Raw genomic sequence first — 56,652 nt, forward strand, 5'->3', positions numbered from 1 at the left:
GGGGGGCCCGGGGGTGGCCGCCGGGGGGCCCCCCCGGCCGGACCTTTTTTATTCAACGGCATAATATACCCCCTTTTGGGTGGGGGGGGGGGGGCCCCGCCCCCCGGGGGGGGGGGGCCCCCCCCCAACCCATGTGCACGCGCCGTTCATCCGGGTCAGCCGGCAGGCAGGGGCCGGCGCAGTTCGGCCCGGCCGAAGAGATGGCCGTCCGAGCTGAACGACGGCACAACAGCCCTGCGCCTCGACGGGCGAAAGTGGCCCTGTCCGTCGGCCGGCCATCACGCCGGTCCGGAGCTGTGGGAAGACGCTCCGGTGTTCAGCATCAACGGGCAGACCGTCCGTTGTGACGGCTCCACGGTCCACTCCACAGCCGCAGAAACCGAGGGCCGTGAGGCAAACGGTCCTGGGTAGGTTGCCTCAGTACTTGTTCGGCGGCAGGCGAAGGGACAGCACATGGAAGCGCAGCACAGCAACGGCGGCCTGCCGTCGGCGGTCGTGGACTGCGCGTTGTACGAGGACGGGAAGCGGATTCCCGGGCAGGTGAACCTGGGCAGGATCATGGAGCGGATCGAACCGGAGGCGGGACGGTTCGCGTGGATCGGCCTGTACGAGCCGAGTGAGGAGCAGCTGCAGGAGGTTGCTCAGGCGTTCGGTCTGCACCCGCTCGCGGTCGAGGATGCCGTTCACGCGCATCAGCGGCCGAAGCTGGAGCGCTACGGGGACATGCTGTTCCTGGTCTTGAAGACGATCGTCTACGTCGACCACGAGGAGGTCACCTCGACGAGCGAGATCGTCGACACCGGGGAGATCATGGTCTTCGCCGGTCCCGGGTACGCGATCACCGTCCGCCACGGCAGCGCCCCCTCTCTGGACGGTGTCCGGCAACAGCTCCAGGACGACCCGCAGCAGCTGGGATGCGGGCCCGCGGGCGTCCTGCACGCGGTCGCGGACATGGTCGTCGACCGCTACGTCGAGGTCGCCGATGCCTTCGCCGGTGACGTCGACACCCTGGAGAGCGAGGTCTTCTCCCCCGACCGCCCCGTCGACGCCAGCCGCATCTACCAGCTCAAGCGCGAACTCCTGGAATTCAAGCGCGCCGTCATGCCGTTGACATCAGCCCTGCAACGCCTCAGCGAGGGCACCATCCCCCAGATTCCGAAGGAGGTGGCCGCATACTTCCGGGATGTCGCCGACCACCACCAGCGGGTCAGTGAGCAGATCCTGTCCTTCGACGAGCTGATCACCGGGATGCTCAGCGCCAGCATCGCCCAGCTCGGCGTCCAGCAGAACGCCGACATGCGCCGCATCAGCGCCTGGGCGGCGTTGATCGCCGTCCCCACCATGATCGTCGGCGTGTACGGCATGAACTTCGAGCACATGCCCGAACTGAAATCCCCCTACGGCTACCCGGCCGTCTGGATCGTCATGGTGAGCGCCTGCACGGTCATCTACCGTGCCCTGCGCCGCAACAAATGGCTCTAGCACCTTCCCAGGCCGGCCAACAGCCAGCCAGAGGTCGAGAGCCCGGCTCTTCCTCGATCCGCGTCGACCTGCAGCCATCGGCGGGTCGCCCGCCCCGCAGGGAACAGCCGGCGCTCCTGGAAAGGGGGCAACTGTGGGAGTTCGCGACTGAGCTGCGGCCCCTGCTGGAGCAGACCGCCCGGGCCGGCTCCACCACGACCTGGCCTCAGATCCACAAGCGCATGCCGGGCCTGCCCCGTTTCCACGCCGACGACCAGTGCGTCCTCTTGTGGCTGGTCGACGAAGACGGCCGCAAGGGAGAATCGCTCCTGTCCGCGCTCGTCACGGTCGGAGACCGGCAAATGCACCCCCGCTTCCCCGCCGTGGCCGAACAGCTCGGCTGGAAGCCCCCGTCCGGTACGCGCCCGAACAGCTCGTGGAGCTACGAGGTCCTCAAAGTCCACCAGCACTGGCGCCACCGACGCTGACCCCCCGCGGACCCATGGCTCTGGGCAAGCCCGTCGTGCGGCCGGGCTTGCCCAAGGTCACCTTGGGCAAGCCCACTTGCCCGGACGCTCAGCTTCTTCGTCCTTCACCCCCCACACGGGATACGCCCGCCCGGTGCCATGGCAGTGGCGGCACGATCCGTCGCCTCCGCAGGAGCCGTGGGCGTTGATGTTGTCGACGGCATCGCGCAGGAGTCGGGTGAGGCCGTCGACGTGACCAGCGTGGAGGGCGAGCTGGTGGCGCTTGCCGACCATGATCTCCAGCGCGGTCCCGGGCGTGGCAGTGCTTAGTCCGTAGGTGATGTTGCGGGTGATCGTCGTGATCAGTTGGTGGAGCTGGCTCATCGTCTCCCCGCCTGACAGCTCCACTCGCGCGGTGAAGGCGATGTCGTCGGGCTGGGTGAGGGAGAGGAACGCGTCGGGGTGGTCGAAGGGTACGAGTCGGCCGACGGGCTCGCCGTGGGCCCCGTGGAAGGAGGCAAGGGCATGCCACATGTCTCCCGGGACGCTCGGCACGAGCCCGGCGTAGGACTGCTTGTTGCGTCTCATGGCTCCGGTGTACGGCCGCGAAGCGGCCTCTGCCGGCTCCGGGGCGCCGCGTCCCAGACGGTGCTGCCACGACCTTGGGAGGCGTCCCCTCCTGCGGCCCGGACGCTGGGCAAGCCCTCCATGGCGAGGGCTTGCCCAGCAGGGAACGTGACCGGTCAGCGCAGCCGAGCGTGACCGATCCGTCGCCCGCGATCGGTCAACCAGCACGTCAGCACAGTGACCGGTCCAAGCAACTCCCGCCAAGACGCTGCCCGGTCATCGGTCATCGGTCAGCCGGGCTCTCTCGGGGAAGACCGGGGTGGCCGTGACCGATTCCACCCGGGCCGGAGCGCCTCGGGCCCGGGTGGGCAAGCCGGTCTTCGGGACGGCTTGCCCAGTCACTCGGGCTTGCCCGGCAGCCGGCTCCGCCAGCGGGCGGGCGCGCCCGGTGCCGTCGCAGTGGAAGCACCGACTGGCCGCGGACGCCCTCCGGTCACCGATGCTGGCCGCGGCGTCACGCAGGATCTGGGTGAGGCCATAGACGTGGGCCCGGTGCAGGGCGCGGTCGTGGCGCATGCCCACCCGGATCTCCAGCGCCTCCCCTGTGCCGCGTAGCACGGCGGCGTACGGACGGGCTACGTCATCAGCTCGATGTGTGGGTGATCAGGATTCGCCGGGCAGACGAACAGATGCTGCCGGTAGCCGCTGCCTATCTGTATCCCGGTCGCGTTGTAGCCGCGGTGGCCGGGGTACGGTCCAGCACCTGGGTGGGGGTACGGAGACCAGCTCTTCCCGGCGTCGTCCCCTTCCTCAAACGTGGCGACCGTCATCAGGACCTCCATGCCGGTGCCGCACTCCGAACAGGGCAGCGGGCTCGGGTCGGTGGCGTTCCAAGCGGGCCAGCCGCCGACCTTCCAGCCGGGTGCGTTGGACAGCACGCAGTCGTAGTACGTGTCCGGGTCCATGTCCTCCTCTGCTGCCTGCGGCACGCTCCACTGCCTGAGCTGCTCCTGCAGTTGTTCGCTCAGTTCCAGATGGTCCGGGTACTCGGTGATCTGCTCCGGTTCGAGCACGCACGGGTCCGGTAGGTAGCTGTCGAACTGCACTGCGGGCGGCTCGGGGGTCGTGTCGAGGACGTCGGTGACGGCGGCTGCGGAACGCCAGAAGAGCAGGGTCCTGGGCATGATCGGATGGTCGAAGGGGCACCACAGAACCTGGAGAAGGTCCTTGCCCTCCGGTGGGCTCAGATCGGGCACATCTCGTGCGTACAGCTGCGCAATGGGCAGCATCGCTATGGGGCCGTCATACGACTGGACCGACAGCCTCACCGGATACGTCCGAGGGGGATGGATCCGATCGAGGGTCTCCAGTTCCTCCGGAGTCATGTCCCGGCCATGTGAGGCGGCAAAGATGCGCCGTTCCAGCCGCAGATCCGCCGGAGACCGGGATGGGTTGATGCCATCCACCACATGCGGTTCCTCGCAGTACGGCCAAGGTTCCCCCGCTGGCCACAGCAGTGGCCCGCCGATCGAGCTGTCGTGGCACGTCGGCACCCCAGGGCGGGGGTGCAGGCGGGTCGCCGTGCGGGCCAACGGGGCCAGTTGGGGAAAGACCGCGACAACATCGATCGGCCGTGGTGGAGTGACAGGCGTGACATTCATGTCCTCCATCTTGCCAATCGCGTCTGACAACACCCCCCGTGACCAGCCCGTTCACTCCCACCCGAGCCAGCAACAGGTCACGAGGCAGCTGCGGCTTCGCCCGGCAGCGCCGGGTGGCCGTGGCCGGCGCCGCTCTACCGGCAGGGCCCGGCCAGGGTGGGCTAGCCAGTCTTCGGGACGGCTTGCCCAGGCTCCCCGTGGGCTTGCCCATCGCCGATCAGCGGCCGACGGGCTCGGGGTAGCGCCGACGGCGCCGGTCCGGGTCGTCGACACCGGTCTCGTACCAGGGCTCGCCGCGCTGCAGCCGGGGCATGGTGTTCACCCACACCGCGACGGTGATGCCCTTCACGTCGGCGGTGAGCGCCCGCCGCCGGTTGTCGAGCAGGTGCTCCTCCTTGCCCGCCAGGACGACGTGGAGCAGCGGGAAGCGCTCAGAGCGGGTGTAGCGGTGGCGCTGCCAGAACGGGTACGTCACGCCGATGGTGCCGCGGGCTCCTTCCCAGACGCGGTGTCCGGCGTAGCGCTCGTAGTCCCAGACCTCGTTGGCGAGGCGGGCCTGGGACATGGTGCCGTTGTCGAGTTCGAAGAGGCGGACCTCGCTGGTCTGGGTGGGCACGGCGAGGACGGCGTCGGTGTTGAAGGACAGGCCGGTCTGCTTGATGGTGTGGTTGACCTCCACCTGCCAGTCGGTCAGGCAGGCGCGGTCTCCGGACAGGACCGTGTCGGTATAGGCGAGGATCATGTCCGTCACCGCGAGGCCATGGGGGCCTAGTCCGGCTCGAACGGCCTTCGCTCCGGTGCCGGCCTTCGGACGCGGCGGCAGCTCATTACCGGCGGCCAGAGCCTTCTGTCCCGCCACCTTAGGTCTTCCGTGCGGTCGCGACCCGTTTCGACAAGCGGGCCTACGTCTTCCACGGGACGGTCACCGTGGCCTGGATACGGCTCTGGCTGCGCAGGTGAGCCTCGCGCGCCGCTACTCCGGCATCCGTTCCGCATCACCCGGAACCCAGGGAAAGGGGACGTCGGGCCACCGTGTGGCGGCCCATGCGTCGAGGTCGACAGTGAGAACGGCATCCACGAAGGACTGCGGCGGCCGGTAGCCGTGGGCTGTGACGTAGTGCGTGATCAGGAACGGAGCGGCATAAGCAACGCCGGGCCTGCCCGGAATCCGTACCTCGCCGTTTCCTTCCGGAGCCTCATCCGCAAGACACAGGTCACACGCGTGCACCCCGAGGCAGACGTTCATCCACTGGACCTCCTGAACAGCCTTCAGCTTCTCCACGAACACCGTGGGGACCGCCCCCGTCGAGTACGGCTTGCCGGCTTCCAGCCAACCGATGTTCAGGCGGGTGTACGGCGGGCGATACCAGAGTGCGTAGACGCCCGACTCCCTGTCCGTGAACGCATCCTCGTCCTGGTAGTCGTACTCGCTGAGATCTTCGTAGAACACCCGCACATCATCGCCGCACCACTTCGCTTACGCCCAAGCGATTCCACGACCCATCGGACACGACCTAGTGCTCGGCGTCCATGTGGAGGCGGATGATGGTGCCGTGGTCGCGGGTGGAGCGGATCTCGACGAGGTCACAGAGCTGGTGGGCGAGCCAGAGCCCGCGGCCACCGATCTGGCCTTCGGAGGGCCGGGTGCGGCCGGCCATCACATCGCTGATGTAGCCGGCGTCGCGGAACTCGCACAGGAACGTGGCGTTCTGGGTCCAGGTACGCAAGGTTCCGTGGCCGCCGCCGTGGCGGATGCTGTTCGTCGCGATCTCCGTGACCGCGACCGCGAGCTGGGCCAGCCCGCCCTCGGGCACGCCCGCCTCGGACGCGCTCCGGGAGACCTTCGAGCGGATGAGGGCCAGGTCGCCGCGCGTGTAGCGGAGCTCGAAGGACGGGGCGCGGGGGCCGGCCAGGGCTTCGAACACGTAGTCCTCGCCCGCGAGGTAGTCCTCGTTAGGAGCGTTCTTGTCGTTGCGGCGGATCAGGGGGTGGCAGCGGGAGATCGCGGCCAGCGCTTCGGGGTCCTGGTCGGTGTCGTCGTAGGGGCACAGCATCGACCAAGCGGTACTGCGCGCGAAGGCCCTGTTCAGAAGCCATTCGTGGTAGCGCAGCTCCGCGAGGTGTGCGGGGTTGCGTGCCTGGCGCCAGGACGTCTCGCCGATACCCCGTACGGGACGGTTGCCCTCACCACGCTCGGTCATCCAGGTCGCCCAGGCCGCGACGAGCCGGCCCGGGTTGGGGCCTGCCGTTGCCGTGTCGATGAAGGTGACGGCTCCCTCGCCCGCGAGCTCGCCGCGCAGGAGGGCTGTCTTGGCGGAGGGAACGGCGACCACGACCGCTTCACCGCCCTCGAGGGCCTCGTGGATGAAGCCAAGGGTCCCGGAGAGGAATTCCTGCTCGCCGCGGTAGGGGTAGAGCTCGTGGCGGAAGGGGGCCGGGGCGGGGCCGGACGAGGCCGGAGGCACGGTCGTGGTCATGGCGTCAGCACCACCGGAACGCGTGAGCTCGCGTATCCCGCCAGGTTCCAGCACAGGCGTACCGTCTCGTTCGCGCCTGCCACGAAGATCCGGCGGTCCGGGAGGTGACGGCCCGCATCCACCAGCGCGTGCATGCCGGCGGCATCGATCATCTCCAGGGCATCGAACCGCAGCGTCATGGCCTGGCTGTGCGCGAGCGCGGCCCTGACGGCGGCGTTGAACGCGTCCGCGCCCTCCGAGTCGATCACGCCGTCCACGCTCCACTCGTCCGCGCCCGTACTGAACATCCGAAAAGCCGGACGCACCGCCCGTCTGCCCACCTCGTGCGGATGCACGCACGCCACCCGCTCCAGCGCCGGGGCCTCCCACAGCATCGGCCGGAACGCGCACACGACGATAGCGCCGCTCTCCGCCGCGAACGCATCGAGCCTCAGCTCCCAGTCCAGCAGCTCCTCGACTCCCCCGGGCGCCGTCGCAGGCGGACGCTCGGCGAGAACCCGCACCGAGCGGAATCCCTGACGGACAGCGGTACGGACTTCCCGGCGCGCCGCGGTCACCACCGATTCCGCAGCCGCGGAGCCCGGCAGATCGAGGACCACCGAGTTCGCGGGCACCCAGTCGCGGGAGAACGCAGCGCCACCCGAAGACCTGATCACCACGACCTTGTCCCCGTAGAGGGCACCGTCGGCCAGGTACGCGCGCATATCCGAGTAGTAGAGGGTGGCGGAGGGTTCCGTGAACCAGCAGACGTGGTCACCGAGCACGACCTCGTCCAGCGCCGCCAACGTCCGCGCCGTCCGCACCACACCCCCTACCAACCGTCGGGCCCGCCACTTCGGACCGGGTACAGCACCATACCCGGCGATCATGACACCAGCCGGAGAACGACCAGCAGTCGGACGTCTCACACCCTGCCACCTGCCCGGCCTACGAAGGATCAATCCTTCGCCGACTGCGGTTGCCGGCCCCTCCGCCGTTGTCCAGGCGCACCAGGCCGCCCGGGCGTTCGTTCAAGACTTCGGGCAGCCAGCCATCAGCCGGGACCAGACCGACACGGTCATCCTGATCGGCTCCGGGGCGGCGGCCCGGGGCAGGGTGGGCCGTGGAAGCGGCGGCGCGGCGCAGCTCGTGTCAGGCGTCGGGGTCGAGGCCTGCCTGGCGGGCCGCGTGACGGCGGACTTCCTCCGACGCTGGAATGCGTGGCTGTGGGAGCCGTACGAGGGGCAGGCCGTGGAACACGGTGCGGCAGGCCGTGACGAGCACCAGGATCAGGATCAGAGAGAAGGCCAGGTGAGCGGTCCGGTCTAAGCCGTAGTGCGCCGCGCCCCAGCCGGCCGCGGTGACCCCGGCGGCGAGGAGGAAGCCGTCCGAGGCGATCCGTTCCCGACGGCTCAACCTCATGCCCTGCCCCTCCGACGTGCCGCGTTCGACCCGTCGGAGCCTGCCACCGGCCACCGGCATCCATGCCGGATACGAGGGTGAGCCGCTGGAAGCACGTGCGGCCCGGCTGCGGGCCCGGCCCTAAGGCCCCCCTTGGCGAGAGACGGGGAGGACCTCCTCCTCCGCCAGCGCCAGGACTCCGACGCGCCTTCGCCCACGCCAACCGTCCACCACAGCCTCGCGAGCGCGGGTCCACCGGACTGGAGGAAGAAGTTGTGCGGCTCCTCGCAGTGCGGCCAGGGCTCTGTCGGCGGGCCAAAGCAGCGGCCCGCCGACAGAGCTGTCGTGCCATGTAGGGGATCCGGGGCGGGGGGCAGGCGCGTTGCTGTGCGCGCCAAGGGGGCCAGTTGAGGGACGAGATCTGCGACGTCGAAGGGTCGCGGTGGCGTGGTGTGACTCACCTTGACCCCCTTGGGCGTTAGCTGGCTGGAATTGGTTTCCGAGGTTGAGGGTCGGCCGATCGCCCAGAGCGCCTACGGGCCCGTCCTCGCCGAGGAGGACGTGATCGGCACCAAGGGTCCGAGCCCTCGCCTACCGGGGTGCCGCCCGCGACTTCCTCGACGTGTACGCCGCTTCCCGCCGCTGGACCACCCCCGACCTCGAAGAGTTCGGCCGCCGCCACGCACGAGGCCGGTTCAGCCCCCAAGACCTCCAGAGTCGCTTGGCCGGCGTCGACTGGATCCACGACGCAGAGTTCACGGCCTACGGCCTCGACGAAAGCTCCACGGCCGCCCTGCGGACCTGGGCACAGCTCTGTTTCGACGACCTCGCCCGCTGCCTGTACGAACACGACCCCGACGCCTGAGAACTGCTCCCGGTGCACGACAAGACGAAGCCGACGAAGCCCCGGACCAAAACGGCCCGGGGCGTGCTGCACTTAGGGGGTGTAGTACTGGATGGTCACGGACGGTGCCAGGGCGTTGCCTCTGCCGTCGACCGCCGCGGTCGCGGGGCCTGCCGCCGCTCGTGAGTAGCTGGATCCCCCACCGCCGCCGGCTCCGAAGAAGTCGGCGTCGTCACAGAAGGCGATGCTGCTTCCACCGCCGCCTCCCCCGACCCAGCCGTCGCCGCCCCGGCCGCCGCTGAGACTGAAGAGCAGGGATCCGCCGGGGCCGCCGAAGCCGGGAGTCCCGTTGCTTCCGGCCGGGAACGACCCGCAGCCACCCCAGGCGTCATGGTGGAACCCGATGCCCCCGGCGCCGCCGAGCGCCCCGTGCCTGCCGCCTTGCGCCGGGTAGTAGACCCCGCCCATGTACACGCCCCCGTTCACACCGTCCAACGGAGCAGCCGCCGCGTTCCCCCCGCGCGACCAGCTCCCCGGCGAGACGAGGGCCCGGCCCGATCCGCCGCCGCCTCCGGCGACGGTGATGCGGGGATCGGTGGCCGTGACGGCGGTCGGCGTGCAGCCCGGGTCGTGGCCGATGGCGCAGGTGCCGACGTAGCTGGCGCCGCCGGTGTTCTGCGGCGCCACGTAGACGTTGAGCGATTGCCCGGGCGCGACGGGCACGTTGTGCCCGACCACCTTCGCGCCGCTGCCGCCCGCGGCCTCCGCGCCGGCACCGCGGGCGCCGATGGCGACGATGTCGAGGAGCGTGACGCCGGCGGGAACGCGGAAACCCGCGTCGGACCCCTGCCGGGTGAAGCGAACGGTGTGCAGCGTCGCGGCCGACGCCGTCCCCGGAGAAGCGACCAACGCGCCGCCGACGAGCGCGAGCACACCCGTCACGGCCGCGACGGAGCGCCCGTGCCGGGGACGAATTCCAGACCCCGGACGGCGGGAGGCAGAAGACGGAACGAAGGAAAAGAGCCGATCCCGCACGATGCTCACCTGGCTTCCTCTGAAAGGACGTCACACCGGCCAATGACGCTACTTCGCCCCGCATCGCCGCGTACGAACTTCTCTGCCCCACAACCCCATCGGGTACCCAGGCGCCGCGCGCCGAACGGCGGCGAGGACATCGGGGCACCGCCGAAGCGTCATGGAGGGCAACGGCCGCCGGTAGAACCCGATGGAGGGGTGCGGGTCAGCCGGTCCTGCGCTCCCTGTTCCGGACAGCGGGCGCCGCGAGGCGTGGGCCTGGTGGACCTGCGAGACCTCCACCAGCCACCGCCTTTGCATGTATTCGGCCGCAGCCGCTACCAGGGCGTTGACGCAATGCCGCCTACGCGTGGCTTTTTCTCGCGAGGCGGAAGTATTTATTTGAGGTAAGTCAACGACGTCAACCATCTCGTGGTGAGGAGCTTGGTGGGACCTGGTCGGGGCGTCACGTGATGCTTCGTGAGCCGTCACATGACGCCCTGTGGGTCCGTCATGTGACGCCGTGTGAGTTTTGGTCGCCGACTCACAGGTGGAGTCACGTGACGCCACCTGCACGCGGCCGGGGATCTGGCGCAGGCCCGACGCGTCGCCCCGGAGCGGACACGGCACCTCCCGGGTACCCGGGAGACCATCCGCGGTCTGGTGCACACGTCCCGGCGAGACACGGACCGCCTTGGTGGGCTGGCTCGCTGGATCGGGCTGTGGCACTCATCGGTACTCACAGATTTGTGAGTGTTCCGGCCTCCCCAGAGCGTCAGGCTGGGTCTACCACCCGCTGACGACGATAGAGAGCACCCAGCATGAAGCCCGGCAAGACACGGACGATCGAGGAGCTCACAGCGCGGGCTCTGGCGTCCTACGACCAACGGCCGGACGCTTAGGCCGTGGCTCACCTGATCGACGACCTGATCACCGCCGGAAACGAGCTCCACGCCCACGTTTCCCAGATCCCCTCCAGCCCGCGCACCGAACTGGCGGGTGCTGCCCTGCTTGAGTGGACGTTCACCGTCGACGCTGGCCCTTCGGCCCACGGCGTTCACGCGAACTGGAATCATGCCCGCGGCCTCGCCCGGATCCTCAGGTCCATGGCCTCGAAGCTCGGCGAGCACTGGCCGATGACGCCACCCAGGTTGGACCGAGACCATGGCGGATGGCATTGGGAGCGTTACCCGTGCGCTCACTCTGCGGGCTGGCGTTCCGGTCGGCTGCCTGGCCTCGTAAGGCAGCTCCGAGCAACCGGAGAGCCGGCGTCTGCTCCCCCGCCGGGCGGGTGTCAGTGGAGGATGCAAGGCTTTGGCCTGCACCTGAGGGCCGCCCAAAGGAGCGGGCCGTGACGGGACATACCTGACCGCCGCCTGTCCTGGACGTGTGTGTCTTCGACCAGTCCGACAACGGGGAGTGCTCCTTCCGATGCCTGTACAGCCCACACGTCCCGAAATCAGTCCCGCGCCCGCATCGGACATAGAAGCCTTGCCGTTCACGCCTTCTCTCGCCAAAAGGGTGTTCAGGGACGTGACCTCCATGCACGTCTCCCGACCGGCCGCGCACGCGGCCGCGTCGGTGGTGCGGACAGTGCTGACGGAGATCGTCGACGGATGCAGGAGAGTGGCGGCTGAGCAGACGCGGACGAAGCTGCTTCCCGCGGACCTTGTCTCATCGATCAGCCGCAACGTCGAAGTCGAGGTGGGGTCCAAGTGGTACGCCCATAGTCCCACGTTCAGGGGCTTGAACGGTGTCACCTATGACGCCGAGGGAGTCATTGTGGACGCCAGGCGCAGGCAGTCGCGCAAGTTGAGTTCCATGGTCGGTGCTCACAGGTTCGAGGGCGAGGTCAAGAAACTGCTGCGATGCCAGGGGCTGAGGGCTGTCCCGGCGCTGGTCCGCGACCTGGACGGGCTCGCGAGCAACTTCCTGACCGACCTCGCCCGGGACGCGGTGATGGTCGTCCGTGAAGGCGGGGTGAAACGGTACGGCACGGTCGCCCTCGTCTTGCCAGGAGCACCGACCCCGTCCCCGTTCTCCAAGGAATCCATCCCGGCCCTGTACTCCCGCACGGGGGATGCCCGGACCGTCGGCAGGGACGACATCCTGGGTGCTACGACGATCCAGTTGTTCGGAGACATCCGACAGCGAGCCCTCACCGAGGCGCACGAGGCAACACGGGCCACTTCAACCGACTGACCGGCAGCCCCGGGCCATCCACTGCCAGAACCACGTCTCACCCCGCCCCTGTAGCTGCTGAGCAGGTGAGCCGCCTTCGGCGATCCTCTGGCGACCCACGACAGTAGTCGCTTCGGCGCTCACCTCCGGTTCGGCGAACAGCTCCTCGCCTGATCACCTGTCAAGATCGACATTCCCGCGTCTGGGACGCCTGCAATCAGTGTGGTGGACGAGCCGGCCTCCGGTGACTGGGCCCAGCGGTACACCGGCTCCAAGCAGGAAAACAGGACCTGCGACGTTGGGCGCCGGGACTCGGGTGCCAGCCGGAGCGGGGGCGGCGGTCGCCTCCGGAGCGGCAGCGGGAGCGGGAGCGGGTGAGTGGGCGGCGGCGGTGGTGACGGCGTGGCCGATGCCCGCTCCCCCGGCGTGCGCATCCACGAGGATCCGGGCGACGTCGATGCCCTTGGCGTCGAGGCAGCCCAGGTCGACCGCAATGCCGGCCAGGCCGGGGAGGACAGGAACGCGTCGTGGCCCAGCCAGCCCGCCCGGCGCAACCCCATCCCCGGCCGACGCGACCGGACCACCCACCGTCCCACCACACCTCGGCACGGCGGCCTTCCCCACCAGCGTGCCCTCCCCCACCACGCCCGCTGACGGGCCGCCGCTCCACCCGGGGGTGGCTTTGCTCACGAAATCCGACTCGTGAACCAAGCCAATATGGATCAGGTACTCGGGTGCCGCGGACTCACGGGTGGGCCTGCTTCGACACCAGGGCCCGGGCCAGCACGCCGCAGATCACGAAGACGACGCCGAGGGACAGCCCGATCGCTCCGAGCACGCCGGCCGGCTGCCAGCTCTCCCCCGCCATCGAGTCCGCGGTGAAAGCCCCGACGAGAAGGATCACCGATCCGATGACGAAGGCCGCGCCAAGGCCCCACACGGCCCAGACCATGCTGGTGCGGCTGCGGGAGACACCGTCGTCCCAGCGTGCGCGGGCAGGGGTTGCGTTGCCAGAGGTGTTCATGGTGATGCTCCTGGGACCTGGACTGCTTCGGCGGTATGACCGCCCTGCGTACGCCCTCCGACATTCCCGTCGGGATGCCGGAGGGCTTACACCGAAGAGTGACCGGAGGATGCATCGAAACCGGGACGACGACGTATCGGCGTCCGCTCCGCCGAGTACCAGTGATGCGATCTAGCTCCGACACCTCCCGCAGCAGCCCGAGAACGACCTCGACGGCCTCACCACCCGCAGCCCGCACCGTCTCCGCACACTCCGGCCGACAGCAAGAGACCGGCTGACCTGGAAGGATCTGGCCACCGCCCCAACATCCTTCTAGGCTGTACACATGGAAGAAGCGCAGGACCGCGTTCCGCCCGTAACGGTGGAGAAGCAAGGGCAGCAAGTGATCGTCAGCATCGGCGGCGAGATGGACATCGACCGAGCCCCGCTGCTCCAAGATGCCCTGCATACCCTGATCACCCAGCCCGGCTGTCCGCCCGAAGTCGTCCTCGACCTGACGGAACTCACCTTCTGCGACTCATCCGGCCTCAACACCATCCTTCGGGCCCGCCTCACCGCCGAAGCACACGGCCGCCGCGTCACCCTCCACGCCCCCAACCAGCAAGTCACCAAACTCCTCGAACTCACCGGCACCGAACAGCTCTTCCACATCACTACGGACCCCGGCACGTCCGACTGACCGCCTTGCCGTGACCAGCGCCTGAGCAGCGGCGTACGAACACCTACCCAGCACCCCGTCCGAGTCATCCGCCCGGGACACCTCGACGCGAGCCCTGCGCCTGGCTCCTCAGGGGTGCTCACCGGGACCGGACAGACGGGCGGCGAGCGGGGTCGGGGAAAGGTCCGCGGTCTCTTCGCCCGCTTCCAGGAGGGTGTCGGCGGCGCCAACGATGAGAGGGTCCGGGATGCCCACCGCGTCAGGGTCCTTGTTCGCGTAGTCCAGTCGCCACAGCAGATGGCGCATGGCTTGGAGCCGCGCCCGGCGCTTGTCGTTGCTCTTGACGACGGTCCAGGGGGCGTCGTCCGTATCGGTGGCACGGAACATGGCGATCTTGGCCGCCGTGTAGTCGTCCCAGAGGTCGAGGGAGGCGAGGTCGGTCGGCGAGAGCTTCCACTGGCGGACCGGATCCACGCGGCGGATGGCGAAGCGGGTGCGCTGCTCCGCGCGCGAGACGGAGAACCAGAACTTGACCAGGTGGATTCCGTCCTCGACGAGCATCGTCTCGAAGGACGGGCACTGGGCCAGGAAGAGCCTGTACTCCTCGTCCGTGCAGAACTCCATGACCTTCTCCACGCCTGCGCGGTTGTACCAGGAGCGGTCGAAGAACACGATCTCGCCGGCGGCCGGGAGGTGGCCGACGTAGCGCTGGAAGTACCACTGGCCCGCTTCGCGCTCGGTGGGCTTGTCCAGGGCCACGACCCGGGCTCCGCGTGGGTTGAGGCGCTCTGTGAACCGCTGAATGGTGCCGCCCTTGCCCGCGGCGTCGCGGCCCTCGCACACCACCACGACCCGGGCACCGGTCTCCTTCACCCACTTCTGCAGCTTGAGCATCTCAATCTGCAGGATCCGCTTGGCACGCTCGTACTCCACCCGCCGGAGCCTCCGGTCGTAAGGGTGATTCTCGCGCCACGTCCGGATCGGCAGCCCCGCGCCATCGAGCAGGACGGGCTGTTCGGGTCGGCTCGCATCGACCCGAAGCCCGGCCAAGAGCTCTTCCGGTTGTCCCGTGTCCGCCTCATCGGTCATCCCCTACGCCGTCCCCTCGGGGGCCGCCACAGCGTGAACCGCCGAGCGCTGCCCATGCCCCGCCTACCCGTGGCCGGTCGTGCCAACCGGACCGCTCGCCCGGGCCTGGCACCCGCCCGGCCGCCTGTGCCCGATTCCCAGAGCAATGGACGGGTGCCGCCCGTTTGCGGGGCTGGATCCCGGCGAAAAGCCTGGATGAGGGAGCTCGTGGCAGTCAGTGAGTGGCGCGGGATCCCGAACGGGCCCGAGCCGCGTGGTGGCATCCCCCCGCCACCACGCGGCCGGCGCTCCCGCCGAGCCCGGCTCCGCCGCCCCTACGACTTCCCGTTGCCGGAGTCCGCCCCAGCCACCCGCAAGGAGACCTGTCATGCACAGTGCACCAACGGAGCCTGAACTTCCGGACCGCGTTCCGGAGAAGCGGGACGCAGTCACCCCGGACCTACCCCCCTTCGGCCCGAGTGCCCCCGACCTCCCGGGCGCGACCGGACGGCCCCAGCACAAGGGATCCGGGGAGGACGGGAGCGAGAAGGGCGAGCAGCCCGCAGCCGGGCCGGGCAACGCCAAGCCCCAAGAGCCGACCGACTGACGGCCGGAGGTCGGGGCCTGCTCGGCCGGTTCGCGGAGTGCACATCCACCCCTACGTGTGGGGCCCCGCTACTCGCTGCGGTCGGCGCGACCGGTTTGGTTCACGTCACGGCGCGGGCGCCTCAATGGCTTCCCGTACGGGAGGGCCTGGACCAGGTCCTCGACGAGGCGGCGGCGCTGACCAGTCGGAGGACACGTACGGGGAAACCGGCGTGCTCGAGGTCCCTCGCGTCCGCTCTCACCCGCCTCCGGGGAGCCGGCCGCCGTTCCTGGGGGTCTCGGGCACGTTCCTGCTACCGCGTCGCCCCTGAACTCCTGGTGCTACGAGGAGGAATGCGTGCGCGTCACGCGTCGGTGGCTGCGACCGTGAGCGGCACGTACGCGGTGATCGTCTTTCCATTGTGGCCGGCCGTGATCTCCGTATGGGAGGCGAGCCGGTTGACCAGCAGCCAGCCGAACCCTCCCGGTACCGCGACCGGAGTGCCCGGCGAGCGGGGAAGGACCGGGGACGCGTCGGACACCTCGATCGCCACCGCATCGGGGAGATGCCGAATGCCGAAGCCGGTCACGCCGCCCGCGTGCCGGATCGCATTGCTCACCAACTCCGCGACCACCGTCAGGACGTCGTCCACCAGCCGCTCCCCCGCACCACGGACGGACAGGGCCTCCCGGGCGACCTGACGGGCGTCCGCGCACCTGAGTCCGGCCATGCTCTGCGAGGTCCCTGGCATCATCGCTCCTCTCACCGCTCGTCTTCCCCCTCTGCTCCACGCCACCCACCCCGCCGACGGTTCCTCCTCGGGACCGCCGGCTTCATGGACACGACGGAGCAACCCAGGCCTCCGCCCGGAGCCCCAGACGCACGTCCCCGAGGCGCGGAACGGGTACCCGGCAACCACCTCGAAGACGTTCTGCTGGGGGTTCTCTAAGGCTGGAGGGCCTCGACCGCGGCCTCGATGGTGGGGTGGAAGGTGAAGAGCTGGTTGAGGCCGATGATGCGGAAGACGTGCATCAGGTCGGCATTCAGCCCGACGAGGGACAAGGGGGCGCGGGCCTTCTCCGCGCGGTGGTAGGCGCCGATGAGTACGGTGATGCCCGTGGAGTCGCAGTAGGCGAGCTCGGAGAGGTCGATCAGTACGGGGACGCCGGCACTGAAGGGAGTCTCCTCGATCACCCCGGTGAGCTCCGGTGCAGTGTGGTGGTCGAGCTCGCCGACCACTCCCAGTACGGTGGCGCCCCTCGGGTGGGAGCGCCGACTGGTGGTCAGGGTGCGGTGGGTCACCTGTTCTCCTGGGCTGGTAGCCGGGTATGGCGGTATGGGACGGACAGGGCGAGCAGGGCGGTGTCGTCGCTCACTCCCGATCCCAGATCGGTGAAGAGCTCGTGCACCGACGCCAGCAGGACGTCAGCTCCTCGGGCGGGCCGGGTGGCCAGATGACGGGCCAGCCCCTCCTCGCCGAGCATGCTGCCGTCCGCGGCACGGGCTTCGGTCAGCCCGTCGGTGTACAGCAGCAGGGCGTCGCCGGGCGCCAGGCGGGTGGTGGCCTGCGCGAAGTGCGGGTCGGGAAGGATGCCGACCAGCTGGCCGCCGGTGGTGGACACCGGTTCGACGGTGCCGTTCGCGCGCACCGCCAGGGCCGGGGGGTGTCCGCCGCCGGCCAGAGTGACCGTGAACGACCCGTCGGAGGCGGCGTCGAGCACGCCGAACACCGCAGTGCAGTAACGGGGGTTGTCGCCCTGGTGCTCGCCCTTGAGAACCGTGTCCAGGTTGGCCAGGACGGTACGGGGGTCCGGGTCGTAGATGGCTGCGGCGCGCAGGGTATAGCGGGTCAGCGAGGTCAGTGCGGCGGCCTCGGCGCCCTTGCCGCAGACGTCGCCGAGGAAGAACGCCCACCGGCCGTCGTCGAGGGGGAACAGGTCGTAGAAGTCGCCGCCGACCTCGTCGGCGGAGGCCGTGTGGTAAGCGGCGGCCGCCTGCAATCCGGGAACCGTGGGCAGGGCCGGCGGCAGCAGGGTGCGCTGGAGAGCGCGGGCCAGGCGTTCGGCGTCGGCCCGGCGCGCGCGTTCGGCGGCGACCATGTGCTGCGCGCTCAAGCGCAGTTCGAGCTCCTCCATGACGAGCGCGGCCAGCTCTTGGAGGGCTGCCAGCTGGTCGCCGGTGGGGTGGCGCGGGCGGGTGTCGAGCACGTTGACGGTGCCCAGTCGGTGGCCGTCGGACGTGGTGATCGCCGCGGCGGCGCAGAAACGCACTCCCGGCAGGCCCTGGACGGCGGGGCCGACGGTGGTGCGCGGGTCGGTGAGGGCGTCCGTGACCACGTACGGCCCCTCCTGCGGGAGGGAGCAGAGCACGCTCTGGTCACGGGGGACCTCCCTGACGCCCCCAAGGCCGTGGGCGGCCTTGAGCCACACCCAGTCGCTGTCCACGATCGCGACGGTCGCCATGGGGACGCCGAAGATACGGGCCGCGAGGGTCGCGATCCTGTCGAAGGCCGCGTCCGCAGAGGTGTCAAGGGCCGCGTAGCGGCGCACCGCCGCGAGCCTGCCCCGTTCGTCCGACCCCTCCTGCGCCGCCCCGTGGTGGAGGGTGTACTCGGTTGCCGTCACATGGCCTCCCGGCCCGCCTGGTTGGCCGTACCTCGTGGTCCCGGGCTCGGCTGTCCTATCCTACGGATCACGTCAACGGTCTCCCTCCGGATGGTCCGTCAGCCTTACGGGCCGCTGGGGGTCGCAAAGCCCACCACGGCACACGGAGTGGCAGCACAATGGATGCCGGCCGTCTACCCGGACATCGGCAGTTCGAACAACGAGGGGTGAGCAGTGACGCGTTCCGAGGATGCCGCGCGCGAGACGGCGGCGGCCGTCGGGGCCGGTGTGTTCGCCGCCGACGAGGCGGTCGGCCGGGATCTGGGCCGGGTGGACTGGCCGGCGGCCACCCCGCTCGGCAACCCCGATAACTGGCCTCAGAGCCTGAAGACGACCGTGAGCATCCTGCTGTCCTCGAAGTTCTCCATGTGGATGGCCTGGGGACCGGAACTCACCTTCTTCTGCAATGCCGCCTACCGGCGCGACACCCTGGGCCGGAAGTACCCGTGGGCGCTGGGACGGCCGGCGAGCGAGGTCTGGGCGGAGATCTGGGACGACATCGGCCCCCGCATCGACACGGTGCTCACCACCGGCGAGGCAACGTGGGACCAGGCCCTGCTGCTGTTCGTCGAGCGCTCCGGATACCCCGAGGAGAGCTACCACACGTTCTCCTACAGTCCGCTGCGCGACGACACAGGTGAGGTCGTCGGCATGCTCTGCGTGGTCAGCGAGGAGACAGAGCGCGTCATCGGCGAACGGCGGATGGCCACGCTGCGCGACCTCGGCTCCGACCCCAGCGTGGTGCGCACCGAGCAGGAGATGCTCGACTTCGCCCGGCTGCAGCTGAGCGGCAACCCGCACGATCTGCCCTTCACCCTGACCTACCTGTTCGAGGACGACGGCAGCGCCACGCTGGCCGCTGCCACCGGCATCGGGAACGATCACCCGGCCGCGGTGAAGCTCCTTCCGGCGGACTCCGAGACCCCGTGGCCGACGGCTGCCGCGGCCCGGGGAGAGTCCGCGGTACTGCCCCTGGACGGCGACGTGTTCGCGGACCTGCCGACCGGCGAGTGGGCCGAGGCGCCCCTGCAGGCCCTGGTGGTGCCGCTGCGTCAGCAGGGCGGCAATCCGTACGGTTTCATGGTGGTCGGTCTGAACCGGTACCGGGCCCTGGACGACGGGTACAGCGGCTTCGTGGAACTGGTCGCCGGTCACGTCGCCACCGGGGTGGCCAGCGCCCGCAGCTACCAGGCGCAGCAGCGGCGCGCGGAGGAACTCACGGAGCTGGACCTGGCGAAGACGGCTTTCTTCTCCAACATCAGCCACGAGTTCCGTACGCCGCTGACGCTGATCATGGGGCCTGTGGAGGAACTGCGGGACCGGCTCGCGGCCGTGGACGCGGGCGTGCACGAGGAGCTGGAGGTCATCCACCGCAACGGACTCCGGCTGGGCAAACTGGTCAACACCCTGCTGGACTTCTCCCGCATCGAGGCCGGCCGCATGCAGGCGTCCTACGAGCCGGTGAACCTGGCGGAGGTCACCGGTGAGCTCGCCAGCGTGTTCCGCTCCGCGGTCGACAAAGCGGGCCTGGGCTTCCGGGTCGACTGCTCTCCCCTGCCCGAGCCGGTCTTCATCGACCGCACCATGTGGGAGAAGGTCGTCCTCAACCTGCTCAGCAATGCGCTGAAGTTCACCTTCGACGGCTCGATCCGCGTCGCGGTGGACGCCGTGGACGGGGCGGCCGTGGTGACCGTCGACGACACCGGCATCGGTGTCGCGGCGGAGGAGATACCCCGGCTGTTCGAACGGTTCCACCGCATCGAGAACGCCCGCTCCCGCTCCAACGAGGGCAGCGGCATCGGCCTGGCCCTGGTCAAGGAACTGGTCGGGCTGCACGGCGGCGAGATCAGCGCCACATCCGCGGAGGGCCGGGGCACCCGGTTCACCATCCGGCTGCCCTTCGGGTCCTCGCACCTGCCCGCCGACGCCGTCCTCTCGGAGCCGGGCTCCGGGACGGGCCCCACCGCGACCGCCCCCTTCGTGCAGGAGGCCCTCCGCTGGCTGCCCCGCGACCACGGCCAGGCCTCGCCCGTCGAGGCCCGGATCCAGAACGTCGCGGATGCCGAAGCCGCCAGGACGTCCCCCGCTACGGCCCCAACGTCACGCCTCCTGGTCGCCGACGACAACTCCGACATGCGCGAGTACCTCGTACGCCTCCTGCACGGCGCCGGTTACCAGGTCGACGCGGTCACCGATGGCCGACAGGCTCTGGGGGCCATCCGCGCGAAGGCCTACGACCTGGTGGTCAGCGATGTCATGATGCCCCACCTGGACGGCCTCTCCCTGGTCACGGCGCTGCGGGCCGACCCCCGCACCGCCTCGGTTCCGGTGCTGCTGCTGTCCGCGCGGGCCGGACAGGAAGCATCCATCGAAGGCCTGCAGGCCGGCGCGGACGACTACCTCGTCAAGCCCTTCGCGGCCGCGGAACTCCTCGCCCGGGTGCGGGCGAACATCGAGCTGGCACGGCTGCGCGGCCACCACGTCCGCTGGCGGACCGCCCTGGTGGACTCCCTGCAGGAGGCCTTCTTCGTATGCGACGAGGACGGCGCGGTCATCGAGATCAACACCTCGTTCAGCGACATCCTCGGCTACGGACCGGAAGGCCTGCCCTACCGGCCCATCCACCCGTGGTGGCCCGACCCCGCCACCGACTCGGTGGCGCACCAGCAGGTCGAGGAGGCCTTCGCCCTGCTGCTCGGCAGCACGAAGGGCTCGTACACCATTCCGATCACCCACCGCGACGGACACAGGCTGTGGGTCACGGCCACCTTCAACCAGGTAGACGATCCCGACACCGGGCGCCGCGTGACCGTCGGCACCTTCCGGGACGTCACCGCCGAGCACTACGCCATCCAGCGCGAGAGCGCCCTGGCCGCCCTGGGCACGTGCCTGTCCCGGGCCACGAGCGTGCCCGAGGCTCTGGCCGGCGCACTGCAGGAACTGAAGAAGCTGTGGCGCGGCCGGTGGGTCGTGGCGGCGGTCTTCGAGCGGGGCGACGAACCCGCGCTGACGTCCACCGACGCGCGTCTGACCTGGTCGCAACTGCCCGCCGGACGACGGGAGGCGCTCGAGGAGCTACGCCGGGGGCCGGTCCTGACCCCGGTCGCCGACCCCACGGGGGCCGGCATCCTCCTGGAGTTCCCCGACGGGCCGCTCGCCCTGTGGATCGACCTGGGCGAGAACCGGCCGTTCACAGGCGAGGACGAACTGCTGCTGTCCCTCCTGGCCGGTCACCTCGCCCAAGGCCTCAACCGCGCCCACCAGATCGACCAGCAGCGCGAGACGGCCATCGCCCTGCAGCGCGCCATCCTCGGCCCCTCGCAGCTGCCCGCCGGTTTCGCCGTCCGCTACGAGCCCGCCACCCAGCCGCTGGAGGTCGGCGGTGACTGGTACGACACGGTCGCCCTGCCCGACGGCCGCATCGGCATCGTCGTCGGCGACTGCGTGGGACGGGGGCTCGAAGCCGCCAGCGTCATGGGTCAGCTGCGCAGCGCCTGTCGTGCCCTGCTGCTGCAGGACGCCAGTCCCGCCCAGACGCTGATGGCCCTGGACCAGTTCGCCGCCGGTGTGCCGGGCGCGGCCTGTACCACCGTCTTCTGCGGAGTCCTCAACGTCGACACCGGGCAGCTGACGTACTCCAGCGCCGGCCACCCGCCCGGCATCCTCGTCCGGCCCGAGGGCACCACCCGGCTCCTGGAGGACGGCCGCTCACTGCCCCTGGCCGTCCGGCCCGGAACCCGACGCCCCGAAGGCGCCTGCACCATACCGGCCCGCTCCACGCTGCTGCTGTACACCGACGGGCTCGTCGAACGCCGCCGCCGCCCGCTCAGCGCGGGCATCGACCAGGCCAGCAAGGCCCTCCAGGACGGCCGAGACACAGCGATCGACGACCTCGCCACCGACGTCATGTCGCGGCTGGCTCCCGTCGACGGCTACGACGACGACGTCGCCTTGCTGCTCTACCGCCACCCTGCCCCCCTGGAGATGTCCTTCCCCGCCGAATCCTCCCAGCTCGCGCCCGTACGCAAGACGCTGCGCGGATGGCTCGACCGGTGCGATCTGCCCTCCGCCACCGCGCAGGGCATTCTGGTCGCCGCGGGCGAGGCGTGCGCCAATGCCATCGAACACGGGCACCGTGACGCCGCCGGAGGCACCATTCAGTTCCGGGCCGAGGCGAACGTCAACGATCTGCACCTGACCATCGCCGACACCGGCCGCTGGAAGGCACCGGAGCCGGAGCTCAACACGCACCGCGGCCGCGGGATGGCCCTGATGCGTGCGCTGATGCAGCAGGTCACCATCACGTCCGGCCCGTCCGGAACCACCGTCGACATGCACACGAGGATCGCCTGATGACCACGCCCCTGACCCTCACCCTCGGACGGCGGCCCGACGGCGCCGCATTGCTCACCGCGGTCGGCGAGATCGACATGAGCAACACCCAGGAGCTGGCCGCCGCCCTGGCGGGCACGGTCGGCCCCCTGGTCCTCGACCTCACCGGTGTGGAGTACCTCGACAGCGCCGGCCTCAGCGTCCTCTTCCCGCACGCCGACCGCCTCGAACTCCTCGCCAATCCCCTCCTGGAGCCCGTCCTGACCATCTCCGGCCTCACCGACCTCACCACCGTCCACGGCATCTAGTGCCGTGACCGGAAAGGTCTACCGGGGCACGGCGCCCGGCACGGCTCGGCATCCGTTGCGGGCCGGTCAGGTGCCGAGAAGGAAGAGGCAGAACAGATGACCGTGAGGGTCGCGTAGGACGCGTACCCCCTCTCGAGGGTGGGGCTCCTCGACCGTCGCGCCCAGAGCGCGGGCCCGCTCGCTCTCCCCGTCGGAACGACGTCCCATGCGTCCGCACCGCGTCCTGGGCGCGGGGACCGGTCATGGCATCGCGAACGGAACATCCGGCCCGCGCTCGGCTCGCGTTGCCGGGGGCGCATGGTCGGCGTTGACTGGGTAGGCGGGGGGAGACTTTCCGGCGCCCGCCGGAAAGTGATCATCCACCTCTGGGGAGGACGCCCCGTGACGCAGGACGCGCAGCAGACCCCGTACACGACGAACAACGTCGGAATCCCGGTGGAGAGCGACGAGCACTCCCTCACCGTGGGATCGGACGGCCCGATCCTCCTCCAGGACCACTACCTGATCGAGAAGATGGCCCAGTTCAACCGCGAACGGGTACCCGAACGGGTGGTCCACGCGAAGGGCGCCGGGGCGTACGGCGTCTTCCAGGTGACGAACGACGTGAGCGCCTTCACCAAGGCCGACGTCTTCCAGCCCGGTCGCCGTACGAAGATGCTGGCCCGCTTCTCGACCGTCGCGGGGGAACAGGGCTCCCCGGACACCTGGCGGGACCCACGTGGATTCGCACTGAAGTTCTACACCGAACACGGGAACTACGACCTGGTCGGCAACAACACCCCGGTCTTCTTCGTACGCGACCCGAGCAAGTTCCAGGACTTCATCCGCTCGCAGAAGCGCCGCCCCGACAACGGACTGCGCGACCACGACATGCAGTGGGACTTCTGGACCCTGTCACCCGAGTCCGCGCACCAGGTCACCCTGCTGATGGGCGACCGCGGCATCCCCAAGAGCTACCGGCACATGAACGGCTACGGCTCCCACACCTACCTGTGGGTCAACGGCGCCGGCGAGAGGTCCTGGGTGAAATACCACTTCCACACGGACCAGGGCATCGACTTCCTCACCCAGGCCGACGCCGACCGGATCGCCGGCGAGGACCCCGACTACCACCGCCGAGACCTCACCGACTCGATCGCCGGCGGCCGGCCCCCGAGCTGGACGCTGTTCGTGCAGGTGATGCCCTTCGAGGACGCGCCCGGCTACCGGTTCAACCCGTTCGACCTGACCAAGGTGTGGCCGCACGCGGACTATCCGCTGATCGAGGTCGGGCGGATGACCCTGGACAAGAACCCGGACGACTACTTCGTCCACATCGAGCAGGCCGCCTTCGAGCCCTCGAACCTGGTGCCGGGCATCGGACCGTCACCGGACAAGATGCTCCTCGGGCGGCTCTTCTCCTACCCGGACGCGCACCGCTACCGGGTCGGCGCGAACTACACCCAGCTGCCCCCCAACCGGGCGCGCTCGCTGGTGTCCTCGTACGCGAAGGACGGTGCGATGCGCTTCGAGGCATCGAACGCGGCCCGCCCGTACGCGCCCAACTCCTACGGCGGCCCGGCCGCCGACACCGCCCGCTTCGGCGAGCCCGCGGGCTGGGCCTCCGCGGGCGAGATGGTCCGGGAGGCGTACGCGCTGCGCAGCCAGGACGACGACTGGGGCCAGCCGGGCACGCTGGTGCGCGAGGTGATGGACGACGCGGCGCGCGAGCGGCTCGTTTCCAACGTCGCCGGGCACCTGGCGGACGGCGTCAGCAAGCCCGTCCTGGAGCGGGCCCTCCAGTACTGGCGCTCCATCGACCAGGGGGTCGGCGACAAGATTGCCGCGCACTTCTGAGCCGCATCCTCGCGAGGAGTGGCCGCACGGCGGAGGGTCCGAACCCCAGGGGGTTCGGACCCTCCGCCGTGCGGCGGTCTCCGCTGCGGTCAGCAGTCGACGACGGCCTTCCGCCGGCGGCGGAGCCGGGTCCGGAGCCGGTCCAGCCGGGGGTGACGGGCGCGGCGTTCGTGGGCATGGCGGTCCAGCTCCTCGAGGAGGCGCTCGGAGCGCTTCTCGACGCTCAGTTCGTCCAGAACGCGGTCGGCCTCGGCGAGGAGCGCCCCGTAGAGCTGCCACTCGGCGGGATGGCGGTCGATCTGTCCAGGCAGCAGGGCGGCGAGCCGGCCGCGGCTGGTCCGGGCGGTTTCGAGCTCCTCGACGAGCCTGCCCTCGGCCTCCTCGGCGTTGGAGGTCACCTGGGCCGTGATCAGTTGCGCGAAGGACTCGACGGCCGCGGCAGTGTGCCCGTACAGGTCCCGGAGGGCCGCGGCCACCGGCGTAGGGAAGGCCGGTTCGTCGCCGTGCGCCCTCGCGAGGTCGGTGAGCGTACGGCAGGACACGCGCAGCACCACCGCGCAGATCTCCAGGGTGTCGAGGCCGGTGCGCAGGACGAGGCGGAAGAGGACGCCTTCGCGCACGCGGGGGTTCAGGCGCAGGCTGTCCTCGGCCTGACGCAGGGCGGCGTCGACTTCGGAGATGTCGTTGTCTAGCCGGCGGGCCTCGTGCAGCCGGGCCGCCGCCTTCTCCACGGTGGTGGCGTTCCCGGACTCGCTGCCGATGTGCACGAGCAGCCTGCCGATGCGGTCGGCGAGGTCGGTGATCGCGTCACTGGCCGGCCGGATCCAGACGGGCGGAACGAACAGGACGTTGAAGCCGAGGCCCACCGCGGCGCCGATCATGGTCTCCAGGACCCGGTCCCAGGCGGTGTCCGCGACCTGGGTCACTCCGAGGACGAGCATGGCGCTGATGGCGACTTCGGGGACGAACTCGCCGGCCCGCACGAGGCGTCCCACGACGAGCGAGGCGAGGATGATCAGGCCCAGGCTCCACCAGGTCAGGCCGACCAGGGCGCTGAACCCGATCGCTATCAGGACCCCGGCGACGACGGCGTTGACGCGCCGGACGCCGGTGGTGAGCGTGGAATAGAGCGTCACCTGGACCACGAGCAGCGCCGTCAGCGGCGCGGTGAGGGGCGCCGGTTCGCTACTGAGGCGCAGCGCGACGACGTAGGAGACGACGGCCGCCGCGGTCGAGCGGACGGCCTGGACGACGGCGGGCTCCCGGTGCCGCCGGACGAGTTCCAGAAGGGGGGCAAGTGCGTCTGACATGTACGGCCCCTGCCCCCGCATCGGGGAAACATCACCGCGGAGCGGATGGCCGTCGCCCGGCGGTCCGCCTGAGCCGGGGCGCCCCGTCGATCACGGCGGGCCCGGGATCGCCCCTACCGGTCACGGTCGTCGGGCTTTCGGTGGGCCCAGGGATGCCGCAGCCGGATCCAGACGTCCCGGGCCTGGCGCCCGGCCGCGGTGCGGCTGTGCGCCACGAGGCGCTCCGCCTCGCCCGAGGTCTCGACCATGGGGCCGGAGCCGCGCAGGGGTTTGCCCGCCGTCTCGTGCAGGAAGAGCGTCGAGACGAATCCGATCACTCCGGCGACCATCAGGTAGTAGGCCGGGACCATGTCGTTGCCCGTGGCCTCGACGAGCGCCGAGGTGAACAGCGGGGTCGTGCCGCCGAACAGCGAGACGGAGATGTTGAACGCGATGGACAGGGCCCCGTACCGAAGGCGGGTGGGGAAGAGCGCCGGCAGGGTGGAGGCCGCCGTGCCGGCGAAGCAGACGAGCAGCAGGCCCAGGATGGCGCAGCCGATGGCGGGCAGCAGGATGCCGCCCTCGCGGATGAGCAGGAACGCCGGTACGGCGAGCACGACCAGGGCGACGCTGCCGGTGAGGAACACCGGTCTGCGGCCCCAACGGTCCGAGGTGTGGCCCACCGCGGTGATGGTGAGCACCACGAGCAGCATGGTGGCCAGCACGAGGAGCTGGGCGGTCGTGTCGCTCTCGCCCAGGGTCACGGTCATGTACGTGGGCAGGTACGAGGTCACCATGTAGTTGGTGACGTTGTAGAGGAGCACCAGTCCCATGCAGATGAGGACGGCCTGCCAGTGCTGGGTGAAGATCTCCTTGAGGCGTCCCTTGCCGGACTCGCGGGCGGCCTCGGCGGGGTCCACGTCGTCTCCGGCCTCCGCCGCCACGTAGGCGGCCTCCTTCTTGAAGGCGGGCGTCTCCTCCAGTTTCAGGCGCATGTAGAGGCCGATCAGGCCGAGGGGGCCCGCCACGAAGAAGGGGATGCGCCAGCCCCAGTCCTGCAGGCCTTGCGTGCCGAGGGTCAGGGTCAGGATCGTGACCAGGCCCGAACCCAGGGCGTAGCCCACGAAAGTGCCGAAGTCGAGCCAGCTGCCGAGGAAGCCGCGCCGCCGGTCCGGTGCATACTCGGCGATGTACGTGGTGGCGCCCGCGTACTCGCCGCCGGTCGAGAAGCCCTGGACGAGGCGGCACAAGAGGAGGAGCAGCGGGGCGAGGAAGCCGACGGAGGCGTAGGTGGGCAAGAAGCCGACCGCGAAGGTGCTGGCCGCCATCATGATCATGGTGGCGGCCAGCACCTTCTGCCGGCCGATGCGGTCGCCGAGGGGTCCGAAGACCAGGCCGCCGAGCGGGCGGACGAGGAACGCCGCGGCGAACGTGGCGAACGTGGAGACGACCTGGGCGCCGGGCGAGCTGGACGGGAAGAAGACCTTGCCCATCGTGCCCGCGAGGTAGGCGTACACGCCGAAGTCGAACCACTCCATGGTGTTGCCCAGGGCGGCAGCGGTGACGGCGCGGCGGACCTGCGGCCGGTCGGCGACGGTCACGTCCTCGCTGCTGAGGGGCTTCTTCCGGCGCCGCAGGAGGGTACGGAGCATCCGGTCGGTCGCCGGGTGGCCGCTGCGGGGTGGTCTGTCGCCCGGTCCGGGGCCGGGCCCGGATCCGCGTGCCGGTCCTGCCATGCGCTGGGCCTCCTGGCTGGTCGCCGTTCCCGCCTCGTCACAGGTCTTCGATTCTGTGCTCCCCACCGCGGGGGCGCCCGTCGGGGGGACCCACCGGAGTGAAGGGCACGAGCGATCCGGGCCACTCCCGGGCCGACCCTCGCCAGAATCCCGCACCGACTACCGTTTGGCCTGTCGTACGGCCGCTTCGCGAGACGGGTGGAGAGCTCGTACGGGGTCAGGACGTGTTCACGCGCCCGCTTCCACGTAGTGCCGTAGGCAGCTGGATCGAGGTACTTCCCCGCCGCGTTGCGAAACAGGCGACCGTCCGGAGCCACCCCGAACCGTTCGTGTGCCCGCGGAGTGTCCGCACGAACGCCGGAGGAACGGGCACAGGACGCGTCGCGGTGGCAGCACGACGTTTCAGCGAATGAATTTCGTAGACCTCACCGCTGTCAGTCCAGTCCTTGCCCGCCGCCACGAGCGCATCGGGCGGATTCCCGCCCTCCGCCAACCGTTGCGAAACGGTCATGGATCGATCGCCGGGCCCGGGGCAATACTGCGAGCACACCACGGTGCCTTCTTTCCGTCGGTGATCGCTTGTCTTTCAGGGGGAATTGACGTGCGCACACCTCGTATTCGGAGAACGGGGGCGGCCGCCTCGGCAGCCGTCGCCGCCATCGCGCTCGCGGCGGGTCTCACCACACCCGTCGCCGCCGCGCCCAGGACCGGCAGCTCGGACGTCGGAGCGGGTCAGCAGCCCGCCGGACAGGGGGTCACCCAACTGACCCTGGTCACGGGAGACCGGGTCACCGTGGATGCCGAAGGCCGCCCGGTCGGCTTCGCCCCGGCCAAGGGCCGGGAGAAGATACCCGTGTCGGTCCGCCGGGACGCCGGCGGCAGCACTCTCGTCCCGCTCGACGCCCGCCGGCTGATCGAGTCGGGACGGCTCGATCCGCGCCTCTTCAACCTCACCGAGCTCTCCCGCCCCGAGTACCGCAAGGCCCGCGGTGACCAGCTGAAGCTGATCGTCCGCTACGACGGCGCCGCGGCGGCCGCCAAGTCGGCCCTGCGTTCCGCGGGCGGCCCGCGCGTGGACCGTACGTACGGCCTGCTCGACGCCGAGGCCGTGACCGCCACCCCGGTGAGTGCCGCCGTGCTCTGGGACGGACTCACCGGCCGCCGTGGCGGCTCCGCCCGTCTGGCCGCCCCCGCCGGCATCGCCTCGGTCTGGCTCGACGGCATCCGCACCGCCAGCCTGGACAAGAGCACGCGTCAGATCGGCGCCGACAAGGCCTGGGCCGCCGGCTACGACGGTACCGGTGTGAAGATCGCCATCCTCGACACCGGCATCGACACGGGCCACCCCGACCTCGCCGGCCGGGTCGCCGCCGCGGCGGACTTCTCCGAATCCGGCAGCACCGCGGACCGGTACGGCCACGGCACCCACGTCGCCTCCATCGCCGCCGGTACGGGGGCCAAGTCGGGAGGGAAGTACAAGGGCGTCGCGCCGGGAGCAAAGCTGCTCAACGGCAAGGTCCTCAATGACGACGGCTACGGCAGCGATTCCGGCATCCTGGCCGGCATCGAATGGGCCGTCGCGCAGGGCGCCCAGGTCGTGAACCTGAGCCTCGGCGGGCCCGACTCGCCGGAGACCGACCCGATCGAAGCCGCCGTGAACCAGCTCGCCGCCGACAAGGGCGTCCTCTTCGCCATCGCCGCGGGCAACGGAGGGAGGGGCGGGCCGGGCACGATCGACTCCCCCGGCAGCGCCGACGCCGCCCTCACCGTGGGCGCCGTCGACAAGTCCGACGTCCTCGCCGACTTCTCCGGCACGGGCCCCCGCACCGGCGACGGCGCAGTCAAACCCGATGTCACGGCCCCGGGCGTGGGCATCACGGCGGCCGCCGCCGTGGGCAGCGTCCTCGAACGCCAGGTCGGCCAGAACCCGGCGGGCTACCTCGCCCTCTCCGGCACCTCCATGGCCGCGCCGCACGCGGCCGGCGCCGCCGCCCTGCTCAAGCAGCAGCACCCGAAGTGGACCGGACCCCAGATCAAGGGCATCCTCACCGGCTCCACCAAACCCGGCCCCTACAACGCCTTCCAGCAGGGCAGCGGCCGCATCTCGGTCGACCAGGCGCTCGGCCAGTCGGTGGTCGCCGAACCCCTCGCGCTGGCCTTCGCCGAACAGCAGTGGCCGCACGAGGACGACGCCCCCGTCACCCGCAAGGTCACCTACCGCAACCTGGGCACCGCCCCGGTCACCCTGAAGCTGTCCGTCACCGCCACCGGACCCGACGGCAAGCCCGCCCCGGCCGGCTTCCTCGCCTTCGCCCGGCCGAGCGTCACCGTGCCCGCCGGCAAGACCGCGTCGGTGGACCTCACCCTCAACACCCGGCTCGGCGGCTCCGTCAACGGCCGGTACACCGGGCACGCGGTGGCGACCGCGGCCGGGCAGAGCGTCCGTACGGCGATCGTCGCCGATCGCGAGGTCGAGTCGTACGCGCTGACCATCCGCCACATCGGCCGGGACGGCAAGCGGCCCGCCAGCTACTTCAGCGCCCTCCAGGGGGTGAGCGGATTGGCCACCGGCAAGAGCTTCGCCAACCACGAGAGCTCCGGCTCCCAGACCGTCCGCGTCCCCAAGGGCAGCTACATGCTCGACTCGCACCTCTGGGCCGACCCGCAGAACGGAGAGGAGGGCCTCGACTGGATCTCCCAGCCCCGCCTCGACGTCACCCGCGCCACCACGGTCACCGTCGACGCGCGCACCGCCAAGCCCGTGGACATCAGGCTGCCCTCGGGCTCGCCCGCCGAGGCGGTCCTCACCCCCAGCTACGAATTGCGCGTCGGCAAGGTCGGCTACACCTTCGGATGGTGGCTGTTCTCCGGATCGCCCCTGCGCACCCACGGCCAAGGGCCCGAGCCCGCCGCCGGAACCAGTCTGACCCAGCGGTGGGACAAGCACGCGGTGTCCGAGAACGAGGAGTACCACGCCACGCTCGGCGGCCCGGTGCGCACACTGGCCACCGGCTACACCCGCCACCTGAAGGCCGCCGACCTGGCCACCGTCACCGTCGATCACGGATCCTCGGCCCCCGAGAAGGAAGGTGTCGTACGAACGGTCGGTCAGCTCCCGGGCAACGGCGGCCCCAGCTCCATGTGGACACCCAGGGCCCTGCCGAACACGGTGACGCTGCACCTCTCCTCGCTCGACGGCGTGAAGTGGGCGCTGTCCGCCTCCCAGTTCGGCGTGGACGCGAACGGCTACCAGATCGCCGAGACCTCGTACGCCACCGAACGTGCCTACACGGGCGGCCGCACGTACCAGGAACGCTTCAACACCGCCGCCGCCGGGCCCCGGGTGAACACCGCGGCGGGACTCGGCCTCTACCGCAAGGGCGACCGGATCTGGGGCACGCTGCCGCTGCTCGCGGACGGCGCCGGGCACGACGGCATCGGCTTCCGCTCCAAGGGCAAGACCGTGCTCTATCGAAACGGGGTCGTCGTCGGCAACCAGGCGGCCGAACTGCGCGACGCCAAGCCCTTCGCCGTCGCGTCCGGTGAGGCCGCCTACAAACTGGTCGCCTCCACCACCCAGTCCGAGACCGTCAGCCGCACCTCGACCAAGGTGACCGCGACCTGGTGGTTCCGCTCCCACACCACCGCGACCGGCACTCCGACGCAACTTCCCGTCTCCGTAGTCCGGTTCGCCCCTGCGACCCGTCTCGACGGGACCGTCAACGGGGGCTACCCGTTCCGCGTCCCCGTCACCGTCGAGGGCCCGGCAGCAGGCAAGGGACTGAAGTCCCTGACGGTGTCCGTCTCCTACGACGACGGCTACACCTGGCAGATCCTGCCGGTCAAGGACGGGGCGGTCACCACGCAGACCCCGCCGTCGGGCGGCCACGCCTCCCTGCGCGGCACGGTGGTCGACACCGCGGGCAACAAGTCCGAGGTCACGATCCTGCGCGCGTACCTGACCGGCTGACCTGTCCCCGTACGACACGACGAACCCGGAGGCGGACGCCTCCGGGTTCGTCGTGCCCGCTGCCTGCCCCGGCCCACCCGCGCAGGTGCCCTGCGCCGTGTCACGGGTGTGACGTGCGCTCCGCAGGGAAGCTCTTGGTGGAGATCGGCGTCAAGAAGGATGGCCATGGGAACCCAGACGTTCACCATTCCCCCGGTGCGAAGCGGATTTCGCTGGCGCATCAACCCCCACCACTCCGCCGAGATGGACGCCGCCGCGAACGCATGGGCTTTCGGGCTGTTCAGCGACGACCCGCGCGTGCCGGCGCCGGTGCACGCCGACAACTACACGACGTGGGCGGCGCTGTGCTTTCCCGACGCGGACCCCGGTCTGCTGACCCGTTGGTGTCGCTTCAACGCGCTGTACACGGTCATCGAGAACAAGCAGGAGGCCCTGTACGAGACGAGCGGCGCCGGCAGCGCCGAACGGCTGTGGGAGCGTACGGTCACGCTGCTCTTCCGGCAGTCGCACGCCGACGACGTGTTCGCCGCCGGTGACTGGGGCGACGGACTGCCCCGGTGCAACCTGACGGCGGCCATGGCGATCGCCGAGACGCTGCCGGAGTCGCTGGCACGGTACTTCCTGCGGCGCATCGCGTACATGGCGCAGGCCCAGTACCAGGAGGACCACGCGATCCGGTCACCCCGCATGGGGTGGGGAGAGTACCTGGAGTACCGGCACATCAACTTCGGCGTCCCGCTGTTCACCGCGACCCTTCCCGCACTGCTGGAGCGAAACCTTTCCTCGGATGAATGGGAATCGCCCGGGCGGGTCCAGCTCGACCGGCTGACGGCGCATCACTGCTGCCTGGTCAACGACCTGTACTCGTTCCGGAAGGAACGGAACGACAGGAACGGGAAGAAGGCGCACGTTCAGGCCGTCTCGGTACTGCAACACGTGTACGGCCTGAACCTTCAGGAAGCACTGAACAGGCTCGTCGAGTCGATCGAGGAGACGGAACGGCAGTACGTGGCAGTGCGCTCGCGCTGGGCCCTCACGCCGCAAACCGACGAGTACTGCGACCGTCTGGAGGACATCTGCGCGGGGAACCTGCGGTATCACCAGACGTCGCCACGGTTCCACGGGGACGGCTTCGAGGGCGTGTTCACCGGTGGGGACCTACAGGTGACCGGAGGGCTATCCGCGATGCCGTAGCCGCGGTGGAACCCACCGTCACGAGGCCGCTCCCCGACGGGCCGCGTGACGGTGGCTTGCGGCGGGACCGGGGGCAGCAGGCGCAGGAACGGCATCTGCGGCCCCGAGCGGCCGGCGGAGGCTCCGCGCGGGCCGAGCTCGGCGGTTTCCAGGGGCAGGTGCGGGGCTTTGAGGTCGGTCCACGGGCCGGGGACGAAGGCCGTCCACCCCCGCCTGAACCTCAGCCACCGTTGTTCCGTTCTGCGGCACAACGGCGGTGCGGAACCACACCCAGTGTCTCTGGGCCTCCAGACGCTACAAGTGGCCTGGATGGACCCTCTGAAGAACGTAGGACCATACGAAGGGCTCGACCATCCCGTCCCTGGAACGTAAGGCCACCTATCTCGCTAAGTCAGAAGATCTGTGACCGTGCACCATAGGTAGCCCGGATGGACAACTTCGATGCTCGGCCTGAGGTGCGGAGCGTCATGGGTGCAGGGTGCGGTGGCGGGGAAGGTCACAGCAGTGCAGCGATGCCCTCCAGGTCCTCGGGCAGCCCGGCCGTGCGGAACCACAACCTGTTCCCGCCGATGCCGCCCGTCACCTCGTCGGTGTCTACGAAGGCACGCAACAGGTTGCGTTGGGCGGGGGTGAGCGGGTCGGTCGGGTCATAGCCACCGGCAAAGGCCTTCAAGAGGATCGGTCCACGTTCGTGGTCGGTCAGCGACGTGCCGCCGGCGGCCACGATGGTGAGCATCACTGGTTCCACCTCCTCGAAGTTCTCGGCCAGGGCGAGCGCGGAGCACAGCACGGTGAAGCGGAACCAACCGTCCAGTCCGGGCAGTGGCTCGGGGAACCAGCTGTCCGTCGTTCGCGGGTCCCGGAGGGCGTCGAGGAGGACAGTGAGAGCGCGTGGCCGATTGATTGGGGCGGGACCGAGAGCGGCGCAGACCCGCACAGCGGGGTCGGAGTCGGCTAGCAGGTCGGAGGTGTCAGCCCCCCACACGCCGAGCGCCCGCGCCACGCTCGCCCGCTCCCGTCGCCCCGCCACGAGGCCCAGGTGTGCCCGCAGCAGCGTGGCGGCCCGCGGTACCCGGTCGGCCATCCCCGGGGCACGGAGGAGTGGCACTGCGGCGCCGACTGCGGCCTCACGGACATGGGGATCGGGAGAGGAGAGGAACGGCTCGACAGCGTCGTACAGGGTGGGGCGAATCTTCCTGCACGCGTGCAGTGCGGCGAGCCCGTCCGGGTCCTGTTCGCGGCAGGTCTCGTCGTGCCAGGGCTTCCAGCCCCAGTTGCTTCGGTCGCGCAAGGGATCCTCCCCATAGGCAGCCGACTCGGCAACCTGTCCCAGCCAGACCAGCAGGGCGGCCCGCAAGGTGCGTGGCGGTCCCCCGTCCCACGGGAAGTGCCCCTCGTGCTCGGCGAGGCCCACGGGGTGGTCAAGGATCGCGGCGACGAACAGCGCCGCGGGGGCGGTGACGGTGTACAGCGAACCCTGGTGCAGCACGCCCATGTCCAACGCAGCCAACGCCTCGGACCGAATCTCGGGATCTTCATCCACGAGCGAGCACAGGGAGGCCGGTATGTCCTCGCCGGATCCGTAGGCATGCTGGAGCGACCCCCAGTCCGTCCCCGACAGCAGTTCACGGGCCGCTGCCGGCAACCCGCTCAGGATCCGTGTCATGCGGGCAATCTCGCTATCCGTCATGCACGCACCCTGCCAGCACCCACCGACAACGCCCTCTTCTCGGAACAGGGATGAACCCCCGGACGCCACCGTCCTGGCCATACGGAACGCTCAGCACGACAGCTCCAGTGCAGTGCCCAGTCATATGCGACTGATTCCCAATCGTTCTTGTCAAGGTCACGGAGTCCTGTGCGGACCTTGAGAGGATCTGAGCGGCGGAGTGGGCCGACTGCACCGAACTCGGTTGTCAGAGGTCTGTTGGACAATCCGTTCCGTCTCCCTGCACCGGAGCGGGGAGCCCCGCAGTGGCAAACTCGGTGTGGGTCTGAAGGGCATGAGGAGGACGGTTTGGAAGACCAACGGGCAGCGGATGATCTCACCCCGCGTCTTGATGAACTGGCGGCCGGACTCTCGGATCCGGATGGCGACCTCGACGACCTTGCAGAGATCGAAGGGGAGCTCGTAGCCGCCCGGCGGCGGGAGCTGATTCCTCACCTGGAACAACATCTCGCGGCAGCTGTGGAGGCGGGCAACTGGTACGCCCGTCATGTGCTCGCTCGGATTCTGGCCGAGACTGCCGGCCACACGTCCCTTGTCGCCCTGTTGCGGGCTTACTCCCGCAACCTGGGTGACGACCAGGACTCTCTCTCGACGACGCTCCATGTACTCGCGCAGGAGCACCCGGCCGCCGCACGCGAAATCCTCCTGCCGTGCGCCGTGAGTGACGATGAGGACCTTCGCAGGGCGGCGATCTGGCTGCTCGGCTTCGTCCCCGAACCAGCCGATCTCAACCTGCTGGCCCACGCCGCGCAGGACTCGGACGAAGGAATCCGCAGCGCGGTCGTGGGCACACTCGGGAGTCACGGGGCAGAGCCGGCGGCCGTCGAGCTGCTGTTGCACCTGCTGGACGATCCTTCCCCGCAGGTGCGCATCTCTGCCCTCAGCTCCCTCGGCTTCCTTCAGCAGCCCAGAACCCTGTTGAAGATCCGCTTGCTCGCGAACGACGACAACCCCCGCGTCCGAGCCTGGGTCGCGATCACTTTGGGCCGCTTTCCCGCCCTCGAGCGCGCAGACCCCGCGACCTCGACGGTGCTCGACCAGCTGGCAGCAGACGCTGACCCGTACGTTCGTGACCAGGCATCCGAGGCACGTCAGCGTAAGCCTCTCCGCAGCTGACGAGTGTGCCCTTCACGCGGCGCTGGCCAGGCTCAGTTGCGGTGGCTGGGCTGTCCGTTGCTCGCATCCGGTTGATGGTGCGGGTGCGGTCGGCTGCGAGGTCGTAGCGGCGGGCGGTGAGGATCTTCAGGTCCGCCGCGATCTCGTCCCATGCCTGCAAGGGCTGCAGGTCCCGGCGAATCCGTGCCTGGTCGGCGATGCCGTAGGCGTCCTTCGCGTCGGTCTTGCCGTCCCCGCGGTAGCCACGGGAGGCGTGGTGGACGGTTCGGCCAGGGATGTAGAGGAGCCGCTGGCCGTGGTTGGCCGGGAGGGCCATCAGCAGAGCCCCGCCGCCTGCGTTCAGGTCGATGGCCCAGGTCACCGGGCCGCCCTCGACGAGTGCGAGGACGTCGTCCATCAGCTCTAGGAGCTCGGGCTCGTTGTTGGGCACACGGCGCGAGAGCACCTTCGTCCCGTCTGGTCGGTCACCGTGCAGTGATGCGCGGCCTTGCCGGCATCCGTCCCCGCCCAGAGCTCGGGCACCCGAGTCTGCCTCGTCGTCCGGTTGACTGGTCCCTGCAGACGACCACGCCGACGTGTCCTTACGAAGCGATCTCTGTTCGCCTATCCCCATGAGTGGCCGTGTCGTCGCGGGGCACTGGGCCGCCAATCAATCAAAGCCACACGTACGGCATGAGCACTCGTAGCCACACCCAGGCCCCTGGGTCTCCCAATCGTACGAAGGACCGGAATCAACCCGCCAACAAGCTAAGGAGCAAGGTAGTTGGCCGGCCCCAAAGGACAACTCCGGTGCACACAAAACGAGCAGGTGTGCAGGCGATGTGGTCTGGGGCCGGCTGCTCGTCGCTCAGGGCAGTCAGGCCCAGGGGTCGTCGGACGATGCGGGCTCTTCGGGGTGGAGCATGCGGCGGACACAGTGCAGGAGCCCCGGCTCACCGCGGCCGGCGGCGGCCATCCAGGGCAGGGCGTCCATGGCGCGGGCGCGTTCTTCGGTAGCCAGCGTGTCGACAGTGGCGCGCAAAGTGTCTGGGGCGGGTTCGTCGGTGAGGCAGAGCCAGCCGATCGCGGCCGCAAGGCGGACTTCGGGAGCCTGTGCACGGTCCTGCCACAGCTCGCGGATCCATGCGGTGGCCGGCTGGTGCGGGTGGGCACGTGTGGACTCCGCGGTCGCGAGAACCAAGGCGGCCCGGGTCATGGGGTCCTGCTCCTTGGCGAACCGGCTGGCGAAAGCGCTTCGGACCGTACGTGCGGGGTCGGCCGCGGTGGCGAGAGCGTAGGAGACGTCGATGCGCATGGTGGGGTCGGAGCTGTCGAGGAGGGGCAGGAGGACGGGGGCTCCAGTGGTGATCGCGGCTCGGGCGGCGGCCACCGACCAGCCTGCCGGGTAGCCGGTCACCTCGACGCCGTAGTCGTCGTAGTCGTCGTGCTGGTGGCCGGAGCGGTGAAGGAGGAGTTCGTCGCGGGAGGCTACGCCGAAGTAGCGGGCGCGGGCCGGGGCGGCGAGACCGCCGAGGGCATCGGCGCGGTGTCGATGGTGGGGGTCGGCTGCGATCCGGATCAGGAACGGGACGGCGAGAGCGGCGGCGGCCCGGCTGTCGTCGGCGCACATGCCGATCAGGACACCCACCGAGTTACGTGCCGGCTCGTCTCCGGTGCGCAGCAGGCGAACGGCCTCTCGGGCGTTCTCCCCGTGAGGGAGGTTTCCCCAGGGAAGGCCGTCGAGAGCAGCTCCGTCAAGGGTCCCGGGCCGGATGGTCGCCAGGACAGCCCGGATGTCGAATGGGCCGCCTGAGAACGAGGTTGGATCCTCTCCGTCCACCAGTGCCCGACACATCGCGAACGTCGGATCGGTCCGCCAGTCCCCCACACCACACCATCCCACCGTCGATCCACAGGAATTCGATCATGCGTGATGCGGACGACGTGAAGCCACCGGGCAGTCAGGCCGCTGCATGCCGCAGATGACTCCGTGGCTCAGGGGAGCCGGCTCACCAGCGAAGGGGCAGTGTGGCTGGGTGCTCTCAGCGTCTTCGATCATCCGAGGGAGCCACCCCGCGACCGAAGCCCGTCAAATCAGTGAAGGCGGGCGAGCAGGATGCGGCCTCCCTCGTACACACCGCCGTCAACGGCGACGACTCGACCATCGGCGTACCGCAGCACATCCCGAACGTCCGCGGGTGCCACGCCGAAGTACTTCGTGAGCGTGCTGTGCCCGTGCACGAGTACATCGCCACCCAGCGTGCCCAGCATGGCGGATACCGGATCATCGGCGTGCGCGACCTCAGCGTCGCGGAACGCCCCTCGGTCGCTCATCCGCTCGCAGAACTCAAGCCACACGGCGGTGTCCGAGGAATGCAGTGCGGCGGACACGGCGGTGTTGACGTCCGCGATGGCCGATCCGAACTCCAGGTAGCGAGCGGTATCGGAGTGGATAAGGAGGTAGCCGTCCACTAGCGCGACTGCAGGCAGGTCGATCATCCAGGCGATGTGCTCCGGGGAGAGGCGACGTAGATCTTCCTCACAGCCGCCAAAACGGGCCCAGCCACCCCGAAATCCACCGGGCTCGTCCCACCCTGTGACGGCTGCGCCGCCGAAACGATGAGCGGCGAGCAGTTGCACCTCGTGGTTGCCCAGCAGCGCCCCTATTCGGCCACCGGCAGTCGAGGCCTCGTTGGCCAGTCTCCGGACATCATCGATGACGCCGATGCCGTCCGGACCGCGGTCGACGTAGTCACCGAGCAGCCACAGCTGTGCCTTGCCGCCTGACCACCGCCCCGTGCGGTCGACGAGTCCCGCGTCGCGGAGCACTTCTTGGAATTCGGACCGGTGTCCATGGATATCGGCAGCTACATAGAGAGGTGCACTCGAGGTCGTCACGGCCGGGACGCTACCAGTGGCTTGCCTGAGGCGGTGGGTATGTACCAGCCGCCACGGTTTCCCGCGCCCGCCGACAGAAGTTGCGCCGCGCGCCGTGACGCAGCCGCAGGAACTGCTCGGAGCCCGGCGGGCCAACTTGATTACCAGTACTGCAACGGCGTTTAGCGTGACTGGTAGCCAGGCTGGTCGTCGGGCTGGTTGTGGGTGGGGATCGTGGTGACGTCAGGTCGTGGGCGGCGGGTCTGGACGAGTTGCACGAGCGTTTCGTGCATCGGTCCTGCCGACCTAGATCGCCAACAGCATCACTTCTGTGGAGCAGCAATGCCGCGTGCTGTCGAATCCTTGCTCCCAGATGGCTCCATGAGGCGGGGAAGTGGGGCCGGGTTTGGTCCCGTACGTCGCGACGGTCGTGTGCCCTGCTGCTATCGCGTGCCGGACCAGCTCGGTCCCGAGGAAGCCGGCCCCGCCCCGCTCAGCCCGCCGGGCAGACAGGGAGTCCCGGCACCGGCTCGTCGTTGTCGCCCCCCGACAGGTAGACGGCATTGACCCAGCCGCCGTCCCCGTTCGCCTCGCGCAGGACCACCCGGGCCCACCAGTCGTTGTGGAAGGCTCCGTACGTGTGCGCCGGCCCCCGCTTCTGGCAGCGGAACGGGTGTGCGCCCTGGATGACCGTTCCGGCCAGAGGCTTCCCGGACGGGGAGTCCTGGTAGGGAGCGCCGCCCCGCTTGCCGACGGTGCAGCGGTACAGGTCGTTCTGCCCCGGCGAACAGCCGCCCGTGCCGTTCGGTACGGAGCCCGGCGGGTAGGGGTCCGCGGATCCGGTGGCCGTGGCGGCCGGATCCGTCCTCGTCGGCGCCGGTGCGGACGGCCCGGTGGGTGCGGCCCTGGAGGCGGACGTGCCCGGGGCCGAGGCCCCTGCCGGGCCCGAGGGCGTGCCCGAGGGCGTGCCCGCGGCCTGTGCGGCGGGCGCGGCGCCGGAGGGCTTGCCGTACTCCGGGCAGGTCCGCTCGTACGGCCAGTCCGGCAGGTACTGGCTCCATTCCGTGGCGGTGAAGTTCCGTGCGGCCAGACCGCACACGCGCGGGACGAGCTTCTCGGCGCGCGTGGTCCAACGCCGCAGGGGGCACACCTCGGAGGTGTTCTCCCCGCAGCCGGACCCGTCGTTGGTGAGCAGGGTGTCTCCCGTCCGCTGTGAGCGATGGGCCGACCATCGCCGACTCCGCAGCCCGATTCCTCATCCGGGGGTGTGGCCGTGCTGGCCACACCCCGGCTCGCCGCCCTGCGGGTCGGGGAGGCGGGCAGGGCTCTCTGACCGTCCGCCCTTGGGAGCGGCGGGTGCTCGGTGGTGTCAGGAGACGGTCTCGCCGAGGTAGGCGGCGCGGATGCGGGGATCGTCGAGGAGCTCGTGGGCCGGGGCGTGCATGGTGATCCGGCCCGTCTCCAGGACGTAGCCGCGGTCGGCGATCCTGAGGGCCTGGGCGGCGTTCTGCTCGACCAGGAGCACCGTGGTGCCCTGGGCGTTGATCTCCCTGATGATCTCGAAGATCTGGGCCACGATCAGCGGTGCCAGGCCCATCGACGGCTCGTCGAGGAGCAGCAGTTCGGGGCGGCCCATCAGGGCGCGTCCGATGGCGAGCATCTGCTGTTCCCCGCCGGAGAGGGTCCCGGCCTGCTGGGTGCGCCGCTCTGCCAGGCGGGGGAAGAGGGTGAACACCCGCTCCAGGTCCTCCTGCCGTGTCCGTTTGAAGCGGTAGGCGCCCATGTGGAGGTTCTCCAGGACCGTCATGTCGGCGAACACCCTGCGGCCCTCCGGCGAGTGGCCGATGCCCAGGCCCACGACCGCGTGGGAGGGGACGCCGTCGATGCGCTCCCCGCAGAACCTCACCGCTCCCGCGGCGGGTCGGTGCAGGCCGGAGATGGTGCGCAGGGTGGTGGTCTTGCCGGCGCCGTTGGCACCGAGCAGTGCGACCACCTCCCCCTCGCGGACGGCCATGTCGATGCCCCGCAGGGCGCTGATCGCGCCGTAGGACACGTGGAGGTCCGCGAGTTCCAGGATCGTCGGGGCCGTGGTGGGGAGCCTGTGCGCGAGGCGTGTCGCTACGGTCATCGGGTCCGTCCTTGCCGGGAATCCGTGTCGGGGGTGCCGAGGTAGGCCTCCACGACCGCCGGGTCGCGCTGCACCTCGGACGGCGGTCCGGAGGCGATGACCTTGCCGAAGTTGAGCACGGTCACCCGGTCGGCCACCGAGGTCACCAGGGGCATGTCGTGCTCGATCAGCAGCACGCTGATGTCGAGTTCCTGGTTGATACGGCGGATCAGCTCGGCCAGTTGCCGCTTCTCGGTGGGGTTGGTGCCCGCAGCCGGTTCGTCCAGGAGGAGCAGCCGGGGGCCGGTGGCCAGCGCCCTGGCGATCTCCAGTCGGCGCTGGTCGCCGTAGGAGAGGGAATCGGCCCTCTCCTCGGCCCGGTCCTCGAGGCCCACCCGTGCGAGCAGGCGCTGGGCCGTTCCCTCGGCTGCGCGTTCCTCCGCCTTCGCCCGGGGCAGGCCGAGCAGGATGCCCAGCGGTCCGGAACGGGTTCCGCTCTCCGCGGCGACCTTGACGTTCTCCAGGGCGGTCAGGGCGGAGAAGAGGCGGATGTTCTGGAAGGTGCGGGCCACGCCGAGCCGGTTGACGTGGTGGGGCTTGCGGCCGAGCAGGCTGTGTTCCGTACCGGCGTCGGTGCGCAGGAGCACGCGCCCTTCCTGTGGTGTGTAGGCACCAGTGAGCGAGTTGAACAAGGAGGTCTTGCCCGCGCCGTTGGGGCCGATCACGGCGTGGATCTCCCCCCTGCGTACGGTGAGGTCCACCGCACGGAGGGAGACCAGGCCGCCGAAGCGCAGGGTCACTCCCGACACCTGGAGGACCGGGGCTGAGGTGCCGGATGCAGGTGCCAATGCCGGTGCCGGCGGCGACGTGTGTTCCGTCAGTGTGATCGTCATGATGTCTCCCGCGTGCGGACGGTGCGCCTGCGGCGCTTGGCGGGCAGCAGTCCCTGCGGGCGGTAGATCATCATGACCACCAGCAGGGCGCCCAGGTACATGAACCGGTCCTTCTGGTCCACCACGTCCTTCAGGCCGTGCGGCAGATAGGCCAGCAGTGCGGCCCCCAGCAGGACGCCCGGGATGGAGCCCATCCCGCCGAAGATCACATAGGCGAGGACGAGCACCGAGTACAGCAGCGGGAAGTTCTCGGGGCTGATGAACCCGACCTTGCTGGCGTAGACGGCGCCGGCGATTCCGGAGGTCGAGGCGCCGATGGCGAAGGCCATCAGCTTGTACTTCACCGTGTCCACGCCGTGCGCGGCCGCGGCGACCTCGTCCTCGCGGATGGCCTCCCAGGTGCGTCCGATCTTGGAGCGCAGCAGCTTGCGGAAGAGCAGCACCAGGACCGTGATCAGGCCGATGAGCAGCCACAGGTAGTCCAGCGGGTCCAGGCCCCAGCGGTACTGCACGGGGCCGAGGTCCACGGAGAAGTGCGGGATGCCGAAGACGCCCTGGGAGCCGCCCGTCACCGATTCGGCGTTCTTGGCGATCAGGTAGATGATCTCGTGGAATCCGAGCGTGACGATGGCGAGGTAGTCGCCGCGCAGGCGCAGGGTCGGGGCGCCGAGCAGGATGCCCGCGAGCAGGCAGGTGACCATCGCCACGGGGATGGACAGGAACGGGTTCAGCTCGAACGGCGGCTTGACGGGCAGTTGTCCGCTCCAGAAGGCGGTGCTGTAGCCGCCGATCGCGAAGAACGCCACGAAGCCGAGGTCGAGCAGACCGGCCCATCCGATGACGACGTTGAGTCCGAGGGCGAGCAGGATGTAGATGCCGACCCAGTCGACCAGGACCTGGTTCGTGGACCGGTCGAACAGCAGGGGCAGGAACACCGCCGCGGCGATCCCGGCCACCACCAGCGCCACGCGCAGCCGGGGGCGGCTGTCGAGTGCCGGACGGATCCTGGCCAGCGGGGCGGCGACGGTCCTGGCACGGGAGGCCGCGGCACGGCGCGGCGCGGCGCCGAACTCGGCGACCGCCCAGAGGGCGACGGCGGCGGCGATCCAGACCCACAGCGCGGTTCCGGTGAAGGTCGTGCGCAGGGAGAGCAGCAGGTCGGCTCCGGATCCCTGCTCGCCGGTCATCACGGCGAGCAGGACGCCGACGGCGGTGAGGGCGCACAGCCTGCGCCAGCGCGGACGCTCGTACCAGCGGTGCCGGCGCAGGGCCGCCAGAGCCTCGGCGGAGGGTCGGGTGGGGCGGAAGGACTCCGTGGATTCCGTGGATCCCGTCGCCCCCGTGGACCCCGGGAGGTGCGCGGCCCGCCCCGGGGTGGCCACCCGCGTGTCGTCGATCGTGCTCATGCCGTCCTCCCGAGCTTCGCGCCGAGGATGCCGGTCGGGCGGACCATCAGCACGACGACCAGGACCGCGAAGGCCGCGACGTAGCGCCATTCCTCGCCGAACAGCGGCACGTTGTAGGTCTCGACCAGGCCGAGGAGCATTCCGCCCAGCATGGCGCCGCGAATGTTGCCGATGCCGCCGAGGACGGCCGCGGCGAAGGCCGTGATGCCGGGGATGAAGCCCATGGTGAACGAGACCTGACTGTTGAGCCCGAAGAGGAAGCCGGCGATTCCGCCGAGGACCCCGCCGATCACGAACGTGCGGGAGACGATCCTGTCGATGTCGACGCCCATCAGGCCGGCGGCCTCGGGGTCCTGTGCGACGGCCCGGATGGCGGAGCCCAGCCTGGTACGGCGCACCAGCAGGTCGAGGCCGACGATCATGGCCAGCGCGGCGACGATCAGCAGCAGCTTGACGACGTCGACCGGTGCCCCGAGAACGTGGAAGAGCACGCCGTTGTCGAAGAGCGCGGGCATGGCCTTGGGGTCGCGCCCGAAGAGCTTGCCCGCGAGGTTGTAGAGGAAGAACGAGGCGCCGATGGCACTGATGAGGAAGATCAGCGCGGGTGCGTTGCGCTTGCGCAGCGGCCGGTAGGCGACCTTCTCCAGACCGAAGGCGGTGCCCGCCCCGACCAGGCCGGAGACGACCAGCCCGAGGAGGACGAGCAGGACCGACACCAGCCCGGAGGGGTGGCCCGGGGCGACCTCGGTGAGCACGATCAGCGCTCCGAAGCCGCCCATCATGAACACCTCGCTGTGGGCGAAGTTGATCAGCTTGAGCACGCCGTAGACCAGGGTGTAGCCGATGGCGATCACGGAATACAGCGCGCCCAGCGCGAGGCCCGGGACCAGGTAGTCGCGGAATTCCAGGAGTGTCATCGCTCGTCAGCCCGCGCTCACCAGCGTGTCGACGTTGCCCTTGAGGGTGATCTGGCCGCCCTTGACCTCGCTGAGGTAGATGCCGTTGCCGGCGAACTCGCCGTTCTCCTTGAACGAGAACTGCCGCGTGAGGCCCTTGTAGTCGGCCTTCTTCACCTTCTCCAGAACGGCCTCGCGCCGCACGTCGCCGCCGTCGCCGCCGCCGAGTGCCTTGATCTGCTCGATGATGAGGTTTGCGGCGTCGTAGGACTCGGCCGCGTACAGGCCGGGCTGCGCCTTGTACTCCGTCTTGTAGTCCTCGGCGAACTGCTTGGTGCCCGGGTCGACGTTGGCGTCCAGGCACTGGCAGGTCAGCAGCCAGCCCTCGGCCGCGTCGCCGGCCAGCTCGGTGAACTTCTTGTCGTACGTCCCGTCGCTGGCGATCTTCGGCTTGTCGAAGCCGACGTCCTTGAGCTTCTTGGCGAACGGCGCCGCGTCCGAGTAGAGCCCGTTGTAGATCAGCGCGTCGGCGCCGGAGTGCTTCACGGCCGTGGCGGCGGCGGTGTAGTCGGGGGTCTTCGACGGGACGCTGGCCTTGACGACCTCGACGCCCGCGTCCTTGAGCTGCTTCTCGGCGACCTTGGAAAGGCCGACGCCGTAGTCGCTCTTGTCGTCGACGACGTAGACCTTCTTGGTCTTGAGCTGCCGCGTGAAGTAGGTGACCATCGCACCGCCCTGGGCGTTGTCGTTCGGGACGGAACGCACGAAGGAGCGGAAGCCGAGGTCGGGCAGGCTCGGGTTGCTGGCGTGGGAGACGGTGACCAGGCCGGCCTCCGAGTACAGCTGGCCCGAGGCCTTGGCCGCGCCGGAGAAGGCGGGGCCGACCAGACCGAGGACGCTTTCGTCGTCGATGAGCTTCTGCGCCGCGGCCGGGGACTGGTCCGGGGAGCCGGCGTCGTCGGACGCGGCGTACTCCACCTGGAAGGCGAGGTCGCCCCGGGCGTTGGCCTGCTTGACGGCCAGCTTGACGCCGTTCTCCATGTTCACGCCGATGGCGGAGCTCTCGCCCGTGAGCGGACCCTGGAAGCCGATCTTGTAGATCGCCTTTCCGTCGGCGGCGACGCCGGCGGCGCTTCCCTTGTTGCAGCCGGTCAGCGCGGTCGCGCCCGTGACGGCGAGTGCGGCGCACATGGACACCATCGACAACTTCTTGCGGTTCACTTCTGCTCCCTGTGACGGTCGTGGATCGACAGGGGTGGCTGCGCCCAACCCCCCGAACCACACGTTGATGGCGTGTGACTCGGGCACCGTATTCAGCGGTGGCCCGGCCGTCCCCGAGCACTTCCAGAGCCGATCAAGTCCGGGAGGACTTTTCAGGTCCAAGGGGTTGAAGAGGTCACCGCAGGTGGGCGTCCCCGCCAAGAGCTGGGACTGGAACGCCATCCAGCTCCCCTGACCGCCTCGTAGGGGCAAGATCCATCAGAACGTCTCCAGGCCCCGGTGCCATTGCCTTGGCACCGGGGCCTTCGGGGCAGCCACGTGGCGCGCACAGCACATGGGGCGCGGCCGACGTGGGAGACCGACCGTCTTCTGTGAATCAGTGCCGGGCCCGGCACTCCGACATGGCCCACGCGGCCACGCGGCGCGGACTGCGCATCAACCGAGCCGACGATGCCGCAGGCGGGCAGGTGGGCAGGCGGGCTTTCACAAAGTACTGCCGGGCACCTCCGCGGCACCGCCGGCCTGCACGGCCTCGACAACGTGCTGGTGGAACGCGGCGAGGCCACCGGGTGGCAGCGGGGTGGGGCTGCCGGTGAGGGTGTACCACTCCTCGGCGCCGGTGTACTGGATCCGTACCGAAGCCGTACTGTCCGGGCCGGCCTCGGTCGTCAGGGTGACGTCGCCGGTGATGACGCCGACCTCATCGGTCATCGCGCCGCCGGGGCCCGCCTTCACATGGTCGGTCAACGGGACCGAACCCTCCGGGACGGCACCGCGGTCGGGCTGCGGGGTGGTGTCGGGCTGGTGGTCGGTCATGAGCACGTCTCCAGCATCTCGGTCAGCTTCTTCTTCTCGCCCTCGGTCACCGTGAGCTGGTAGGTGGACTTCACGTTCGTCCACGCCGTGGCATGGGTGCACCAGTAGCCCTTGGCGGGGGGCTGCCAGTCCTCGGGGCCTTGGTCGCCCTTGGCACGGCTCGTCGCCGCGGACACCACGAGGAGCTGGGGGCGGGTCAGGTTGTTCGCGAACTCTTTGCGCCGCTGGTCGTAGACGGACACCCAGGTGCCGGAGACGGCCTTGCACGCGGCGTCACGCTTCACGCCATTGCCCGAGCACTCCAGGACTACTTCGCGGGTGTCGCAGCTGTCGCCCTGCCCGGTCCAATGCGTGAACTTCTCCCGGGAGTACCCCGTCATCGCCTTCTGCCCCGCCACCTTCAACCCGGAGAGCTGGGTAGAGGCAACCGCCGTCGACGACAGGCCCGGGAGCGCTGGCGCTCCCTGAGCACCCTGTGCTCCGCCCTTGCCCTGACCGGGCGGGGACGCCTTGTCGTCGCCGCCGGCCGACACCCCCGGATTGCGGGCCTCGAGACCTGCCGCCAGCAGAACAGCCGTCACCGTACGGACATCCACAGGTATCTGACGATGCATAACCACCTCAAACCATCTCGAAAACACCTCCGTGACTTTACCTAGCGCGCCTACCCCGCCAAGACCACCCCAGCACCCACCGAAAGAAGCCCGGTGTACCCGGCGCCCTTCTGGTCCCACGGGTCCGGACGGCGACGAGCTGTGTCACGCATCGGGGTCCATGTCGGCTTGGCGGGCCGCGTGACGCCTCACTTCCTCCGACGCGGGAATGCGCGGCTGCGGGAGCCGTACGAGGTTCAGGCCGTGGAACACGGTGCGGCAGCCCGTGACGACCACCAGGAGCAGGCTCAGCACGAAGGCCCAGTGCGCGGTCCGGTCGAAGCCGTAGTGAGCCGCACCCCAGCCAATAGCGGCGACCCCCGCGGCGAGGAGGAAGCCGTCCAAGGCGGTCCGTTCCCGACGGCTCAACCTCATGCCCTATCCCTCCGACGTGCCGTGTTCGACCTGTCGGAGCCTGCCACCGGCCACCATCGTCCATGCCGGAGGCGAGGGTGAGGCGCTGGAAGCGTGTGCGGGTCGCGCCGTGCGCTGCGCGCTTCGCTCTACGGCATCGCTCGCTGCAGCGAACGCGAGGGTCACAGGGCGAAGCCGCGTGGCAGCTGCTGTTCGCCAACCGGTGAAGAAGGTTTCGAAGCCCCACAGGACCCGCTCCGGTGCTGGACCGGTGCCCGCCCGTCGCTGTGTTGCGAGGCGGGCGCCGGATACTGGGGTGGTGATCAACAGACAGTTGCGTGTGGTGCTGGCCGAGGACTCGGTCATTCTGCGTGAGGGCATGGTCGAGTTGCTCGGGGCTCGCGGGTGCGAGGTGGTGGCCACTGCTGGTACCGGTCCCGAGCTGCTGGACGCCGTGGCCGTACACCGGCCGGACGTGGCGGTGGTGGATGTCCGCATGCCGCCCACCCATACCGATGAGGGCATCCGTGCCGCCCTTGAGATCCGTGCGCGGACCCCTGCGACCGGCATCCTGGTCTTTTCCCAGCACGTTGAGCACGCCTGGGCGTCCAGGCTGCTCGCGGAGGGTGCGGCGGGCATCGGTTACCTGCTCAAGGAGCGTGTCGCCCGCACCTCGGAGTTCGTGGACGCGTTGCACCGGGTGGCCGAAGGGGGTACGGCCCTCGATCCGGAGGTGGTCACCCAGTTGATGCGTGGTGGGCGGCGTGGCCGGGTGGATGCGTTGACGCCGCGTGAGCGCGAGGTGCTGGAGCTGATGGCGCAGGGCCACTCGAACCGTTCCGTGGCCGCCCTGCTCGTCGTGTCCGAGCGGGCGGTCGAGAAGCACGTGGCCGCGGTCTTCAGCAAGTTCGACCTGCCCGCGACGGGGAGCGAGAACCGGCGGGTCAAGGCGGTCCTGGCCTACCTGTCCGAGATTGCGGGATGATCCAGGACGTCACGGATGCGTCGGCAGCTCGGCAGTGATCGTGGTGGGCCCGCCGGGCGGGCTGTCGATCCGCAGGGAGCCGTCGACCGCGGCGAGCCGCTCGGCCAGACCCGCCAGACCGGTGCCGCCGCCGGCTTTTCCCCCGGTGCCGGGTGCCGCGCCGCCGCGGCCGTCGTCGTGCACGGTCAGGCGCACGCGTCCGCCGGCGGTGGCCGCCGTGAGCTCGGCCGAGCGGGCACCGCTGTGCTTGGCAATGTTGGCCAGCAGCTCGGCGGCGCAGAAGTAGAGGGCCTGTTCGACCACGGGATGGGGACGTGGTGACAGGTCCAGCCGCATGGTGACAGGGACCGGGCAGACGGCGGCGAGGCCCGGCAGGGCCCGGTCGAGGCCGTTTTCCAGGGCCACCGGGTGCAGGCCCTGGGTCAGCCGGCGCAGTTCGGTGATCGTCTCATCGGTCTGGCCGCGGGCCCGGCCCACCAGGGTGCGCAGCCGTTCGTGGTCCGGGGCGGTGGGTTCGAGGGCGTCGTCGGCCAGGGACAGGGTGATGGCCAGGGCGACGAGCCGTGCCTGGGTACCGTCGTGGAGATCACGCTCCAGGCGGCGGAGCCGGTCGGTGTTCTCCATGAGCAGGACGGCGCGGGCGGCCTCCAGTTCCCGGACACGCCGCTGGGCCCGTGCGGGGCTGAGCAGTTGCCGCGCGAGGTGGCGTTCCGCCCGGCTCAGCACCCGGACCGCAGCGGGCACCGCGAACAAGAGCACGGCGCCCAGCACCACACAGCTGGGATCCAGCCAGGTGACCGGCTGCGGGCCCGGCTCCAGCAGACGTTTCCAGAGCGGGAAACCGACCAGCCAGCCACAGCCGAGGGGAAGGAGCACGGCGCCGGCGAAGCCGACTACGCCGAGCGGCAACCGCAGCACCAGGTAGAGGAGTGTCCGCCACGCGACCGGGTCGGCCAGCACGGCACGGCCGCGGGCAAGCACACCGCCCGGGCGGGCAACCCCGGCCGGGGTCTCGACGTACTCACCCAACAACCGGTCCAGGAACCACCGGTGGAGTGTGCCCCAGCCGCGTGCGCCCAGCAGCGCGAGGGCTACGAACGGCAGGCCGAGCACGGTGAGCGAGAGCAGCGCGCCCGCGTACACGACGGCGACCGCGTACACGCCGCCGAGCAGCGCGAGCGGCAGGCCGGCCACGGCGAAGGCCCACTCCCCGGCCCGGACGGAGAGGTACCCGCGCGGCACGGCACCAGCACCAGCCGGCCCGCCGCAGGACTCCAGAGCCGAGCCGGTCTCCGTCCCGCTACCCGTCCCCGTACCCGCCCTGGTATCCGTGTCCGCCCCGGCACCCGTCCCCGCGCGCGCCGACGGCGCCGAGCTGCCGGCGCGGTCAGTCACGGCTGCCGCCCACCAGCTCCGCCGCCGGACCGCGGACCGCCCACACCCCCGTGGCCAGGATGCTCGGAACGGTCAGCAGCACCGCGCCCGCGACGATCCACCAGCAGTCGGCCGCCGGCACCTGCGGCAGCGCCGAACCGGTCACCGCCGTACTGAAAGCCGCCGACGCCGCGCCCGCCACCACCGCGCCGAGCAGCACCCCGACCGCCGCGGTCAGTCCGGCCTCGGTACTCAGCATGCGCAGCAACTGCGCCCGCGTCGCGCCGAGGAGCCGCAGCAGTGCGAACTCGCGTCGCCGGTCGGCGGTCACGGCGACCAGGGTGTTGATGGTGGACACGGCGGCGAAGCAGGTCAGCAGCGCCAGCTCCGCCTGGCGCAGCCAGACGTCCGTGGCGGAAGCGACCCCGCTTCCCGTGTGGCCCGAGGCATGCACGGCGGTGCTCGTCATGACGATCATGGTTCCAGAGAGCCCCACGAGCAGCGCCACGGGGACCACGGCGGAAGACAACCGCCGCGCGTAGCCGCGCAGGTTGGCATCGGCGAGCCAGCCTGCACCGGGTGCCACGGCCCGCAGCGGCCCACCCAGCGCGGCCGCCAAGGCACGCGCCGCAAGCGGCCCGGCAAGGCCCACCGCGACGAGCAGGACCAGCGAGGCGAGCAGTGTGGCCTGCCCGGCCTTGTCCACCTGCTCCGGCGGCCGCGTCGCGGCCAGCCGCAGCAGCAGGACACCCCCCGTCAGCGCCGCGGCACCGGCCAACAGACGTGCGACACCCGTACGGGCGTGCTCAGTCTCACTCGCGGTCAGCGCCGCCGCGGGCGCGATCCGCGACACACGCCAAGCTGCGACGGCCGAGGCGGCCAGACCGACGGCGAGTACGACCGCGACCGCTACCAGCGCCGGCAGAGGCGTCCCCGGCACGCGCAGGCCTGGCGCAGCCATCCCTTGCCCTTGCAAGGCGGTGAGGGCGAGTCGGCCCCCCACCGCACCGGCGGCCCACCCCGGCAGGGCCGTCAGCAGCGTGGTCGCCACCACCTGACCGCGTACCAGCCTGCGCGCCTGGCGCGGGGTCGCGGCGACGGTCCGCAGCAAGGCCAGCTCACGGGACTGCTGGCGTATCGCGAAGCCCAACGCGTTCACCACCACGAAGAAAGCGACCAGGACCGAGATCTCACCGAATGCCCCGGCGATCACCATCACTCCCGGCCCCGCCGTCTGCTCGCGCACAGCGCTGGAGGCCGTCACCTCAGCCGCGAACAGCCCGCCGAAGAGCGTCACCGTGGCGATGGCCAGGAACAGCGCGACCGCCAGGCCGACGAAGGAGGCCGGACGCCGGCGCATCTGCCCGAGGGCGATCGGAGTCATCTCCCTCACCCGCCCAGCCGGCTCAGGCGCTCGCTGATCCTGGTCGCGCTCGGGCGCTGCATCTCCTCCACGACCAGACCGTCGGCGAGCAGCAGTACCCGGTCCGCGTACGCGGCGGCGACCGGATCGTGCGTCACCATCACGCAGGTACCGCCATCGCGGTCCACCCCCTCGCGCAGCAGGGCGAGGATCTCGTGTCCGGTGGCCCTGTCCAGCGCGCCCGTCGGCTCGTCGGCGAACAGCACCCGGGGGCGGGAGACCAGAGCCCGCGCGATCGCCACCCGCTGCTGCTGCCCGCCCGACAACTGGCCGGGCCGGTGCCCCGCACGCCCCGCCAGCCCCACCCGCTCCAATGCCTCCAGCACCCGGCCCCGATCGGGCCGCTCACCAGCCAGCCGTCCGGGCAGCTCGACGTTCTGCGCCACCGTCATCGCGGGCATCAAGTTGAAGGCCTGGAACACGAACCCGACCCGGCTGCGCCGCAGCACGGCCAGCTTCCGCTCCGGGAGCCGCGACACCTCTGTACCGCCCCACCAGACCGAGCCCCGCGTGGGCCGGTCCATCCCCGCGAGACAGTGCAGCAACGTGGTCTTGCCGGACCCCGAAGGCCCCATCACCGCCGTGAACGTCCCGGACACCATGTCCACCGACACCCCGCGCAACGCCCGTACCACGGCGCCCGCGCGCCCGTACTCACGGTGCACGTCCTGCGCCCGGGCGGCAGTTCCCGCCCCGATCTCCGTCATCGTTTCAGCCATGCCCCCATCCTGGGAGGCCGCAGCCCGGAGATCGATCGTGCTCACCCCCGTCCTGGGGTTCGGAAAACCGAACCCCCACCCGGACCGGACAGACCCGCCCTGGCCCGGACTACGGGCCGTGCTGCGGCGCTCTACGTGCCCAACCAAGCCGATCAGAGCGGCTCTCTCGAAGAAGCCGGCCGGGTTCAGCGCGGCGGGCGAGGGGGCCAAGGCTCAGAGCTGCGCGGCGCCCGCCAGGGCGGACACGATCGCGATCGCCGGTCCCAAGACCGGCCCGGTGGCGGCATACGGCGCGCAGCTGTTCGTCGGCGCCAAACAGGCCATCAACGCCAAGGGCGGCGTCGACGGGAAGATGCTGGAGGGCAAGGAGTACGACGACGCCGCAGACCCGAGGCAGGCCGTTGCTGTGGCCAACAAGGTGGTCAACGACGGCGTGCGGTTCATTGTCGGCCACATCGCATCGTCCGCGACCCAGCCGGCCTCGGACATCTACGAGGACGAGGGCGTCATGATGATCACGCCCGGCGCCACCAGCCCCGAGATCACCGCCCGCAGCTATCAGCTCGCCTTCCGGACCATCGGACAGCGCCCAGGGCCGCGTGGCCGGGAACTCCATCGCCGACGACGTGAAGCCGAAGAGCGTCGCGGTTCTCCACGACCAGCAGCAGTACGGCAAGGGCCCGGCCGTCACCGTGAAACATTCCCTGGAGAGCAAGGGCGTGAAGGTGGCTGCGTTCGAGGACCTCCACGCCGGCGACAAGAACTTCTCCCCCGTCCTTCAGAAGTTGCAGCAGGCGGACATCGATTCCCGGGCACGGCTCCCCTCTCCAGCCCTGCGCCCAAACAGCACCGACCTCCGCCCGGGGTCCCGGCCGATGACAGACGGCGGGGTTTGCGGTCCGAGGCCGCGAGCAGGCGGCGCCGGTTTACTTGATCCGGACCGAGGCCATGCCGGACGGGCCGGCCTCGGTCGTCAGGGCGACGTTCGCATTTGTTCAAGAAAGGTGGAGCGGGGCCGTCCCAGGATGGGTGCTGCCCGGCCGCCGTCGGGCAGCACCTCGCGAAGGGACGCATTCCGTGTTCGACACGCGCAAGGCGACGCTCGGCTTCGTCGCGGCAGGAACGCTCGCGACCTCCACCCTGCTGGGCGCCGCACCCGCCGGGGCGGCCCCCACTCCCGCCGCGGACGCGAAGGCCCGGTTCGCCTCCTTCGAGGGCCGGCAGCTCGACATGTCCGGCGACTGGGGCGCCGCGAAGGTCTGCATGGTGTGGCGGACCCGCGGAGTCGTGGAGTGCTTCCGTACGGCCGCGCAGCAGGAAGCGAAGGCGGCCGAGCTCCGCGGAACCGCCACCACGCTGCAGGCCCTCGCCGCCTGTGCCACCGCTCTGGACCTGTACCAGTTCGCGGACAAGGGCGGCCGCAATCTCAAGTTCTACGACCGCGGGTACTGGCAGAACCTTGCCGACTACAACTTCAACAACTCCACGTCCTCCTACTGGACCGGGGCCTGCACGGCACACCTGGCGGAGAACAACGGCGGGGGCGGGTACTGGTACCCGGGCAACACCGGACCGAACCACATAGAGAACAGCATGAGGAGCGGCTGGGACAACCGGGTCAGCTCCATCAAGATCGACTGATCCCTCCGGGCAGGACCACACTGGTCACCTGCCCGGTCACCCGGTCGATCCCGGCCGGACCGGGCGGGGCGGCGCCCCGCTCCGACAGGAACTGCCGGGGCGGGCGCCCTGTCATCGCCTTGAACTCGCGGTTCATGTGCGCCTGGTCGCTGAATCCGCAGGTCGTGGCCACGTCGGCGAGCGGCCGGCCGCCGTGGTTCACGAGCCGCAGGGCCCGCTGGAAGCGGAGCACGCGCGCCGCGGTCTTCGGAGTCAGCCCGATCTGCTCGCGGAAGAGGTACTCGAGGCTGCGCCTGCCGCGACCGGTACGCCGGGCCAGCTCGGCTACGGGCAGGACGCCGCCACTGCCTGCCAGCTCGCCCCACGCGCGGCGCAGCGGCTCGGACGTGCGAGCCCCGCTCGACTCGGCCCAGCTGCGCAAGGTGATGTCCAGGAGGGCGAAGCGCGGGCCCCAACCGTCCGTCTCGTACAGGCCCTCGGCAAGCCAACCCGCTTCCGCCCCGAGAAATTCAACGGGGTCGGCCATCCGGTCGGCAAGGTCGCCCATCGGATGGGCGAGGAACACGAAGGCCGCCCACGGGGCGAGGAGTACCTCCACGCCCTCGACCCGGCCCGCGTGCTCACCGAAGGTGGGCCGCGTCTGGAGACCCGAGACCAGCAGACTGTACGGACGCGCGGGGGCGTCGGGCTGTGTGCCAAGCGTGACCCAGACCGGTGCGTCGAGATTGAAGACCAGGGATACGCAGGCGTCGGGGAGTTCCAGCCTCCGGCGCCCGTGTCCGAGGTCCATACGGTAGCCGCGGTACCCGCGGACACCGGGCCGCAGCCCAGGATGAGGCAGTGCGCGCACCACCTCCCACGACCCGTGGGGGCAGGCGTCCCGGGTGAAGGGGCGGGGTAAGAGCGGCGGGACGGTGGCCATGTCTAGCTCCTGTGGCCCCGAGCCCGGCGCGGCGGTACGCGGTCACCTCGGCGGGCAACGGGTCGTGGTGAAGCAGGTCCGCCCTCACTGGGTCGTGTTGGGCGTGGCGGTGCGCGCTCGGTGTCGCCCGTGCCGTGTGGAGCCGTGTAGCCCGGGACGAGGCACTCGAGGAGCCTACGTGGCGGGTGGCCTTCCGAGAGAAGGCCGTTCCGGCCAAGGTGGGTCTAGAAGCGGCCGCGGTTCCCGGCGTGAGCCGACGTACGGCTATCAGGCCGCCTTGCTTTCCGGGTCGGAAACCGTGTTCCGGCAGCCAACGGTGCGGGGCCACCTGCACACGACGCCGCCGCAGCCCGGCCAAGGGCAGGCTGTGACGTACAAGCTCGTGATCCGACACACGGCGGCGCGCCGCCGCGTCGGGCCGGGTCCGGGCGCTCCGCGGTTTACCGTCGGCGGAATGGACGGTGAACGCCAATGCCGGCTGCTGGCGGGCAACGCCTCCGACGCCGTGGACCGGCGGCCGGTTCTGCTGACGGGTCTGGGGTTCGCGGTGGGGAGCGCCGTCTGCTTCCTGAGGCGCCGACGCGATGGCCTGGTTGTACTCGGGGCGGCTACTGTCGGCTGGCCTGTTCACCGGAGCCGCTACGGCGTACGTGATGGAGCCGGCACCGGCCGGCGGCACCTCGCGGGCCGCGTTCGTCGCGACGGCCGCCAACATGGGCGGGCCGGGCTGTGGAATCCGATGGGCGATCTGGCGCTCGCCCATCGTGCAGCCTTGGAAGGGGCGGGGGGAGGCTCGTAGTTCGCGCATGCAGGGGTCATAGTGGTCGCGGTGCCAGGTGCTGGGGTCCGCGTATCCGCCTACCTCGCGGAGGGCGACGCGGACGGTCCCGACTGGCGACGGATCCTCGCGTTCCTGGAGGAGGAGAAGCAGCGTCGCATGCCCGGGGCCCGTAGTCCGGCGGCAGCCACCCCTTCTTCCGCCTCTCGATGGTCTTACGCATGTGCCAAGGCAGGTGCGGACTCCCTTGCACCAGAGCAGGTTCAGTCGTGGCCCGCGCAAGCCCGTACGGACAGTACACACAGGCATTACCTAAAACAGAGCTCAATTCGGCCCTGCTTTAGCTACAGTTGGCCCCGGGGAGGGTGGTCCGCCACCTTCTATGAACAACGGGAGGGCCATATATGCGCATCGTCGAGGGAACGCCGCAGGAGATCGTGGAGTACGAGCGCCTGACCGGCGCCACCCTCCACGCCACGCCAGCTGGGGACGCCACCGCACCACGTGAAGAGACCGCGGACACCGACACCGCGGGCGAAGTGGCAGCATCCGGTACCTCCGCCAGCCTGAGCCCTCAAGACCACGTTTCCCTCATGAAGTTCATCTACGGGCGCGCCGGCAAGAACGACCTGCGCACCTTCCTGGCCGAGCGGTTCATCATGCGACTGCTCGATGAGCAGGACATCGCCGTGGCCTTCGGTCGCTCCTCCAAGACCCTCGACGGCCTAGCCGACTACCTGATGATCCGTGACAACGGGCCCCAGCGCTACGGAGCCGTCGCATACCTTCGCCCGAGCAACGGAGGCCTGACCGTACGGCTCGGTCCTGACGACATCGAAGGGATCGGCGAAAAGGACAACGTCCTCATCCAGTACCGCAACGTCGCCCCCACCGACCCATACAAGATCAACTGCCCTCTCGCCGACGATGCCGCACTCGAACTCGCTCTCGCACTCGTCCGTGCCGCACTCAATATCGTGCGCGCCGAATGACCCCAGCCAACGCAGCTGCTCAGCAATTGCCCCCGAGAGACTTTCAGTAGCCGGTGAGCGGTGTTTGCGGGCGGGGCCCAGATGGTGCACCACCGGTTCCCACGCGGCGGTGCACTACCTGTGCCTGAACGGCAGGTAGCGACGCAACCAGGCAGACGTCGAGGTTGGCGAGTGCCTGTGTCGTCGTCCAGTGGTTGCGGGGACCTCAGCGACACCTCCGGCCTTCACCGCCTCGACCACGTGCTTGTGGAAGACGGCGAGGCCGCAGGGTGGAAGCGGGGTGGGACTACCGGTGAGGATGTACCACTCCTCGGCGCCGGTGTACTGGATCCGCACCTGGGCCGTGCCGGCCTCGGTGGTCACGCTGACATCACCGGTGATGGCACCAACCTCGTCCGTCATCGCCCCGCCCGGCCCGGTTGGTCATGAGGGGTAACGCCGTTCCGGCGAAGAGCAGGGCGATGGTGATCAGGGTAAGTCCGACGGGGTTGCGCGGGGTACGGCATTAGCGGTTGGTTCCCCACTTGCTTCGTTTGAAGACCGGCTCGTCGTCGTGATGCACAGACTTTCCCCCGGGTTGACATGTCCTTGGGCGTCGCCGCACACGGGCGCGGGTGGAAGGAGGGCTTGCAGAATTCGGTGTGTCCCCGGGGCACGCCGGGGCGACTGCGGCTACGGCTACGGCTACGGCTCGATCAGGCCGACGCGGATGGCGTAGCGGGTGAGCTCGACGCGGTCACGCAGGCCCAGTTTCTGAAGCAGGTTGGCGCGATGGCGTTCGACGGTCTTGGGGCTGATGACGAGGAGGTCGCCGATCTCCTTGGAGCTGTGGCCCTCGGCGACGAGTTTGAGGATCTCCTCCTCGCGCTCCGTAATCGCCCGCGCCGGCAGCGGGCCGCCGGCGCGGGCGCGGTCGAGGTAGGTGCGGATGAGAGTGCTCTCCGCACCTGGGTAGATGAAGGGTTCGTCGCGCAGCGCGGCGCGGCAGGCTTCGATGAGGTCGCGGTCGGCGACGGATTTGAGGACGTACCCGGAAGCTCCGGCGCGCAGGGCTT

General features: G+C 70.1%; 48 protein-coding genes and 6 pseudogenes (1 of these 54 running past the window's edge). 19 read left to right on the top strand and 35 right to left on the bottom strand.

The window, feature by feature from the left end; genetic code table 11:
* The first annotated feature begins 453 nt into the window (after nucleotides 1–453).
* Together ACFYYB_RS41070 and ACFYYB_RS41075 are read left to right on the top strand one after the other, a co-directional pair.
* A complete protein-coding gene (locus tag ACFYYB_RS41070) occupies nucleotides 454–1,482 on the top strand; it encodes a magnesium and cobalt transport protein CorA (protein ID WP_389443660.1) in 1,029 nt (342 codons plus the stop codon).
* 221 nt (nucleotides 1,483–1,703) lie between these two features.
* Nucleotides 1,704–1,949, top strand: a complete 246-nt coding sequence (locus ACFYYB_RS41075; protein WP_389443662.1) for a hypothetical protein — start codon at nucleotides 1,704–1,706, stop codon at nucleotides 1,947–1,949.
* A gap of 57 nt (nucleotides 1,950–2,006) precedes the next feature.
* On the opposite strand, the gene ACFYYB_RS41080 is transcribed toward ACFYYB_RS41075, so the two are convergent.
* The 3 genes from ACFYYB_RS41080 to ACFYYB_RS41090 form a co-directional block, all read right to left on the bottom strand.
* On the bottom strand, nucleotides 2,007–2,516 hold the full coding sequence (locus tag ACFYYB_RS41080) for a hypothetical protein (protein WP_389443664.1): 510 nt from the start codon (nucleotides 2,514–2,516) through the stop codon (nucleotides 2,007–2,009).
* Nucleotides 2,517–3,130: 614 nt separating this feature from the next.
* Nucleotides 3,131–3,964, bottom strand: coding sequence for a hypothetical protein (locus tag ACFYYB_RS41085; RefSeq protein ID WP_389443666.1), 834 nt, complete (start codon nucleotides 3,962–3,964; stop codon nucleotides 3,131–3,133).
* A gap of 409 nt (nucleotides 3,965–4,373) precedes the next feature.
* Nucleotides 4,374–5,015, bottom strand: coding sequence for a replication-relaxation family protein (locus tag ACFYYB_RS41090; protein ID WP_389443668.1), 642 nt, complete (start codon nucleotides 5,013–5,015; stop codon nucleotides 4,374–4,376).
* Between the two features lie 8 nt (nucleotides 5,016–5,023).
* Here ACFYYB_RS41090 and ACFYYB_RS41095 point away from each other — a divergent pair.
* Nucleotides 5,024–5,116: pseudogene (locus ACFYYB_RS41095) on the top strand (IS5/IS1182 family transposase); the annotation flags it as partial.
* Nucleotides 5,117–5,129: 13 nt separating this feature from the next.
* On the opposite strand, the gene ACFYYB_RS41100 reads toward ACFYYB_RS41095, so the two are convergent.
* From ACFYYB_RS41100 to ACFYYB_RS41120, 5 genes and pseudogenes are all read right to left on the bottom strand, one after another.
* The gene (locus ACFYYB_RS41100; RefSeq protein ID WP_389443670.1) at nucleotides 5,130–5,606 is read right to left on the bottom strand and encodes a hypothetical protein; all 477 of its coding nucleotides are present in this window, start codon (nucleotides 5,604–5,606) and stop codon (nucleotides 5,130–5,132) included.
* A 64-nt stretch (nucleotides 5,607–5,670) separates the two neighbouring features.
* Nucleotides 5,671–6,633: an anti-sigma factor RsbA family regulatory protein gene (locus tag ACFYYB_RS41105; protein WP_389443673.1), complete on the bottom strand. Its 963-nt coding sequence runs from the start codon at nucleotides 6,631–6,633 to the stop codon at nucleotides 5,671–5,673.
* Nucleotides 6,630–7,418 (bottom strand): MEDS domain-containing protein, encoded by a 789-nt coding sequence (locus tag ACFYYB_RS41110; protein ID WP_389443675.1) that lies wholly within the window; start codon nucleotides 7,416–7,418, stop codon nucleotides 6,630–6,632. The genes ACFYYB_RS41105 and ACFYYB_RS41110 overlap by 4 nt, the downstream gene beginning before the upstream one ends.
* 346 nt (nucleotides 7,419–7,764) lie before the next feature.
* Nucleotides 7,765–8,034 (bottom strand): hypothetical protein, encoded by a 270-nt coding sequence (locus ACFYYB_RS41115; RefSeq protein ID WP_389443677.1) that lies wholly within the window; start codon nucleotides 8,032–8,034, stop codon nucleotides 7,765–7,767.
* Between the two features lie 254 nt (nucleotides 8,035–8,288).
* Nucleotides 8,289–8,474, bottom strand: a pseudogene (locus ACFYYB_RS41120) (hypothetical protein); the annotation flags it as partial.
* Between the two features lie 161 nt (nucleotides 8,475–8,635).
* On the opposite strand from ACFYYB_RS41120, the gene ACFYYB_RS41125 reads away from it, so the two are divergent.
* On the top strand, nucleotides 8,636–8,878 hold the full coding sequence (locus tag ACFYYB_RS41125; protein ID WP_389443679.1) for a hypothetical protein: 243 nt from the start codon (nucleotides 8,636–8,638) through the stop codon (nucleotides 8,876–8,878).
* Between the two features lie 72 nt (nucleotides 8,879–8,950).
* Here the strand turns inward: ACFYYB_RS41125 and ACFYYB_RS41130 are convergent, their stop codons facing one another.
* The gene (locus ACFYYB_RS41130; RefSeq protein ID WP_389443681.1) at nucleotides 8,951–9,799 is read right to left on the bottom strand and encodes a hypothetical protein; all 849 of its coding nucleotides are present in this window, start codon (nucleotides 9,797–9,799) and stop codon (nucleotides 8,951–8,953) included.
* 1,503 nt (nucleotides 9,800–11,302) lie between these two features.
* Here ACFYYB_RS41130 and ACFYYB_RS41135 point away from each other — a divergent pair.
* Complete coding sequence (locus tag ACFYYB_RS41135) at nucleotides 11,303–12,073, top strand: hypothetical protein (RefSeq protein ID WP_389443683.1); 771 nt, start codon at nucleotides 11,303–11,305, stop codon at nucleotides 12,071–12,073.
* 724 nt (nucleotides 12,074–12,797) lie between these two features.
* On the opposite strand, the gene ACFYYB_RS41140 is transcribed toward ACFYYB_RS41135, so the two are convergent.
* A complete protein-coding gene (locus ACFYYB_RS41140; RefSeq protein ID WP_389443685.1) occupies nucleotides 12,798–13,076 on the bottom strand; it encodes a hypothetical protein in 279 nt (92 codons plus the stop codon).
* Nucleotides 13,077–13,401: 325 nt separating this feature from the next.
* Between ACFYYB_RS41140 and ACFYYB_RS41145 the strand changes: the two genes are divergently transcribed.
* Nucleotides 13,402–13,755: an STAS domain-containing protein gene (locus tag ACFYYB_RS41145; protein ID WP_389443687.1), complete on the top strand. Its 354-nt coding sequence runs from the start codon at nucleotides 13,402–13,404 to the stop codon at nucleotides 13,753–13,755.
* A gap of 108 nt (nucleotides 13,756–13,863) precedes the next feature.
* On the opposite strand, the gene ppk2 is transcribed toward ACFYYB_RS41145, so the two are convergent.
* Nucleotides 13,864–14,823: a polyphosphate kinase 2 gene (gene ppk2 / locus ACFYYB_RS41150; RefSeq protein WP_389443689.1), complete on the bottom strand. Its 960-nt coding sequence runs from the start codon at nucleotides 14,821–14,823 to the stop codon at nucleotides 13,864–13,866.
* A 367-nt stretch (nucleotides 14,824–15,190) separates the two neighbouring features.
* Here ppk2 and ACFYYB_RS41155 point away from each other — a divergent pair, with 367 nt between their 5' ends.
* Nucleotides 15,191–15,409 carry a hypothetical protein gene (locus ACFYYB_RS41155; RefSeq protein ID WP_389443691.1) on the top strand — a complete coding sequence of 73 codons (219 nt, stop codon included), beginning with the start codon at nucleotides 15,191–15,193 and terminating at the stop codon, nucleotides 15,407–15,409.
* Nucleotides 15,410–15,752: 343 nt separating this feature from the next.
* Here ACFYYB_RS41155 and ACFYYB_RS41160 read toward each other — a convergent pair whose 3' ends face one another.
* The 3 genes from ACFYYB_RS41160 to ACFYYB_RS41170 all read right to left on the bottom strand — a co-directional run bounded on the left by ACFYYB_RS41160 (nucleotide 15,753) and on the right by ACFYYB_RS41170 (nucleotide 18,012).
* Nucleotides 15,753–16,118 (bottom strand): ATP-binding protein, encoded by a 366-nt coding sequence (locus ACFYYB_RS41160; RefSeq protein WP_389443693.1) that lies wholly within the window; start codon nucleotides 16,116–16,118, stop codon nucleotides 15,753–15,755.
* Nucleotides 16,119–16,333: 215 nt separating this feature from the next.
* Nucleotides 16,334–16,690 carry an STAS domain-containing protein gene (locus ACFYYB_RS41165; protein ID WP_389443695.1) on the bottom strand — a complete coding sequence of 119 codons (357 nt, stop codon included), beginning with the start codon at nucleotides 16,688–16,690 and terminating at the stop codon, nucleotides 16,334–16,336.
* Nucleotides 16,687–18,012, bottom strand: a complete 1,326-nt coding sequence (locus ACFYYB_RS41170) for a PP2C family protein-serine/threonine phosphatase (RefSeq protein WP_389443697.1) — start codon at nucleotides 18,010–18,012, stop codon at nucleotides 16,687–16,689. Before ACFYYB_RS41170 ends, ACFYYB_RS41165 begins: the two co-directional genes overlap by 4 nt.
* A gap of 213 nt (nucleotides 18,013–18,225) precedes the next feature.
* Here ACFYYB_RS41170 and ACFYYB_RS41175 point away from each other — a divergent pair, with 213 nt between their 5' ends.
* Both ACFYYB_RS41175 and ACFYYB_RS41180 read left to right on the top strand, forming a co-directional pair.
* The gene (locus ACFYYB_RS41175) at nucleotides 18,226–22,404 is read left to right on the top strand and encodes a SpoIIE family protein phosphatase (protein ID WP_389443699.1); all 4,179 of its coding nucleotides are present in this window, start codon (nucleotides 18,226–18,228) and stop codon (nucleotides 22,402–22,404) included.
* Nucleotides 22,404–22,691 (top strand): STAS domain-containing protein, encoded by a 288-nt coding sequence (locus tag ACFYYB_RS41180; protein ID WP_389443701.1) that lies wholly within the window; start codon nucleotides 22,404–22,406, stop codon nucleotides 22,689–22,691. Before ACFYYB_RS41175 ends, ACFYYB_RS41180 begins: the two co-directional genes overlap by 1 nt.
* 66 nt (nucleotides 22,692–22,757) lie before the next feature.
* Here ACFYYB_RS41180 and ACFYYB_RS41185 read toward each other — a convergent pair whose 3' ends face one another.
* Nucleotides 22,758–22,898: a VOC family protein gene (locus ACFYYB_RS41185; protein WP_389443703.1), complete on the bottom strand. Its 141-nt coding sequence runs from the start codon at nucleotides 22,896–22,898 to the stop codon at nucleotides 22,758–22,760.
* A 174-nt stretch (nucleotides 22,899–23,072) separates the two neighbouring features.
* Between ACFYYB_RS41185 and ACFYYB_RS41190 the strand changes: the two genes are divergently transcribed.
* The gene (locus tag ACFYYB_RS41190; RefSeq protein ID WP_389443705.1) at nucleotides 23,073–24,527 is read left to right on the top strand and encodes a catalase; all 1,455 of its coding nucleotides are present in this window, start codon (nucleotides 23,073–23,075) and stop codon (nucleotides 24,525–24,527) included.
* Nucleotides 24,528–24,616: 89 nt separating this feature from the next.
* Here the strand turns inward: ACFYYB_RS41190 and ACFYYB_RS41195 are convergent, their stop codons facing one another.
* A complete protein-coding gene (locus ACFYYB_RS41195; protein ID WP_389443707.1) occupies nucleotides 24,617–25,837 on the bottom strand; it encodes an aromatic acid exporter family protein in 1,221 nt (406 codons plus the stop codon).
* A gap of 113 nt (nucleotides 25,838–25,950) precedes the next feature.
* Nucleotides 25,951–27,468, bottom strand: a complete 1,518-nt coding sequence (gene proP, locus ACFYYB_RS41200) for a glycine betaine/L-proline transporter ProP (RefSeq protein WP_389443766.1) — start codon at nucleotides 27,466–27,468, stop codon at nucleotides 25,951–25,953.
* A 685-nt stretch (nucleotides 27,469–28,153) separates the two neighbouring features.
* Here proP and ACFYYB_RS41205 point away from each other — a divergent pair.
* Together ACFYYB_RS41205 and ACFYYB_RS41210 are read left to right on the top strand one after the other, a co-directional pair.
* Nucleotides 28,154–31,522: a S8 family serine peptidase gene (locus ACFYYB_RS41205; protein WP_389443709.1), complete on the top strand. Its 3,369-nt coding sequence runs from the start codon at nucleotides 28,154–28,156 to the stop codon at nucleotides 31,520–31,522.
* A gap of 159 nt (nucleotides 31,523–31,681) precedes the next feature.
* Nucleotides 31,682–32,716 (top strand): terpene synthase family protein, encoded by a 1,035-nt coding sequence (locus ACFYYB_RS41210; RefSeq protein WP_389443711.1) that lies wholly within the window; start codon nucleotides 31,682–31,684, stop codon nucleotides 32,714–32,716.
* 496 nt (nucleotides 32,717–33,212) lie between these two features.
* Here ACFYYB_RS41210 and ACFYYB_RS41215 read toward each other — a convergent pair whose 3' ends face one another.
* Nucleotides 33,213–34,406, bottom strand: coding sequence for a HEAT repeat domain-containing protein (locus ACFYYB_RS41215; protein WP_389443713.1), 1,194 nt, complete (start codon nucleotides 34,404–34,406; stop codon nucleotides 33,213–33,215).
* Between the two features lie 528 nt (nucleotides 34,407–34,934).
* Here ACFYYB_RS41215 and ACFYYB_RS41220 point away from each other — a divergent pair.
* Nucleotides 34,935–35,561, top strand: coding sequence for a HEAT repeat domain-containing protein (locus ACFYYB_RS41220; RefSeq protein ID WP_389443768.1), 627 nt, complete (start codon nucleotides 34,935–34,937; stop codon nucleotides 35,559–35,561).
* On the opposite strand, the pseudogene ACFYYB_RS41225 reads toward ACFYYB_RS41220, so the two are convergent.
* The 12 genes and pseudogenes from ACFYYB_RS41225 to ACFYYB_RS41280 form a co-directional block, all read right to left on the bottom strand.
* Nucleotides 35,542–36,083: pseudogene (locus ACFYYB_RS41225) on the bottom strand (IS110 family transposase); the annotation flags it as partial. The gene ACFYYB_RS41220 and the pseudogene ACFYYB_RS41225 overlap by 20 nt on opposite strands.
* Before the next feature lie 334 nt (nucleotides 36,084–36,417).
* Nucleotides 36,418–37,188, bottom strand: coding sequence for a hypothetical protein (locus ACFYYB_RS41230; RefSeq protein ID WP_389443715.1), 771 nt, complete (start codon nucleotides 37,186–37,188; stop codon nucleotides 36,418–36,420).
* 446 nt (nucleotides 37,189–37,634) lie between these two features.
* On the bottom strand, nucleotides 37,635–38,438 hold the full coding sequence (locus ACFYYB_RS41235; protein ID WP_389443717.1) for a metallophosphoesterase: 804 nt from the start codon (nucleotides 38,436–38,438) through the stop codon (nucleotides 37,635–37,637).
* A 472-nt stretch (nucleotides 38,439–38,910) separates the two neighbouring features.
* Nucleotides 38,911–39,567 (bottom strand): hypothetical protein, encoded by a 657-nt coding sequence (locus ACFYYB_RS41240; protein ID WP_389443719.1) that lies wholly within the window; start codon nucleotides 39,565–39,567, stop codon nucleotides 38,911–38,913.
* Between the two features lie 219 nt (nucleotides 39,568–39,786).
* Nucleotides 39,787–40,545 carry an ABC transporter ATP-binding protein gene (locus ACFYYB_RS41245; protein ID WP_389443721.1) on the bottom strand — a complete coding sequence of 253 codons (759 nt, stop codon included), beginning with the start codon at nucleotides 40,543–40,545 and terminating at the stop codon, nucleotides 39,787–39,789.
* A complete protein-coding gene (locus ACFYYB_RS41250) occupies nucleotides 40,542–41,324 on the bottom strand; it encodes an ABC transporter ATP-binding protein (protein WP_389443723.1) in 783 nt (260 codons plus the stop codon). Before ACFYYB_RS41250 ends, ACFYYB_RS41245 begins: the two co-directional genes overlap by 4 nt.
* Before the next feature lie 89 nt (nucleotides 41,325–41,413).
* Nucleotides 41,414–42,823 carry a branched-chain amino acid ABC transporter permease gene (locus tag ACFYYB_RS41255; RefSeq protein WP_389443725.1) on the bottom strand — a complete coding sequence of 470 codons (1,410 nt, stop codon included), beginning with the start codon at nucleotides 42,821–42,823 and terminating at the stop codon, nucleotides 41,414–41,416.
* The gene (locus ACFYYB_RS41260) at nucleotides 42,820–43,740 is read right to left on the bottom strand and encodes a branched-chain amino acid ABC transporter permease (RefSeq protein WP_389443727.1); all 921 of its coding nucleotides are present in this window, start codon (nucleotides 43,738–43,740) and stop codon (nucleotides 42,820–42,822) included. The genes ACFYYB_RS41255 and ACFYYB_RS41260 overlap by 4 nt, the downstream gene beginning before the upstream one ends.
* A 6-nt stretch (nucleotides 43,741–43,746) precedes the next feature.
* On the bottom strand, nucleotides 43,747–44,940 hold the full coding sequence (locus ACFYYB_RS41265) for a branched-chain amino acid ABC transporter substrate-binding protein (RefSeq protein WP_389443729.1): 1,194 nt from the start codon (nucleotides 44,938–44,940) through the stop codon (nucleotides 43,747–43,749).
* Between the two features lie 483 nt (nucleotides 44,941–45,423).
* A complete protein-coding gene (locus ACFYYB_RS41270; protein WP_389443731.1) occupies nucleotides 45,424–45,756 on the bottom strand; it encodes a hypothetical protein in 333 nt (110 codons plus the stop codon).
* The gene (locus ACFYYB_RS41275) at nucleotides 45,753–46,337 is read right to left on the bottom strand and encodes an HNH endonuclease (RefSeq protein WP_389443733.1); all 585 of its coding nucleotides are present in this window, start codon (nucleotides 46,335–46,337) and stop codon (nucleotides 45,753–45,755) included. The genes ACFYYB_RS41270 and ACFYYB_RS41275 overlap by 4 nt, the downstream gene beginning before the upstream one ends.
* A gap of 177 nt (nucleotides 46,338–46,514) precedes the next feature.
* Nucleotides 46,515–46,784, bottom strand: a complete 270-nt coding sequence (locus ACFYYB_RS41280) for a hypothetical protein (protein ID WP_389443735.1) — start codon at nucleotides 46,782–46,784, stop codon at nucleotides 46,515–46,517.
* Nucleotides 46,785–47,082: 298 nt separating this feature from the next.
* Between ACFYYB_RS41280 and ACFYYB_RS41285 the strand changes: the two genes are divergently transcribed.
* Complete coding sequence (locus tag ACFYYB_RS41285; protein WP_389443737.1) at nucleotides 47,083–47,748, top strand: response regulator; 666 nt, start codon at nucleotides 47,083–47,085, stop codon at nucleotides 47,746–47,748.
* 9 nt (nucleotides 47,749–47,757) lie between these two features.
* Here ACFYYB_RS41285 and ACFYYB_RS41290 read toward each other — a convergent pair whose 3' ends face one another.
* From ACFYYB_RS41290 to ACFYYB_RS41300, 3 genes are all read right to left on the bottom strand, one after another.
* On the bottom strand, nucleotides 47,758–48,990 hold the full coding sequence (locus ACFYYB_RS41290) for a sensor histidine kinase (protein WP_389443739.1): 1,233 nt from the start codon (nucleotides 48,988–48,990) through the stop codon (nucleotides 47,758–47,760).
* A 145-nt stretch (nucleotides 48,991–49,135) separates the two neighbouring features.
* Entirely contained in the window at nucleotides 49,136–50,506 is a 1,371-nt protein-coding gene (locus tag ACFYYB_RS41295; protein ID WP_389443741.1) for an FtsX-like permease family protein, read from the bottom strand.
* A 5-nt stretch (nucleotides 50,507–50,511) separates the two neighbouring features.
* Entirely contained in the window at nucleotides 50,512–51,264 is a 753-nt protein-coding gene (locus ACFYYB_RS41300; RefSeq protein ID WP_389443743.1) for an ABC transporter ATP-binding protein, read from the bottom strand.
* Between ACFYYB_RS41300 and ACFYYB_RS41305 the strand changes: the two are divergent.
* From ACFYYB_RS41305 to ACFYYB_RS41315, 3 genes and pseudogenes are all read left to right on the top strand, one after another.
* Nucleotides 51,263–51,754, top strand: a pseudogene (locus ACFYYB_RS41305) (ABC transporter substrate-binding protein); the annotation flags it as partial. The gene ACFYYB_RS41300 and the pseudogene ACFYYB_RS41305 sit on opposite strands and share 2 nt — an antisense overlap.
* A gap of 67 nt (nucleotides 51,755–51,821) precedes the next feature.
* Nucleotides 51,822–52,058, top strand: a pseudogene (locus ACFYYB_RS41310) (ABC transporter substrate-binding protein); the annotation flags it as partial.
* Between the two features lie 283 nt (nucleotides 52,059–52,341).
* Nucleotides 52,342–52,905 carry a hypothetical protein gene (locus ACFYYB_RS41315; RefSeq protein ID WP_389443745.1) on the top strand — a complete coding sequence of 188 codons (564 nt, stop codon included), beginning with the start codon at nucleotides 52,342–52,344 and terminating at the stop codon, nucleotides 52,903–52,905.
* Here the strand turns inward: ACFYYB_RS41315 and ACFYYB_RS41320 are convergent.
* Nucleotides 52,892–53,827, bottom strand: coding sequence for a helix-turn-helix domain-containing protein (locus tag ACFYYB_RS41320; protein WP_389443747.1), 936 nt, complete (start codon nucleotides 53,825–53,827; stop codon nucleotides 52,892–52,894). The two genes, ACFYYB_RS41315 and ACFYYB_RS41320, sit on opposite strands and share 14 nt — an antisense overlap.
* 478 nt (nucleotides 53,828–54,305) lie before the next feature.
* Here ACFYYB_RS41320 and ACFYYB_RS41325 point away from each other — a divergent pair.
* Nucleotides 54,306–54,561: pseudogene (locus tag ACFYYB_RS41325) on the top strand (MFS transporter); the annotation flags it as partial.
* Between the two features lie 448 nt (nucleotides 54,562–55,009).
* Nucleotides 55,010–55,597, top strand: a complete 588-nt coding sequence (locus ACFYYB_RS41330; protein ID WP_389443749.1) for a hypothetical protein — start codon at nucleotides 55,010–55,012, stop codon at nucleotides 55,595–55,597.
* Between the two features lie 684 nt (nucleotides 55,598–56,281).
* Here the strand turns inward: ACFYYB_RS41330 and ACFYYB_RS41335 are convergent.
* Nucleotides 56,282–56,652: the 3' portion of a response regulator gene (locus ACFYYB_RS41335; protein WP_389443751.1), read on the bottom strand. It continues 295 nt past the right edge of the window; the window shows 371 of its 666 coding nt (coding positions 296–666); its start codon lies beyond the right edge, outside the window; its stop codon occupies nucleotides 56,282–56,284.

Source organism: Streptomyces sp. NPDC002886 (assembly GCF_042888445.1).
Taxonomy (GTDB): Bacteria; Actinomycetota; Actinomycetes; order Streptomycetales; family Streptomycetaceae; genus Streptomyces.

What these genes read in the sequence shown, in the direction of transcription:
- ACFYYB_RS41070 (WP_389443660.1), top strand. Translation starts at nt 454, where the DNA reads ATGGAAGCGCAGCACAGCAACGGCGGCCTGCCGTCGGCGGTCGTGGAC.
- ACFYYB_RS41075 (WP_389443662.1), top strand. Translation starts at nt 1,704, where the DNA reads ATGCCGGGCCTGCCCCGTTTCCACGCCGACGACCAGTGCGTCCTCTTG.
- ACFYYB_RS41080 (WP_389443664.1), bottom strand. Translation starts at nt 2,516, where the DNA reads ATGAGACGCAACAAGCAGTCCTACGCCGGGCTCGTGCCGAGCGTCCCG.
- ACFYYB_RS41105 (WP_389443673.1), bottom strand. Translation starts at nt 6,633, where the DNA reads ATGACCACGACCGTGCCTCCGGCCTCGTCCGGCCCCGCCCCGGCCCCC.
- ACFYYB_RS41115 (WP_389443677.1), bottom strand. Translation starts at nt 8,034, where the DNA reads ATGAGGTTGAGCCGTCGGGAACGGATCGCCTCGGACGGCTTCCTCCTC.
- ACFYYB_RS41135 (WP_389443683.1), top strand. Translation starts at nt 11,303, where the DNA reads ATGCCTGTACAGCCCACACGTCCCGAAATCAGTCCCGCGCCCGCATCG.
- ACFYYB_RS41140 (WP_389443685.1), bottom strand. Translation starts at nt 13,076, where the DNA reads ATGAACACCTCTGGCAACGCAACCCCTGCCCGCGCACGCTGGGACGAC.
- ACFYYB_RS41145 (WP_389443687.1), top strand. Translation starts at nt 13,402, where the DNA reads ATGGAAGAAGCGCAGGACCGCGTTCCGCCCGTAACGGTGGAGAAGCAA.
- ppk2 (WP_389443689.1), bottom strand. Translation starts at nt 14,823, where the DNA reads ATGACCGATGAGGCGGACACGGGACAACCGGAAGAGCTCTTGGCCGGG.
- ACFYYB_RS41155 (WP_389443691.1), top strand. Translation starts at nt 15,191, where the DNA reads ATGCACAGTGCACCAACGGAGCCTGAACTTCCGGACCGCGTTCCGGAG.
- ACFYYB_RS41160 (WP_389443693.1), bottom strand. Translation starts at nt 16,118, where the DNA reads ATGGCCGGACTCAGGTGCGCGGACGCCCGTCAGGTCGCCCGGGAGGCC.
- ACFYYB_RS41180 (WP_389443701.1), top strand. Translation starts at nt 22,404, where the DNA reads ATGACCACGCCCCTGACCCTCACCCTCGGACGGCGGCCCGACGGCGCC.
- ACFYYB_RS41185 (WP_389443703.1), bottom strand. Translation starts at nt 22,898, where the DNA reads ATGGGACGTCGTTCCGACGGGGAGAGCGAGCGGGCCCGCGCTCTGGGC.
- ACFYYB_RS41195 (WP_389443707.1), bottom strand. Translation starts at nt 25,837, where the DNA reads ATGTCAGACGCACTTGCCCCCCTTCTGGAACTCGTCCGGCGGCACCGG.
- proP (WP_389443766.1), bottom strand. Translation starts at nt 27,468, where the DNA reads ATGCTCCGTACCCTCCTGCGGCGCCGGAAGAAGCCCCTCAGCAGCGAG.
- ACFYYB_RS41210 (WP_389443711.1), top strand. Translation starts at nt 31,682, where the DNA reads ATGGCCATGGGAACCCAGACGTTCACCATTCCCCCGGTGCGAAGCGGA.
- ACFYYB_RS41215 (WP_389443713.1), bottom strand. Translation starts at nt 34,406, where the DNA reads ATGACGGATAGCGAGATTGCCCGCATGACACGGATCCTGAGCGGGTTG.
- ACFYYB_RS41245 (WP_389443721.1), bottom strand. Translation starts at nt 40,545, where the DNA reads ATGACCGTAGCGACACGCCTCGCGCACAGGCTCCCCACCACGGCCCCG.
- ACFYYB_RS41255 (WP_389443725.1), bottom strand. Translation starts at nt 42,823, where the DNA reads ATGAGCACGATCGACGACACGCGGGTGGCCACCCCGGGGCGGGCCGCG.
- ACFYYB_RS41260 (WP_389443727.1), bottom strand. Translation starts at nt 43,740, where the DNA reads ATGACACTCCTGGAATTCCGCGACTACCTGGTCCCGGGCCTCGCGCTG.
- ACFYYB_RS41270 (WP_389443731.1), bottom strand. Translation starts at nt 45,756, where the DNA reads ATGACCGACCACCAGCCCGACACCACCCCGCAGCCCGACCGCGGTGCC.
- ACFYYB_RS41280 (WP_389443735.1), bottom strand. Translation starts at nt 46,784, where the DNA reads ATGAGGTTGAGCCGTCGGGAACGGACCGCCTTGGACGGCTTCCTCCTC.
- ACFYYB_RS41295 (WP_389443741.1), bottom strand. Translation starts at nt 50,506, where the DNA reads ATGACTCCGATCGCCCTCGGGCAGATGCGCCGGCGTCCGGCCTCCTTC.
- ACFYYB_RS41300 (WP_389443743.1), bottom strand. Translation starts at nt 51,264, where the DNA reads ATGGCTGAAACGATGACGGAGATCGGGGCGGGAACTGCCGCCCGGGCG.
- ACFYYB_RS41320 (WP_389443747.1), bottom strand. Translation starts at nt 53,827, where the DNA reads ATGGCCACCGTCCCGCCGCTCTTACCCCGCCCCTTCACCCGGGACGCC.
- ACFYYB_RS41330 (WP_389443749.1), top strand. Translation starts at nt 55,010, where the DNA reads ATGCGCATCGTCGAGGGAACGCCGCAGGAGATCGTGGAGTACGAGCGC.